We start from the raw sequence: 57,671 nt of genomic DNA on the forward strand, positions 1-57,671 counted from the left end.
AAGATCACCCGGGCCAGAACGTCCCGTGCCTGGTCGTCGGTGCCCAGCCCGCCCTCCAGCGTCAATTGGCTGGGCACCGACGACCAGGCACGGGACGTTCTGGCCCGGGTGATCTTCGGTGCCCGGGTGTCGATCCTGTTTGCCTTGATGCTGACCTTTGTCAGTGCCCTGATCGGCATCGCGGCCGGAGCCCTGCAAGGCTATTACGGCGGCTGGGTGGACTTGCTCGGCCAGCGTCTGCTGGAGGTGTGGTCCGGGTTGCCGGTGTTGTACCTGCTGATCATCCTGTCGGGCTTCGTCGAACCGAATTTCTGGTGGCTGCTGGGAATCATGGCGCTGTTTTCATGGCTGGCCCTGGTGGACGTGGTGCGCGCCGAGTTCCTGCGCGGGCGCAACCTGGAATACGTCAAGGCCGCGCGCGCGCTGGGCCTGACCGACCGCAAAGTCATCGTGCGGCACATTCTGCCCAACGCCATGAACGCGACCTTGAGCTACTTGCCGTTCATTCTGACCGGGGCGATTTCCACCCTGACGGCGCTGGACTTCCTCGGCTTCGGCATGCCTGCGGGCAGCGCTTCCCTGGGTGAACTGATCGGTCAGGGCAAGCAAAACCTGCAAGCGCCATGGCTGGGACTGACGGCGTTCTTCACCCTGGCGCTGATTCTTTCTTTACTGGTGTTCATTGGCGAAGCACTGCGCGACGCTTTTGATCCTCGGTCTTGACCCTCGATCTTGATGCGGATGTTGATATGACCAACCTGATCGAAATCCGTGACCTCAGCGTGGCCTTCAGTGGCCAGACCGTGGTGCGCAATCTGTGCCTGGACATCCGCCCCGGCGAATGCCTGGCGCTGGTGGGCGAATCGGGCTCGGGCAAGTCGGTGACGGCCCACTCAATCCTGCAACTGCTGCCGCAAACCGATACCGAGACGACAGGCAGCATCCGCTATCGCGGCCAGGAACTGGTGGGCGCCGATGCCGGCAAGTTGCGCAAACTGCGCGGTAATCGCATCGCGATGATCTTCCAGGAGCCGATGACCTCCCTCAACCCGCTGCACAGCATCGAAAAACAGATTGGTGAAACCTTGCTGGTGCACAAAGGCCTGGCGGGCAAGGCGGCGCAAGCGCGGATCCTCGAATTGTTGCATCTGGTAGGCATCCAGAAACCCGAAGAGCGCCTCAAGGCCTATCCCCACCAATTATCTGGCGGGCAGCGCCAACGGGTGATGATCGCCATGGCCCTGGCGTGTGAACCGGAACTGCTGATTGCCGACGAACCGACCACCGCGCTGGATGTGACGGTGCAGCGCAAAATCCTGCTGCTGCTCAAATCCCTGCAACAGCGGCTGGGCATGTCGCTGCTGCTGATCAGCCATGACCTCAATCTGGTGCGCAGCATCGCCCAGCGCGTGTGCGTGATGAAGGCCGGGGAAATTGTCGAGCAGGCGCCGTGCGAAACCCTGTTCACCGAACCCAGGCACCCTTATAGCTGCATACTGCTGCACGCTGAACCCGAGGGCGAAGCCTTGCCCCGGGACGAGCGCGAAAACGTACTGGAGGTGGACAACCTGCAGGTGCGGTTTCCCGTCGGTGGTGGCCTGTTTCAGCGCAAGACCTGGCTGCGTGCAGTGGATGGCATCAGCCTGAATATCCAACGCGGCAAGACCCTGGGCATCGTCGGCGAGTCCGGTTCGGGAAAGTCCACCCTTGGCCAGGCGATCCTGCGTTTGCTCGACTCCGAAGGCGGTATTCGCTTTCAAGGCCAGGCGCTGGACGGTCTGACGCAAAAACAGCTACGGCCGTGGCGCAAGAAGATGCAGGTGGTGTTCCAGGACCCTTTCGGCAGCCTCAGCCCGCGGATGTCGGTCGCGCAGATCATCAGCGAAGGCCTGGAAGTGCACAGCCAGTTGAGCACTGAAGAGTGCAATGCCGAAGTGATCCGGGCACTGAACGAAGTCGGCCTTGACCCCCAAAGTCGCCATCGCTATCCCCACGAGTTTTCCGGTGGACAGCGACAGCGCATCGCCATCGCCCGGGCGCTGGTGCTGAAGCCGGCGCTGATCCTGCTCGACGAACCGACCTCGGCGCTGGACCGCACGGTGCAAAAACAAGTGGTCGCCCTGCTCCGTCAGCTTCAGGAAAAATACGGATTGACCTATCTGTTCATCAGTCATGACCTGGCAGTGGTGCGCGCCCTGGCCCACGACATGATCGTGATCAAGGACGGAAAAGTGGTGGAGCGCGGCGCCAGCCATGAGGTGTTTGACTCACCGCAGCATCCGTACACCAAGGAGCTATTGGCGGCGGCGATGTTGGGGCAGGCATAATCTGGCCGTTAAACCGCGTTGCGGCCTTCGCGAGCAAGCCCGCTCCCACAGTTGATCGGTGTCGTTCACAGATCCCATGTGGGAGCGGGCTTGCTCGCGAAGGGGCCGCCACAGGCAATAAATCATCAGGATCAAACCCATGAACACCACCGAAAGCCTCAAGGACTACCAGCGCGTTCGCTTGCTGGCGATCCGTTCGCTGTTCGAAATCATCGAACAATCAAGCGAGGGCACGGTGATTGTCGACCGCGATGCCAACATCGTCTGGATGAACGAGCGCTATGCCCGACGCTTCGGCCTGCCATCGGCCGAAGTCGCGATCGGCAAGCCCTGCGAAAGCGTGATCCCCGGCAGCCTGCTGCGTGAGGTGGTGCGCACCGGCCGGCCGATTCTGCTGGATATGCAAGACACCTCCAAAGAACCGCTGGTGGTCATGCGCCTGCCGATTCACGACGATGCCGGCGTAGTCATCGGCGCCATCGGTTTCGCCCTGTTCGACGAGTTGCGCAGCCTGTCGCCGATGCTCAAGCGCTACATGAGCATGCAGGAAGAACTGGCCTCCACCCGCTCGCTGCTGCGGGCGCGGCAGACCAGATACAACTTCGCCCACTTCATCGGCACCAGCGCCGCCAGCCTGGAAGTCAAACGCCGCGCCCGGCGCAGTGCGAGCACCGAATCGCCGGTATTGCTGCTCGGCGAGACCGGTACCGGCAAAGAGTTGCTGGCCCAGGCGATCCACAACGCCTCGCCCCGCGCGCACAAGGCTTTCGTGAGCATCAACAGCGCGGCGATTCCTGAATCGCTGCTGGAAGCCGAATTCTTCGGCACCGCCCCCGGCGCGTTTACCGGTGCCGACCGCAAGGGCCGCGCCGGCAAATTGCAGATCGCCCAGGGCGGCACGCTGTTCCTCGACGAAATCGGCGACATGCCGCTGCCCCTGCAAAGCAAACTGCTGCGTGTGCTGCAGGAAAAGGAATTCGAGCCGGTGGGCTCCAACGAAGTGATCCAGAGCGATGTGCGGGTAATCGCCGCGACCTCTACGGACCTGGAAGCCGCGATCAAGCGCGGCGAATTCCGCGCCGACTTGTACTACCGGCTCAACGTGCTGCCGATCCAGGTTCCGCCCCTGCGTGACCGCCTCGATGACGTGCCGGCGCTCAGTGAGGCCATTCTCGAAGAACTGCGCAGCCAGCATGAATTGCACCACGAGGCCCTGGAACTGCTGGGGCAACACGCCTGGCCGGGGAACATCCGGGAGCTGCGCAATGTGCTGGAGCGGGCCGCGCTGCTCAGTGATGATTTGCGCCTGACGGTGGCGGACATCCGCGGGGCGATCGGTACATTCATACCGGTGGAACGCGTGGCGCCCTTGACCATCGAACCGCTTGCCCACGAGACGTTCAGTGTGGCGCGGGAGCGATTTGACCGGCAATTGATCGAAACCACCCTCGCGCAATGCGGGGGCAAGGTGGTTGATGCGGCGGCGCGACTGGGGCTGGGGCGGTCGACGTTGTACAAGAAAATGGCGGCGCTGGGGATTGCCGAGTCTCAATAGAGAGACAGCAATCTCCATTGATAGACAGATCATCGCGAGCAAGCTCGCTCCCACATTAGACCTTGCTCTACTGAACTACTCCGTCCCCCTGTGGGAGCGAGCTTGCTCGCGATGAGGGCAGCACCATCGCCAAAAGTCTCAAATTAGAGACAAAGCCTTCGAACTCAACCCTCATAAATCAAATATATTCTTATATTTCAACAACTTAACAAGATGGCACAAAACTCGCTATACGCCTCTCCCACCAGGCTTCACCCAACAAAAATAACAACCCAGGAGACACACCATGAGTGTGATCATTGCCTTGGCAGCCCTCGCGCTGCTGATGCTGGCTGCCTACCGTGGCTACAGCGTTATCCTTTTTGCCCCGATTGCCGCCCTCGGCGCTGTCCTGCTGACTGACCCGTCTGCCGTCGCCCCCGCTTTCACCGGGGTGTTCATGGAAAAAATGGTCGGCTTCATCAAGCTGTATTTCCCGGTGTTCCTGCTCGGCGCGGTGTTCGGCAAGCTGATCGAACTGTCCGGTTTCTCGCGCTCCATCGTCGCGGCAGCCATTCGCCTGCTCGGCACCCGCCAGGCGATGCTGGTGATCGTGCTGGTCTGCGCCTTGCTGACCTACGGCGGCGTATCGTTGTTTGTGGTGGTGTTCGCGGTCTATCCGTTTGCCGCTGAAATGTTCCGCCAGAGCAACATCCCCAAGCGACTGATCCCGGCGACCATTGCGCTGGGCGCCTTCTCGTTCACCATGGACGCCCTGCCCGGCACGCCACAAATCCAGAACATCATCCCCAGCACCTTCTTCAACACCACCGCCTGGGCGGCGCCGTGGCTGGGCGTGATCGGCACGATCTTCGTGTTCTGCGCCGGCATGCTGTTTCTCCAGCGCCAGCGCAACAAGGCCCAGCGTACCGGTGAAGGCTATGGTTCGGACCTGCGCAACGAGCCGGAAACCGCCCCCGACCTGAAGCTGCCCAACCCGTGGCTGGCGCTGTCGCCACTGCTGGCGGTGGGCATTATGAACCTGCTGTTCACCCACTGGATTCCGCAGGTGTACGGCAAGACCCACAGCCTCGCGCTGCCGGGCATGGCCACGCCGGTGACCACGGAAATCGCCAAGCTCACGGCGATCTGGGCGGTACAGGCAGCCTTGCTGGTCGGCATCCTCATGGTGCTGGTGTTCGGCTACAAGGCGATCAGCCGAAAGCTGGCCGAAGGCAGTAAAAGTGCGGTCAGCGGTGCCTTGCTGGCGGCGATGAATACGGCCTCGGAATACGGTTTCGGGGCGGTGATCGCGTCCCTGCCGGGTTTCCTGGTTCTGGCCGACTGGCTCAAGAGCATTCCCAACCCGCTGGTCAACGAAGCGATTACCGTGACCCTGCTGGCCGGCATCACCGGTTCCGCCTCCGGCGGCATGAGCATCGCGCTGGCGGCGATGTCCGAGCAGTTCATTAGCGCAGCCCACGCGGCGAACATTCCGCTGGAAGTGCTGCACCGGGTCGCCGCGATGGCCAGCGGCGGCATGGACACCCTGCCGCACAACGGCGCGGTGATTACCCTGCTGGCGGTCACCGGGCTGACCCACCGCGAGGCTTACAAAGATATTTTCTGTATTACGCTGATCAAGACCCTGGCGGTTTTCGTGGTGATCGGCACTTTCTACGCCACTGGCATTGTGTGAGGTATTCATGACGACTCTTTCGGGCAAGACCGCACTGGTCACCGGCTCAACCAGCGGCATCGGCCTGGGGATCGCCCTCAGCCTGGCCAAGGCCGGGGCCAACCTGATCCTCAATGGCTTTGGCGATGCCTCCCAAGTGATCGCCCAGGTGCAACAGTTTGGCGGCAAGGTCGGCCATCACCCGGCCGATGTCAGCGATCCGGCACAAATTGCCGACATGATCGCCTACGCCGAGCGCGAGTTCGGCGGCGTCGACATTCTGGTCAACAACGCTGGCATTCAACACGTGGCAGCGGTGGATGAGTTTCCGGTGGAGCGTTGGGATTCGATCATCGCCATCAACCTGTCGTCGGTGTTCCACAGCACCCGCTTGAGCCTGCCGGGCATGCGCGCCAAGGGCTGGGGCCGGGTGATCAACATTGCCTCGGTGCATGGCCTGGTCGGTTCGGTGGGCAAGGCTGCCTATGTCGCCGCCAAGCATGGGGTGATCGGCTTGACCAAAGTGGTCGCGCTGGAAACCGCAACCACCCAGGTCACCTGCAACGCGATCTGCCCAGGCTGGGTATTGACGCCGCTGGTGCAAAAGCAGATTGATGATCGTGCCGCCAGTGGAGTTGACCCGCAGCAGGCGCAGCACGATTTGCTCGCTGAAAAGCAGCCATCGCTGGAATTCGTGACACCGCCGCAACTGGGTGAACTGGTGCTGTTCCTGTGCAGCGAAGCCGGCAGCCAGGTGCGGGGCGCGGCGTGGAATGTTGATGGTGGGTGGTTGGCACAGTGACTGGCTGATAGACCCTTGTGGCGAGGGGGCTTGCCCCCGTTCGGCTGCGAAGCAGTCGTGAATCAGACAACCTGAATCGTCTGTGAGTTTTTGGGGCGGCTTCGCCACCCAACGGGGGCAAGCCCCCTCGCCACACAAGCCCCCTCGCCACAAAAGCCGGCGCCACATCAGCCTGTGTGAAGGCATAAAAAAGAAGAGGCAAACCATGTCCGACATCCTCTGGCAACCCGACGCCAAACGCATTGGCAAGACCCGCATGGAAGCCTTTCGCCGCTTCATCAATCAGCGACACCACCTCAAGATCGACGACTACCCTGCCCTGCACCAGTGGTCCATCGATCAACGCCCGGACTTCTGGCAGGCCATCGTCGATTTCTTCGACATCCGCTTCCACGATCAGCCCGACGCCGTGCTGCTCGAAGGCCCCCGGATGCCCAGCGCCCAATGGTTCCCCGGTGCAACGCTGAACTTTGCCGAACACCTGCTACAGCGTCGCGACGATGCGATCGCCGTGATAGCCGTCGGCGAAAACGGTCAGCGTGAACATTTGACCTGGGCTGAACTCGCCGAGCAGGTCGCCGGTTTTCAGAATGGCTTGATCGCCGCCGGTGTCGGTGTGGGTGACCGGGTCGCCGCGTGCATGCCCAACACCTGGCAGACACTGGTGGCCATGCTCGCCACCACCAGCCTTGGCGCTATCTGGTCCTGCTCCTCACCTGACTTCGGCACCCAGGGGGTGGTTGACCGTTTCGGTCAGATCGAACCGAAAGTACTGGTGACCTGCGCCGGCTACCGCTATGCCGGCAAGGAGATAGACCAGACCGCCAAGGTCAACGAGATCCTCCAGCGTCTGCCTTCGCTGCAACAGCTGATCGTCGTACCTTACGCCCGGCCACAGGCGCACATCGAAGAATTCCACACCCAGGCCAACGTGACGCTGTGGGACGATTTCTACGAACCCGGCGGCGAGCCGGATTTCGTCCCCGTGCCCTTCGCCCATCCGCTGTACATCCTCTACTCCAGCGGCACCACCGGCGTGCCCAAATGCATCATCCACAGCACCGGCGGCGTGTTGCTGCAACACGTCAAGGAACACGGCCTGCATGGCGATCTAGGCCCCGGTGAACGGCTGTTCTACTACACCACCTGCGGCTGGATGATGTGGAACTGGTTGGTGTCGGCACTGGCCACAGGCAGCTCCGTGGTGCTGTACGATGGCTCACCGTTCCAGCCCGATCCACAACGCTTGATCGACCTGATCGACGACGAACGCATCAGCGTCTTCGGCACCAGTCCCAAATACCTCGCAACCCTGGAAAGCAGCGGTATCAAGCCCCGTGAAAGTCATGACCTGAGCAGCCTCAAGACGTTGCTTTGCACCGGCTCGGCACTGTCGCCGCACAGTTACGACTTCGTCTATCGCGACTTCAAGGCTGACGCGTGCCTGGCTTCGATGTCCGGCGGCACCGACATCGTCTCGTGCTTCGTCAACGGCAACCCGATGTCGCCCGTGCGGCGCGGCGAAATCATGGGCAAGAGCCTGGGCATGGCCGTTGAAGTGTGGAACGACGAAGGCCACCCGGTGATCGGTGAAAAAGGCGAACTGGTCTGCACCCGGCATTTCCCGGCGATGCCCATTGGCCTGTGGAACGATCCTGATGGCGAAAAACTGCGCAAATCCTATTTCAGCCTGTTCCCCGGCGTCTGGGCCCAAGGTGATTACGCCGAGCAACTGCCCCATGGCGGGATGATGATCCACGGTCGCTCCGATGCCGTGCTCAACCCCGGCGGCGTGCGCATCGGCACGGCGGAAATCTATCGCCAGGTGGAGAAAGTCCCCCAGGTGCTCGACTGCGTGGCGATCGGTCAGCAGTGGCAGGATGACGTGCGGGTGGTGCTGTTCGTACGCTTGCGCGACGGGCTCGAACTGGACGAGGCCCTGCAACGGCAGATCCGCCAGGTGATTCGCGCCAATACCACGCCGCGTCATGTGCCGGCGAAGATTGTTGCAGTGACGGACATTCCCCGGACCATCAGCGGCAAGGTCGTTGAGCTGGCGGTGCGCAATGTGGTGCATGGGCAGAAAGTGAAGAACACTGATGCCTTGGCCAATCCCGAGGCGCTGGAGCAGTACCGAAACAGGCCCGAACTCCAGTCTTGAAGCGCCACAAAAACCTGTGGGAGCGGGCTTGCTCGCGAAGGCGGCAGGTCAGCCAACAAAGATGTCGACTGACACGCCCTCTTCGCGAGCAAGCCCGCTCCCACAGTAGCCGCTCAAGCCTTCGAATCAACCTGCGCCTGTCACCTGTGCAAGAATAGACGCCAGCTATAGCGAATTGGCGCAGGACTCCCAGATGAACGCAATACCAACCGCCAGCGATGCCCAGGCCTTGATCGCCCGAATCGACTGGGCGAGCAGCCCGCTGGGCGCTGCCAGCACTTGGCCACAAAGCCTGCGAACCGCCGTGGACATCGTCATTCACTCACCGATGCCGATGCTGCTGTTATGGGGCCCGCAACTGACGCAAATCTACAACGACGGCTTCGCCCTGCTCGCCGGGAACAAGCATCCGCACGCTTTCGGACAACCGACACACCTGATCTGGCCAGAGTTGCAAGACTTCACCGACCCGATCTACAGCGCCGTCCTGCAAGGTCAGGTGCGCACCTACAGCGAGCAGCGCTTTACCCTGCAACGCGGGGACCGGGAGTCTGACTTCTGGCTCGACCTGACCTACAGCCCGATCCGCGACGAAGGTGCCCAGGTGTCCGGGATCCTGGTCACCGCCATCGAAACCAACGAACGCCGGCGCATCGCCCTCGAACTCGAACAGCGCTCGGCGGCCAGCCTCAAGGCCCAGCGTGAAACCGAGGAACGCCTGCAACTGGCCCTCGCCGCCACCGATGCGGTCGGTACCTGGGACTGGGACATCAGCGAGGACCGTTTCATCGCCGATGCGCATTTTGCCCAACTGCATGGCATCGACCCGGCCATGGCCAGTCAATTGCCGATCAGTGAATACCTGCACGGCGTACACCCCGAAGACCGCGCCCTGATCGCCCGCAGCATCAAGCATTGCATCACCCATGGCACCGAATACGCCGAGGAGTATCGCCTGCTGCAAACCGACGGTCAGATGCGCTGGGTATTTGCCCGGGGTCGCTGCTACAAGGATCACCATGGCCGGCCGGTGCGCTTCCTCGGCGCCGCCCTGGACCTGACCGAGCGCAAACACACCGAACAGGCCCTGCGCCAGAGCCAGACCGAGCTGCAACTGATCATCAACGCCATGCCGGTCCTGATCAGCTACGTCGACCGCGAAGAGCGCTTTCGCCTGAACAATGCGGCGTACCTCGACTGGTACGGGCTGACGCCGCAAGAGCTTTACGGGCGAACCATTCTTGAAGTGCTCGGCGAAGAAGCCTATGCGCTGCGCGCTCCGCACATCAAGGAGGCGCTGTCCGGCCGGCCCTGCTGTTTCAGCATCAGCACGCCACACCGCGACGGCAGCATCCGCCAGGCCTTGATGAATTACCTGCCACGCCACGGCGCGGATGGCGCCGTGAACGGTTTCTACATCTTCGTGATCGATGAAACCGAGCGTAAAAAGACCGAAGAAGCCCTGCGTAACCTCAACGAAACCCTTGAAGAACGGGTTGCCGCCCGCACCCGCCAACTGGCCGAAGCCAACGAGCGTCTGCAGAACGAGATGTTCGAGCGCGAACGTGCCGAAGACGCCTTGCGCCATGCGCAGAAAATGGAAGCGGTCGGCCAGCTTACCGGCGGCATCGCCCATGACTTCAACAATATGCTCACCGGCATCATCGGCAGCCTCGACCTGATGCAACGCTACATTGCCGACGGCCGCGCCAGCGAGATCGGTCGATTCACCGAAGCGGCCGTGTCCTCGGCCAACCGCGCCGCCGCCCTCACCCATCGCTTGCTGGCGTTCTCCCGGCGCCAATCACTCAATCGCAAGCCGCTCAACCCCAACGAGCTGATCCACTCTCTGGAAGACTTGTTCAGGCGTACCAAGGGCGACCATATCGAGCTCGACCTGCAACTGGCCGAGGACATCTGGCGGGTCAACACCGATGTCAGCCAGCTGGAAAACGCCCTGCTCAACCTGGTGATCAACGCCCGGGACGCCATGCCCGATGGCGGCGAGCTGCAGATCGAAACGGCCAACGTGTACCTCGACGGGAGTGACATGACGACCCTGGAACCGGTCAAGGCCGGTGACTACGTGATGATTGCCGTCAGCGACAACGGCACCGGCATGACGCCCTCGGTGCTGGCCAAGGCATTCGACCCCTTCTTCACCACCAAGCCCATCGGCCAGGGCACCGGTTTGGGCTTGTCGATGATTTACGGTTTCGCCCAGCAATCGGGGGGCCACGTCAGTCTGTTCAGCCTGCCGGGACGGGGCACCAGCGTGCGTTTGTACCTGCCGCGCCTGCATTCGACCGAGTCGGAAAAAGTTTTGTCGCCCGTCATCGGCGAGGCACCGGCGGCGATTGCCGGCGAAACCGTGATGCTGGTCGAGGACGATGCGGCGGTGCGCATGCTGGTATTGGACCTGCTCAATGAGCTCGGTTACCGCGCCCATGAAGCCGAAGATGCCAAGGGCGCCCTGCCACTGCTGGAGTCGGACCTGCGGGTGGACCTGCTGGTGACCGACGTCGGGTTGCCGGGCATGAACGGCCGCCAACTGGCGGAAATCGCCCGCCAGCATCGTCCCGAACTGAAAGTGCTGTTCATGACCGGTTACGCCGAGATCGCCGCCGAGCGCCAGGGTTTTCTCGAAGAGGGCATGGACATGGTAGCCAAGCCGTTTTCCATCGATCTGCTGGCCAACAAGATTCGCACGATGATCAGTCAACCGGACTGAGTTGAGGCATAATCGCGCGCCCCCCACTGCCGCCCACATAGCCACCACCGTTGCAAGGTAACCGCCACATGAAAGCTCAAGCCCGCCATATTCTGGTGAAAACCTCGGAAGAAGCCGAGCAGCTCAAACAACGCATCGCCAAGGGCGAAGCGTTCGACGTACTGGCCAAGAAGTATTCGACCTGCCCATCGGGCAAGCGCGGCGGCGATCTCGGTGAAGTGCGGCCGGGACAGATGGTCGGCGTAATTGATGCGGTGATCTTCAAGAAACCGCTGCGGGTGGTGCATGGGCCGATCAAGAGCAAGTTCGGGTATCACCTGGTGCAGGTGTTTTACCGGGATTGAGTGGCTGGTCAGGCCCCTGTGGCGAGGGGGCTTGCCCCCGTTCGAGTGCGCAGCACTCGTGAGTTCGCTGCACTCGGCATGTCAGATAAATCCGGTAGACAGGGTTTGGGGCTGCTTCGCAGCCCAACGGGGGCAAGCCCCCTCGCCACAAAGCCCCCCTCGCCCCAGTTAATGCATTTCAATCTCTGGGAATCAGCGCCCCCGGCACCTGAATCACCCGGCTCGCCAACCGATGCCCGGCCTCGGCGGCTTGCGAAGGGCTGCCGCCCTTGAGCCGCGAAGCCAGATACGCCGCGCTGAACGAATCCCCCGCCGCCGTGGTGTCCACCACCCGCTCGACCTTCTGCGCCGGCACTTCGAACGACTCTCCATCACAACGAATCAGGCACGCTTGTGCGCCGCGCTTGAGCACCACTTCCGGCGTACCGATTTGCTCATACGCGGCAAACACCGCGTCAGCATCGGCATAACCAAACAACGCCTGTTCGTCATCCACCGTCAGCAACGCCAGGTCGACATACGCCAGCACACTGCGATATGCCGCCCGGGCGTCCTCGACCGATGCCCAAAGCCGTGGCCGGTAGTTGTTGTCGAACACGATCCGCGCATCGCGCTGGCGGGCTTCGATCAGGGTTTCCAGCAGTTTTTCCCGACCTTGCGCACCGAGTACCGCCAGGGTGATGCCGCTGAAGTACAGCACATCATAATCCGGCAGCGCGGCGAGAATCGGCGCGGCGGCCGGGGTGGTGAAGCAATCGCGGACGGCCGCTTCGTTGCGCCAGTACAGGAAGCGTCGCTCACCGGCAGCGTCAGTCTGGATGCAATACAAACCCGGCAGGCGTCCGGGCAGACGCTGGACCATGGCGAGCCCGATATTTTCCGCCGCCCAACTCTGGCACATCGCGTCGCTGAAACTGTCATCGCCCAGGGCGGTGACGTAGTCCACGGAACCGTCCTCTCCCAGTTCCCGGGACAGGTACACGGCCGTGTTCAATGTGTCGCCGCCGAAGCTCTGTTGCAGGCTGCCATCGGCGCGATGCTGCAACTCGATCATGCACTCGCCGATCAGGGCGATGCGTGGAGTGTCGGGGCCCAAGGTGTTGATGGTGTTCATACGCGGGTTTCTCTTTTTGTCTGGTAGGGCCTCTTCGCGAGCAAGCCCGCTCCCACATTGGATCTTCGGTGTACACACAACCCTGTGGGAGCGGGCTTGCTCGCGAAAGCCGCGCCGCGATTTCAGTCTTAGAAGCAGGTTTCCATGGTCTCGATAACGTTCAGTTGCTCATCCACCAGGCAACCGACACGCCACTTGTCGAACGTCAGGCACGGGTGCGAAGTGCCGAACGAAATGATGTCGCCCACCCGCAGATCAACCCCCGGTGCCACGGTCATGAACGCATGCTGGTCCATCACCGCAGTCACCTTGCAGACGCTCACATCATCGCCTTTGGCCGGCACGACGCCCGCCTTGTAGCGCAGCAATGGCACCGGCAAACCGGCGTCGTAGGCCACGTCGCGCTTGCCCAGGGCAATCACCGCAAACCCCGGCTCCGGCAGCGACTGCACGTGCGCCCACACCTCCAGCGCCGGACGCAGGCCTTCGTGCAGGTCGCTGCGACGGTCGAGTACGCAGCACTGCGCTTCCTTGTAGATGCCATGGTCATGGGCCACGTAACTGCCGGGACGCAGCACGCTGAGGAAACGCCCGGCGGCGTTCTGTGCTTCAAACGACTCGGCAATCAGGTCATACCAGGCCGAACCCGACGCGGTGATGATCGGCTTGGGGATGGCGAAGGCACCGCTGTCCTGCAACTGCACCGCCAGGCGCACCAGTGATGCGGCGAAATCGCGGATACCGGTCACTGCGTGATCGCCATGGATCACCCCTTCGTAGCCTTCGATCCCGGTCAGGGCGAGCGCCGGTTGCGCGGCGATGGCCTTGGCCAGGTCGAGCACTTGCTGCTCGCTGCGGCAACCGCAGCGACCACCGACCACGCCGTATTCGATCATGACGTTCAAACGCACGCCACGGGAAGCGAAATAGGCGCCGAGGTCGGCGACGTTGTCCGGGTGATCGACCATGCAATAGAAGTCGAACGTCGGGTCGGCCAGCAGGTCGGCAATCAGCGCCATGTTCGGCGTACCGACCAACTGGTTGGCCATCAGCACCCGGCGCACACCATGAGCGTAGGCCGCACGGGTTTGGGTGGCGCTGGCCAGGGTGATGCCCCAGGCACCGGCGTCCAGTTGGCGCCGGAACAGCGCCGGGGTCATGCTGGTTTTGCCATGGGGCGCGAGTTCCGCTCCGCTGTCGCTGACGAACGCCTGCATCCAGCGAATGTTGTGTTCCAGTGCCTCGCGGTGCAGTACCAGCGCAGGCAGGCTGACGTCACGCACCAGGTTCGCGCCCTTGGGTGCGGTGCCTTTTTCCACGGCGGCGGTATTGGGGGCAGAAGACATGGTCGAACTCCTCGTTCACGCGGCCGCAGGCAGCCGCTGTTATTCGTTGATGCGACGGGCCAGGCTATTGGCGCTTTCGATCAGCACCCGGCGGTAGTCGTTGTAGTTGTTCTTGGCATCGGCCCGGGGGGCGACGATGCACAGGGTCGCGATGGCCACGCCGTTGGGGTCTTTGACCGGTGCGGCGAAGCAATGGGTAAAGGTGTCGGCGACGCTATCGAAGGAAAAGAAACCATCGATACCGGCCTGACGGATTTCCTTGAGAAATTGCGCAAGTTCCAAGCGTTCGCCGTTGGGCAGGATGAAGTCGTCGTGGTCGATCAGGTCGACGATTGCCTGGTCGCTCAGGTGCGCCAGCAGCAAGCGCCCGGATGCGGTCCAGGGGATGGGCGCGTTTTCACCGATGTCCGAGGAAATGCGGAAATGCCGCTCCCCCTCCTTCATCAGCGCAACGGTGTACTTGCGCCCGTTGAGCAGGCACATCTGCGCCGTTTCACGGGTCTGGCTGACGATTTCCTGCAAGGCGTGATCGGCCTCGCGAGTCAGGTCGAAATGTCGCAGGTGTGCCTGCCCGAGAAAGTACAACTGGCGACCGAGGTAGACATGACCGTCCTTGCCCACCGGCTCCAGGATGCGTCGTTCCAGCAGCGAGGCCACCAGTTCGTAGACCGTGGATTTGGGGCTGCCGATACCGTTGGCGATGTCGTTCGGGCGCAAGGGCTGGCCGATCTCCTTGAGGAAATCGAGGATATCGAACGCCCGGTCCAGCCCGCGTGCCCGGCGCTTGATGGTGTCTTCGGTCATTTCAGTGGTTCCCATTCATGGTCGCCTGGAGTTTACCCAGTGTGCCGCGCTGATCGTCAGGCCGCCTTCGCGGGCAAGCCCGCTCCCACAGGGAATGGTGGTGTGTCTGCAATCTGTGGCAGCACACAAACCTGTGGGAGCGTGGCTTGCCCGCGATGGGCGCGACTCGGTTCAAGCCTTTTTCTTGTACGCAATGCAGTCGATCTCGACCTTGCAGTCGACCATCATGTTCGCCTGCACACAGGCCCGCGCCGGGGCATGTTCTGGCTTGAAGTACTCGGAGAACACCTTGTTGAAGCTCCAGAAATCCCGCGGGTCTTCCAGCCACACGCCGGTACGCACCACGTCTTCGAGGCCATAACCGGCCTCTTCAAGGATAGCGATCAGGTTCTTCATGGTCTGGTGAGTCTGCTCGACGATACCACCGACAATGATCTCGCCATCCAGCGCCGGCACCTGGCCGGACACGTGCAGCCAGCCATCGGCTTCGACAGCGCGGGCGAATGGACGAGGCTGACCGCCGCCGGCGGTGCTGCCGGTGCCGTAACGAGTAATGCTCATGCGTGTTTCTCCTGATTGAAAGTGAAGGTTGAAAGCGCGTGCTTTTGAAAAGTCCTGGAGGTGCCAAGGCGCATTCGTGCTGCCGGCAACCACAATCAGTTTGTCGCGGACCATAGCGCTATCGAGCTTACTGTCCGCCGCCTCATTAATTCCGCTATAGCGGAACTTGGTATATAACAACGGAATAGACGGCAGAAAGTGTGCCACAGGATGCGGAGGGAATGTGAGGCAGATTGAAATTTGTTTTGAATCAAAGGATGCGTAAAACAGAAAAAAAAACGTTACCAAACGCACGGCCTGGCCCGGGTGCTCGACGGTGACACACTGAACCAGACGCTGATCAAGGCCGATGCGGCCTTGTATGAGTCAAAACATACCAGGAAGGATCGCTACACATTTCATCAATAAAGCTATCTATCCCACCTACCGCACCGCGCGTCCTCATCGCTAACCGAGCGATGTGTGCCACCGAAAAAAGATCTGTTTAAACCCGACCAATCTGCTTGCTACTGTCAACTATGACAGTAGACGCTTCTGAGTAGGCAAGGAAATACTGGCGCCGCATCGACTATCGAAACCAAAGGGGATCGAACATGAATACGGCGAGAACTTTATTTTTTTGCGCGACGCTGGGGATGGGTTTAACGGGTTGCAATATTGATCCGGACGCGACTGTTTCCACGGTCAGCGAAGAGTGCAGCAGCCTGGTCAATGGAGAGTACATCGGCCAGAATGGCCCTGAAGTTTGCATTACGACACCGCTTTCAAAAAGTGCCACATCCATCTCGGGCACGATCGTTGGGACCACGGCTACAGGCCCGTTCATGGTAACGGCGAAAACCAGCGATGACGTCATTTTGAAGCAGGTATCCACGCTGTCTAACGGTAACTTCACGATGTCACAATTGAATCTGCAAAGCCTGCCAGGCAAGGGCATTTCATTTTCGGTTGTGGTCACGGGTGTAAGTTCACCACCCACCAAACTGGTAGTCGGCCAGGAGCCACCGTCAAAATGTTCACAAGGAGCTCCGAACTATCCGTTATGTGGCACTTACCCTGGCGCGATCTTTTTTCCAATTAAAACCTCCATTACCACCATTTTCTCTGTTCCACCTGGCGAGTTTTATACGGGGGCTACTTTAATCCCGTATCTCATAGGCTTGAGTACAACCCGCTGGAAACCAGACCGATACATCAGCTTTTCACGAAACGTATCTGCTCCCATAAAGCCGGGAGAGGAGCAAATCGTTTTTGCGACTATCGATAACACTGAGTCTTTTGCCTACCCTGTCACTCAAACTGTTTTGCCCGCTCAACAGTAAAAATCCCGCGAGAAACGTGCTCACAGTCGGGCGCGCGCAGGGCCGGTACACTGATGCGCGATCCCGTTCCCGTGTCCCTGGCTGACCTAGTGCTTGAATGACGTCATCACCCGCTCGGCATTTTCATCGCAGCTCATGCCTTCGGGCCGGGCCTGGAGGGTGTCGATCCAGCCCAGCAACTGCGCCTTGCTATGGGCCAGGTGCCGTTGCATCTCTTCGATCTGCTCGATCTTGCGATACAGGCCGGCCATCAACTCATCGTGCTAGAACGCGCCCGTCACATTATCCGGCAGTAATTGCCTGAGTTCTTCCAGGCTGAAACCGGCCTGTTGTGCGCACTGGATGATTTGCAGGGTCTGCAGCGCCTGTTGCGAGTAACGCCGATAACCGTTGGCAGAACGCTCGACCTGGCGGATCAACCCCTGAGACTCGTAAAAGCGGATCCGCGATGCGGTCAACCCGCTCAACTGCGCCAATTCACCGATCTTCATTGCGGCCTCATTTACCTGCTTGACATTAAAGTTAACTTTAAGCTTAGCCTCTGCTCATCACTACGAGGAGTCAAGCATGTCGCCCTTTCAAGCGTTGAATTTGCCCAACGGCCAGACCATCGGCAATCGCATTGCCAAAGCCGCGATGGAAGAGAACCTCGCCAATACCGATCAAGTACCCGACAAGGCACTGCTTCGCCTGTATCAGGCCTGGGCCGAGGGCGGGGCCGGCTTGTTGCTGACCGGCAATGTAATGATCGACCGTCGCGCCATGACCGGTCCCGGCGGAGTAGCGCTGGAAGACGAGCGCCACCTGGAGCGCTTCCGCCAGTGGGCCAGCGTCGGTCGGGCCGGCGGTGCGCATTTCTGGGTGCAGCTCAACCATCCTGGCCGCCAGACCATGGCCAACCTTGGTCAGCAAGCTCTGGCGCCGTCGGCGGTTGCGCTGGATCTGGGCCCGTTCTCGAAGATGTTCGCCGAACCCAAACCCATGAGCGCGGACGACATCCAGGAGGTGATCCGACGTTTCGCCACCAGCGCCGCACTGGCCGAGAAAGCCGGTTTTACCGGCGTGCAGATCCACGCCGCCCACGGCTACCTGATCAGCCAGTTCCTTTCGCCGCTGACCAATCGGCGCACCGATCAATGGGGCGGATCCCTGGAAAATCGTGCGCGTCTGCTGTTGTCCGTCGTCGAGGCGGTTCGCCAAGCGGTGTCGCCGCAATTTTGTGTGTCGGTAAAACTCAACTCAGCAGATTTCCAGCGCGGTGGTTTCGATGCCGATGATGCGCGGCAAGTGATCCAGTGGCTCAACGAACAACCGATCGACCTGCTGGAACTCTCCGGTGGCAGTTACGAAGCACCTGCCATGCAAGGCGAGGCGCGCGACGGCCGAACCCTGGCGCGGGAGGCGTACTTTCTGGAAATGGCCGGCGAACTGGCCAGCGTGGCACGGATGCCGGTGATGGTGACCGGTGGGATCCGGCGTCTGGCAATCGTCGAACAGGTCCTCGACAGCGGCCTTGCCATGGCCGGCATCGGCACCGCGCTCGCTGTGGAACCACAGCTGGTCAAGCACTGGCGCGAAGGCCAGGACAGTCATCCGCAACTGCCGCCGATCCGCTGGAAGCGCAAACCACTGGCGGCGCTGGCGAGCATGGCGGTGGTCAAGTTCCAGCTGCATCGCTTGAGCCGTGGGCGCACAACCCGACCTGAAGTCTCGGCGTTGTGGGCGTTGATTCTCGACCGGTTATACATTGGCAAGCGCACCCGGCAATACCGGCAGGCGATGGGCAAGTAATCCGAAGTTGGTGGTGGCTGACCCACCGCTTTCGCGAGCAAGCCCGCTCCCACAGGGATCATTCGGTGTTCACAGACTTTGTGCTCACCCGGACCAATGTGGGAGTAATCCGAAATTGATGTTGACTGACCCTCCGCCTTCGCGAGCAAGCTCGCTCCCACAGGGATCATTCGGTGTTCACAGACTTTGTGTTCACCCGGACCAATTTGGGAGTAATCCGAAATTGATGTTGACTGACCCTCCGCCTTCGCGAGCAAGCTCGCTCCCACAGGGATCATTCGGTGTTCACAGACTTTGTGTTCACCCGGACCAATGTGGGAGTAATCCGAAATTGATGTTGACTGACCCTCCGCCTTCGCGAGCAAGCTCGCTCCCACAGGGATCATTCGGTGTTCACAGACTTTGTGTTCACCCGGACCAATGTGGGAGCGAGCTTGCTCGCGATGAGGCCCGTGCAGACAAAGTAAACTTCAGCCAGGAAGCAGCTCGTCAATGTGCCGATACTCGGCCTGCAACTGCGTCGCCAACACCCTGCTGCGCCCAAGCCGGATCGGCCCGCGCTCGATATCGATCAATAACCCCGGGCACTCCAGGACGGGCAACAACGGCCAGTCCTTCAGCCGTCCATCGGTCACCAGCAACAACCGCTGCTGCTCTGCCGGAAAACGCTTTTGCCGTGCACCAAGCCATCGCCCCGCTTCGCCCAACGCGGCCAGTAACGGCGTACCGCCCCCGGCGCCAAGGCCATCGAGCCAATGGCGCAACCCGGTCGAGGCCTTCAACCCCTGCACCTGCCACTTCGGTGCAGCACCGCTGGCCGTGAGCAGGGCCAGGCGCGCACGCTGGCGATAGGCATCGTCGAACAACTGCGCCAGCAAGCCCTTGGCATCGCTCAATGCCTGATGACGACGGGTCGATGCGGAGGCATCAACGATCACCAGCCACAGTTCGTGGGGCGAGCGAGTGCGCAGCTGAAACAACAGGTCGTCGCGCTGACGCGGTCGGCCATTGAGCAATGTGCCAGGCCAGTTGACCGAGCCGCTACGGGCCGTATGACGCTTACCCTGTTTGCCGTGGTCCAGCCGCCCGGCTCGGGGTCTGGCATTCGCCCCCGCATGGGAGCGTGGGCGAATGCCTAGGGCTTTTTTGGCCAGCTCGGCACTTCACGTCGTGCACCGACCGCCAGCGCCTGGGCAGGCAACTCGCCCCACTGGCCCTGCCCTTCGCTCGGGTTGGCGTGCTGAGGCGCCGATTGTTGCGTCGCCTGGGATGACTGAGGCGTCGGTGCGCAATGTTCGCGACGGCGATGGCGCAAGGCGAACTCGGCGACTGCGTCGATATCTTCCTCGGCGATGGCGTTCGCCCCGCGCCAGGCAGCGTGAGCCCGGGCAGCGCGCAGCCAGACCAGATCGGCGCGCAAACCATCGACGCCAGCGGCGAAGCAGCGTTCGGTGATGTGTGCCAGCGCCTGGTCGTCGAGGGGAATGCTTGCCAGTGCATTGCGTGCGTTCTGGCAACGGTCACGCAGAGTCGCCTGTGCGGATTCCCATTCGGCGCAGAAACCTTGCGGGTCGGCGTCGAAATCCAGGCGACGACGGATGATCTGACCACGCTCGACCGGCGCGGTGTGACCACCGAGGGCGACGTTCAAACCGAAACGGTCAAGCAATTGCGGACGCAGTTCTCCCTCTTCCGGGTTCATGGTGCCAATCAGCACGAATTTTGCCGAATGCCTATGGGAAATGCCGTCACGCTCCACCAGATTGGTGCCGCTGGCGGCCACATCGAGCAGCAGGTCAACGAGATGATCGGACAACAGATTGACCTCGTCGACATAGAGCACGCCACCGTCAGCCTTGGCCAGTACGCCGGGGGAAAACTGTGCGCGACCTTCGCCCAGTGCCGCATCGAGATCGAGGGTGCCGACCAGCCGCTCCTCAGTGGCGCCCAGCGGCAAGGTGACGAACTGACCGCTGGCCAGCAGATCCGCCAGACCGCGGGCCAGGGTCGACTTGGCCATGCCCCGCGGGCCTTCGATCAGGACGCCGCCGATTTTCGGGTCGATGGCGGTCAGGCACAGGGCCAGCTTCAAATCGTCGGCGCCGACCACGGCGCAGAGCGGGAAATGCGGGGTGTCGGTCATTGTTCTATCTCGGTCATGGTCGGTAATCGTCACAGCCACCCCAATCCCTGTGGGAGCGAGCCTGCTCGCGATGGCGGCCTGACAGTCGAAATCGATGTCGACTGTGTTGACGGCTTCGCGGGCAAGCCCGCTCCCACAGGATTTGCGGTGATTAGCTGTCTTCCTCTATATCGAGCAACAGATTCTCCAGCGCCTCGCGGTACTCGCCGGGCTCCTTCCACATTCCCCGTTGTTGCGCCTCGAGCATGCGCTCGGTCATATCGCGCAAGGCATGAGGATTGTGTTCGCGGACAAAATCCCGGGTGCCCGGATCGAGCAAATAGGCATCGGCCAGCAACGCGTACTGGTGATCGTCGATCAACTGCGTGGTGGCGTCGAAGGCGAAAAGGTTGTCGACCGTCGCAGCCAATTCGAACGCACCTTTGTAGCCGTGACGTTTAACGCCTTCGAGCCACTTCGGGTTGGCCGCCCGGGAGCGGATCACCCGGTTCAGCTCTTCCTTCAAGGTGCGAATCCTCGGCAGGTCCGGTTGGCTGTGGTCGCCATGATAGCTGGCCGCCGCCTCGCCTTTCAGGCTCTCCACCGCCGCGAGCATGCCGCCCTGGAACTGGTAGTAATCGTTGGAGTCGAGCAGATCGTGCTCGCGGTTATCCTGGTTTTGCAGCACCGCCTGTACCTGGCTCAGGCGCTGGCTGAACTGTTCGCGGGCGGCGGTGCCTTCGTCGGAACCGCCGTAAGCGTAGCCACCCCAGTTGAGGTAGACCTCGGCCAGGTCCTCGCGGCTCTGCCACAGGCGACCGTCGATGGCGCCCTGTACACCCGCGCCGTAGGCACCGGGTTTGGCCCCGAATATCCGCCAGCCGGCCTGACGTCGCGCTGCGTCTTCATCGAGCCCCGCCTGCAGCAAGGCTGCACGCTCGGCGCGTACCTTGGCCGCCAACGGGTTCAGGTCGTCCGGCTCATCGAGATCGGCCACCGCTTGCACCGCCGCGTCGAACAAACGAATCAGATTGGCAAAGGCATCACGGAAGAAACCGGACACACGCAAGGTCACGTCCACCCGCGGGCGGTCGAGCAAACTCAACGGCAGAATCTCGAAATCATCGACCCGCTGGCTACCGGTGGCCCAGACCGGGCGCACGCCCATCAGCGCCATCGCCTGGGCGATGTCATCGCCACCGGTGCGCATGGTTGCGGTACCCCACACCGACAAGCCGAGCTGGCGCAAATGATCGCCGTGGTCTTGCAGGTGCCGTTCGAGAATCAGGTTGGCCGACTGGAACCCGATGCGCCACGCCGTGGTGGTCGGCAGGTTGCGTACGTCCACCGAATAGAAGTTGCGCCCGGTGGGCAGCACGTCAAGACGACCACGACTGGGCGCGCCGCTGGGACCGGCCGGGACGAAGCGACCGCCAAGCGCGTCGAGCAATCCGCGCATTTCCGCCGGACCGCAGGCGTCCAGCCTTGGCGCGACCACTTCGCGCAGGCTGTCGAGGATGGCTTGCACCTCAGACCAGCCCGCCTCCTGTAGGAGCGAGCCTGCTCGCGATGGTGTGTCAGCCACATTGGTGTCGACTGACACACCATCGCGAGCAAGCTCGCTCCCACAGGGGTCAGCTAATGCCTGCGAAATCAGTTGTGTGGCGAACAGTTCGAGGCGTTCGCGGGTATCGCCGGTGGTGCGCCACAGTTCAGTGCTGATCAACGACAAGGCATTCGGTCGGAGCCCGGTCCACGGCTCGGCCAAGGCGCAATCAAGCGGATCGAATCCTAGTCCCAAGGCCTTGGCCAGCGCCCGCAGCAGACTCGACTGCGCACCCCGGCCATCGCCCCGTGGAATGCGCAACAGCGCCAGCAAGGTATCGATGCGCAAACGTCCGGTGGGCGATTCGCCGAACACATGCAGGCCGTCGCGGATCTGCGACTCCTTCAAGTCGCACAGGTAAGTGTCGAGTCGCGGCAACCAGATCGCCGCGTCGGCATCGCTGTCGAGTTGTTCGTCCAGTTGCAGTTCACGGTCGATGTGGGTGTCACGCACCAGTTGCAGGATGTCGCGCTGCAACTCTCGGGCTCGGCGCGGATCGAGCAGCTGCGCTTCGTAATATTCGTCGGCCAACAGCTCGAGGTTACGCAGCGGGCCGTAGGTTTCGGCGCGAGTCAGCGGTGGCATCAGGTGATCGATGATCACCGCCTGGGTACGCCGCTTGGCCTGGGCGCCCTCGCCCGGGTCGTTGACGATGAACGGATAGATGTTCGGCAGCGGCCCGAGCAAAGCGTCTGGCCAGCAATGTTCCGACAGCCCCACGCCCTTGCCCGGCAGCCATTCGAGGTTGCCGTGTTTGCCGACGTGGATCACGCCGTGGGCGCCATAGGTGTTGCGCAGCCAGAAGTAGAAGGCCAGGTAGCCGTGGGGCGGCACCAGGTCCGGGTCGTGATACACCGCGCTCGGGTCGACCTGATAACCCCGGGCCGGCTGAATGCCGACGAAGGTCAGGCCGAAACGCAGGCCGGCGATCATCATCCGCCCGCTGCGACACATCGGGTCGTTTTCCGGCGCCCCCCAACGTTCGAGCACCGCCGCGCGATTGGCTTCAGGCAGGGCGTTGAACATCACTAGATAATCATCCATGCCCAGGCTTTGCTGGCACGGACGCAGGTCGAGGGTCTCGAGATCGTTGCTGACGCCGCCGAGCAACTGCTGGATCAGCGCGGTGCCGCTGTCTGGTAACTCAGCCGGTAATGGATAACCTTCGGCATGCAACGCCCGCAGGATATTCAGCGCCGCTGCCGGGGTATCGAGGCCGACGCCATTGCCGATGCGACCGTCGCGGGTCGGGTAGTTGGCGAGAATCAAGGCAATGCGTTTTTCAGCATTGGGCACCCGCGCCAGATCGATCCAGCGCCGCGCCAGTTCGGCAACGAAGTCCATGCGCTCCGGTTGTGGCCGGTAGCAGACTACATCCGACTGACTGCGCTCACTGCGCCACGCCAGGTCCTTGAAGCTGATCGGGCGGCTGATGATGCGCCCGTCCAGTTCCGGCAAGGCAATGTGCATCGCCAGGTCGCGAGGGCCAAGCCCCTGTTCACTGGCGCGCCAACCCGGTTCGTTGTCCTGGGCGCAAATCGCTTGGATCACCGGAATATTGCGGCGGAATGGCCGCACATGCGGTGCTTCCGGGCTGGACTGGGCAAAGCCGGTGGTGTTCAGAATCACTGAGACGCAGGCCTCGTCGAGCCAGTCCTCGACCACGCAAAGGCAGCCGGGTTCTTTCAGGCTCGCCAGCGCGATTGGCAACGGATTCAACCCCGCCGCCTGCAACCGTTGGCAAAAAACGTCAATGAAAGCGGTGTTCGCCGCCTGCAGATGCGAGCGGTAAAACAGCACCGCCGCCACCGGTTGATCGGCATGCCAATCGGCCTGCCAGTCGCTCAGTGCGGCAGAATGTTTGTGCGGATGGTAAATCGCCGTGCGTGGCAGGGTTTGCGGTTCGCCCCAGGTGTAATCACTCGCCAGCCAGCGGTTGGCCAGGCAGCGGAAGAAGTCGAGGGCGTTGCCCATGCCGCCCTGGCGCAGAAACTGCCAGAGCCGGTCGCGATCCTCGGCACCGACGGTGCTCAAGTCGCTGAGTTCCGGGTCCGGGCGATCATCACCCGGCACCAGAATCAGCTGCACGCCGCGCTGCGACAGCTCGACCAGACGCTCGATGCCATAACGCCAATAGGCGATGCCGCCGTGCAGCGAGATCAGGATGACCTTGGCGTGGCGCAAGACTTCATCGACGTACAGGTCAACCGAGGCATGGTTCTGCACCTGCATCGGGTTGGCCAGGCGCACGCTCGGGTAATCGTCGGGCAACTGCTGCGCAGCTTCGGCGAGCAGCGCCAGGCTGGAATCGCCGCTGCACAGGACCACCAGCTCGGCGGGGGTTTGTCCAAGGTCGGCAATGTTGTCATCCGACACGAAACCGCCGGGCTGGGTCCTGAGCAGGTGCATGGCTTACACGCTGAGCGCGGCGCGCAGTTGCGCTTCGAGAACAGTGGCGTCCAGTTTCTGGCCGATCAGCACCAGGCGAGAGACTCGCGCCTCTTCGGCGCCCCACTGGCGGTCGAAATGCTTGTCAAAACGCGTACCCACACCCTGGATCAGCAGGCGCATCGGCTTGTTCGGAATCGCCGCAAAGCCCTTGACGCGCAGGATGCCGTGCTGGACCACCAACTGGGTCAGCGCGTCCAGCAGCAGGCTTTCGTCGGCTTGCGGCAGTTCGATGGAGATCGAATCGAAGGCGTCGTGATCGTGGTCATCATGATCGTCGTCGCCATCGTGATGATGGTCGTGGTGGCTGTGGCGGCTGTCGATGTGTTCTTCGGAGCCGACACCCAGGCCGATCAGCACGTCCAGCGGCAGGCGACCACTGCTGGCTTCGATGATTTTCACCGCTGGCGGCAATTCCTCGGCGACTTCCAGGCGCACACGGGCCAGGTCCGTCGGGTTGATCAGGTCGGTTTTGTTGAGGATCACCAGGTCAGCGCTGGCCAGTTGGTCAGCGAACAGTTCGTGCAGCGGCGATTCGTGGTCCAGGTTCGGGTCGAGTTTGCGCTGGGCGTCGACCTGATCCGGGAACGCGGCGAAGGTGCCGGCGGCCACGGCCGGGCTGTCGACCACGGTGATTACCGCATCTACCGTGCAGGCGCTGCGGATTTCCGGCCACTGGAAGGCTTGCACCAGCGGCTTTGGCAGTGCCAGACCGGACGTTTCGATGAGGATGTGGTCGATATCGCCGCGACGGGCCACCAGTTCGCGCATCACCGGGAAGAATTCTTCCTGGACGGTGCAGCACAGGCAGCCGTTGGCCAGTTCATAGACACGGCCGTTGGCTTCTTCTTCGGTGCAACCGATGGAGCATTGCTTGAGGATTTCGCCATCAATGCCCAATTCACCGAATTCGTTGACGATCACCGCAATGCGGCGACCCTGGGCGTTGTCGAGCATGTGGCGCAGCAGCGTGGTTTTACCCGAGCCGAGAAAGCCGGTGACGATGGTGACGGGGAGTTTGGCCAGTGTTTTCATCGGATGCCCTATGGCTAAGCTGGCGGGCATACGGGACGACGACCGGCAACGCGCACGCGATTACCTGAAGAGTTCGCCACCGGATCACCCCGCCCGGTTGAAAGTGAGAATCTGTGACGAGGCAGGTCTCCTGGCTGACGGTGTGCCGGGCTTGAGCCTGGCATTCGCTGCGCCTTCCCGCCGGCCTCATGAATTGAGTCAGCAGTGGCGTGGCAACGAACATCACCGTTCACAGTTGCGGGGGCAGCCGCGGCATTGACCGCGTTCCCTTCTTAGCTTCGACAAACGCCGAAGAACCTCGAAAGCGCAAGGCTACGCATGGTCTTGGGGCGGGTCAATGCTTGCGATCCCTGTGGCGAGGGGGCTTGCCCCCGTTCGGCGGCGAAGCCGTCGCAAATCCAGAGTGCACGCTTTGTCTGGATAAAAGTAAGGGGGCCGCTTCGCAGCCCAACGGGGGCAAGCCCCCTCGCCACAGAAACTCAAACGAGAACCCCTGCCAATTGACGCCCAACCCCCGCCCATGCTCTCCTACACACCTTGTTACGGGTGCCCTTCACAGGGTGAAACGGGAAACCGGTGAATCATGTGCTTTACTCTTAAGCCATGTCAGTCCGGTGCTGCCCCCGCAACGGTAAGCGAGCGAAGCGTCAGATCCACTGTGCCACTGCGGCATGGGAAGGTGATGCTTTCAGGTCCAGGCGCAAGCCTTTGCCCCTCGTGAGCCCGGAGACCGGCCCGCAACACAAAGTGACCAGTACGATCACTGAACCAACAAACCCGCGGTGGGCGGGCGCTGTTTGAAACCTTGCGCGCCTGGTCGTGCGGGTTTTTACATGCGCTCTTAATTCCCCGCTGACAGACCAGAGGGAAACGCCATGTCGATCATCAGCAGCGCCGAACACACAGCCGCGAGCACCACCTCAACCCTGACTCAACGTCTGGCCGCCGCCGTCTGCGCGTCGATCCTGGGCGCGTGCCTTGTGTATTTCGCCGGTTTCTCGCACATCGAAGCGGTGCACAACGCCGCCCACGATACCCGTCACAGCTCCGCGTTCCCGTGCCATTGAGAGCTGTCGACATGATCAAGCGTATTGCGCAAACCGCAGGTTTCACCGGGCTGCTGGCCGCCCTGTTGCTGACCCTGCTGCAAAGTTTCTGGGTCGCCCCGCTGATTTTGCAGGCCGAGACCTACGAAAAAGCCGAACCGGCCGCTGTTGAAATGCATGAACACGCCGACGGTGCGGTGGCTGCCCACACTCATGATGCTCAAGCCTGGGAGCCGCAAGACGGCTGGCAGCGCGTGCTGTCGACCACCGGTGGCAACCTGGTGGTGGCGGTCGGTTTCGCCCTGATGCTGGCCGGCCTGTACACCTTGCGTGCGCCGACCAAAACCTCTCAAGGCCTGCTCTGGGGCCTGGCCGGTTACGCGACCTTCGTGCTCGCCCCGACCCTCGGCCTGCCGCCTGAATTGCCAGGCACTGCCGCCGCCGACCTGGCACAACGGCAACTGTGGTGGGTCGGTACCGCCGCCTCCACCGCCGTCGGTATTGCGCTGATCGTGTTCAGCCGTCACTGGCTGATGAAAGTCCTCGGCGCGGCGATCCTCGCCGTTCCCCATGTGATTGGCGCGCCGCAACCGGAGGTGCATTCGATGCTTGCTCCAGAGGCACTGGAAACCCGGTTCAAAATCGCTTCGCAACTGACCAACGTGGCATTCTGGCTGGCCCTGGGCCTGATCAGCGCCTGGTTGTTCCGTCGCAAAAGCGATGGTCAATACAACGCATGACTGACGTCAGCACAGCGCCGACCCTGGTGGTCGGTCTGGGCTGCCAACGGGGCTGCCCCGTCAGCACGTTGTTGGCGCTGCTCGATCAGGCGCTGGAGGCGCACCAGATTGCCCGTCATGAAATCAAGGCGCTGGCCAGCATCGATTCGAAGCGCGACGAACCTGCACTGATCGAACTGGCTCAGCAACTCGGCCTGGAACTGATGTATTTCAGCAGTGAGCAACTGGCCGCTTATGAACCGCAACTCAGCCATCAATCGCAAATAGCGTTTGAACGCACCGGTTGCTACGGCGTTGCGGAAAGCGCCGCACTGGCCCTGGCCGAACAACTGGCCCAGGCCCCGGCAAAACTGCTGATTCCACGACAAAAATATGCCCAGGCAACCCTGGCATTGGCTGGTGCTGCGTAAAAACCGATAATCCCCGCCTTTGATCATGAACATTCTTCATCTGAAGACCTGTTCAGCCCCTTTTTCCCACAGGAACCGACGATGACCGTCTACTTCATTGGCGCAGGTCCCGGCGACCCCGAACTGATCACCGTCAAGGGCCAGCGGCTGATTCGCAGTTGCCCGGTGATCATATATGCCGGCTCACTGGTGCCGGCCGCCGTACTGGAAGGTCACTGTGCCGAACAGGTGGTCAACAGCGCCGAACTGCACCTGGAACAGATCATCGACCTGATCAAGGCCGCCCACGCCAAAGGCCAGGATGTGGCCCGGGTGCACTCTGGCGATCCGAGCCTGTATGGCGCCATTGGCGAGCAGATTCGCTATCTGCGTGAACTGGGCATTGCGTTCGAAATCGTACCCGGCGTGACTGCCACAGCCGCTTGTGCAGCGCTCTTGGGCGCGGAACTGACCCTGCCGGACATTTCGCAGAGCGTGATCCTGACTCGCTACGCCGACAAAACCGCCATGCCACCCGGAGAGGAATTCTCCAGCCTGGCGCAGCACGGCGCGACCATGGCGATTCATTTGGGGGTCAGTCACCTGGCGAAGATCGTCGAGGAACTGCTGCCCCATTACGGCGCCGATTGCCCGATTGCAGTGGTGCACCGCGCGAGCTGGCCGGATCAGGATTGGGTGGTGGGCACGCTGGCAGATATAGCCGGGAAGGTTGAATCGAAGGGATTTCGTCGTACGGCGTTGATTCTGGTGGGTCGGGTGCTGGGCAGTGACCACTTCAGCGAGTCATCGCTGTATCGTGCGGGGCATGCGCATCTCTATCGCCCATAGCGCCCTCTTCGCGAGCAAGTCGGATCGCCGCACCGCCGCTCCCACATTTGGAATGCATTCCCCTGTGGGAGCGGGCTTGCTCGCGAAGGCTTCAGTGAATTCGACCCATAAAAAAACGGCGCTCACGGGGCGCCGTTTTTTCAATTCGCAGCGAACACCTTAGTAGTAGGCGTTTTCTTTCTGCGTGTGGTCGGTCACGTCGCGAACACCTTTGAGCTCCGGGATGCGCTCGAGCAAGGTGCGCTCGATGCCTTCCTTCAGCGTCACGTCGGCCTGGCCGCAGCCCTGGCAACCACCACCGAACTGCAGGACGGCGATGCCGTCTTCGACCACGTCTATCAGGCTGACCTGACCGCCGTGGCTGGCCAGCCCCGGGTTGATCTCGGTTTGCAGGTAGTAGTTGATGCGCTCGTTGATCGGGCTGTCGGCGTTGACCATCGGTACCTTGGCGTTTGGCGCCTTGATGGTCAGCTGGCCGCCCATGCGGTCGGTGGCGTAGTCGACAACGGCATCGTCCAGGAAGGCTTCGCTGAAGTGGTCGATGTACGCGGTGAAGCTTTTGAGCCCCAGCGCGGTGTCTTCGGGTTTTTCTTCGCCCGGCTTGCAGTAGGCAATGCAGGTTTCGGCGTACTGGGTGCCAGGCTGGGTGATGAAGACGCGGATGCCGATGCCCGGGGTGTTCTGCTTGGAGAGCAGATCAGCCAGGTAATCGTGGGCGGCGTCAGTGATGGTAATAGCGGTCATGGAAACTCCTCGCAGGCTTGGGCGCAGTTTACGCCAATCAACGCGCCGGACAAAGTCCTAGTATTTTTGTCGGGAAAGAATTGTGGGAGCGGGCTTGCTCGCGAAGGCGTCGTGTCAGGCAAATCAATTGCGACTGACACACCGTTTTCGCGAGCAAGCCCGCTCCCACAGGGGATCTGCGTCCGATCAGAGGTTCTCGTAGCGATTCATGTCCAGCACGCCCTCTTCCACCGGATCGTTTTCGTGGATGTAGCGGCTCAGGTCATGGAAATAAGCCCAGAATTGCGGATGACTGCGGCGTATTCCCCAGCGTTCGACGATTTTCTCGAAGCTGTCGGTGTCCTTGGCGCTTTCCATCGCATCCACAAACGCCGGCACTTGCCCGGCCGGGATGTTGAACATGAAGTTCGGGTAGCTGCTGAGCACACCCGGGTAAATCGTCAGGGTGTCGAGCCCCGGTTGATAGCGCAGTGATTCACCGAGCAAAAACGCCACGTTGCTGTGGGCACGGTTACGCAACAGGCTGTAGACCTCACGCTTGCCGCTGCCGGTTTCAATACGCAGCAGCGTGGCCTCCGGCAACTGATCGATGACCCTCAGTCCGGCGGCCGGACGCGAAGTCAGGCGGCTCAATGCCTGCTCGGCACTTTGCAGGTCCGGATCGATGTTTGGCCGCGAACAGTAAGCGCCGTCGCAGCGATTGATCGGGTCGGGCCTTGCATTGAGATCGCCATAACGGGCCAGCAACTGCATGGCAAAGTCGCGCTTGGGGTCCAGCGCGTCAAGCTTCAGCGCGGTCGGCTTGTCGTCGTCGATGGTCTCGTAGTCGAGCCACATCTTGAATTTGCCACTGTTCTGATACCAGTCATCAAGGTAGTCATCCCGGGAGTCGGCGGGCATCAGGCGCAGGAAATTCTGTTCGGCACCGTTGCGGATCAAGTCGAAATACAAGCGCGTCTGAGCCTGATGGGACAGGTTCCCGAACACATCGAAGTTTACTGCCAGTTGATAGTAGGTGCGCTCCAGCAGCGGATAGTCGAACAGCCATATCGTTTGCGGCACCTCGCCGATCAGGCCTTTGGTCACCGAAGCACTGTCGAAATGGCGGAAGATACTCAGCAACGCATTGTCGTTGCCGGCCCACAGGGTCGACCAGCTCGGTGCTGGTTCATCGGCGTAGCTGTCCCGGCGCAAGGCTTCGTATTCGTTACGCTTGTCACGGTAGTCGTGCCACAGGCTGAGGACGCTGCCGACATCATCGTTCTGCCCCGGCATCGCCAGCAATGGCGTGGCCTGCCCGCGATAGTTCGGATCCGTGACATACAGGTCGTGCTCGGGCGCCTGGAACAGCGCCCAGAAATTATCGCGGATCACGTCCGTGGCGATCTGGCCGCGACACACTGGCCCACGAATGAACGTGCGCACAAAGTATTCGGCGTTATCGAGCATGAACTGATAGCGCGCCTGGGCCGGAATCGCTTCGAAAGTGGCAAAGGGGTTGGCCCGGCTCTGCGGTCCATAGCCCGGCAATGCGTCGACCTGCCAGTTGCCGCTGTAGAACAGGCTCTTGACCCGCGCCAGCTTCGCCGGACCCAGCGGATAGGTGATGTGGGTCTTGTGCACGATCACGCCCTGTACCGGCCACAGGCGATAGTAAAACTGCGTGCCCGGATCATCATTCGGGCGACGGGTGTTGATCAGGTCGATCGGCTGGCCGGTCGGGGTGCGCGAACGCACCCACTGGAAGAAATGCCCAGGCTCACCGTCCTTGAAGTAGAGATGGGCCAGGAACCAGTGCTCGTACAGCCAGCGCCCCACCAGGCTTTCCCGGGCTCCCGGCGAATTGAGCAGGTTTTCCCATTGCACCACCTGCAAGGCTTCCCTGGCGCTGGGCGCCAGCGCTTGCTGATCGATCGGCGCGCCTGCCGCCAGCCAGCGTTGCAGCGTCTGGTACTGCTGGTCGGTCAGGCCGGTCACTGCCAGCGGCATGCCCTCCTTCGGATGCTTGGCGGCATAGCCGTCGAACTCCGCGGGCATGGCACACATGTTTTCCCGGTTCAGGCCCAGGACGATGTCTTCCGGCAGCTTCGCGTTGGGTTGCAACGGAGTCTTGTGGCCAAGCTCCAGCATCCGCGCCATCAGTGCGGCCTGACTGCCCTGGGCATCGAGCACCGAATAGAAGCCCTTTTGCTGCCAGGCTTGTTTGCCGGAGGCGTCATAGAACAGTCGGGTCGGTGCAACCGCCTGGCGGCGGTCACCGTCATAGACAGGGACTTTCGTCGCGCCCCGCACCGCGCCCTCACCGCTGCCCAGGTTGAGCTGACAGGCGGCGTCATTGCAGGCGTGGCAGGCCACGCACTTTTCAGTGAAGATCGGTTGAATGTCGCGGCTGTAGGAGATAACAGGTGACATGGCAGAGGAAATCGCCGGGCCTTGCGCCACGGCGCCCCAGCTTAAAAACAGCAGCAATGTGCCGATGACGAAGCGATACGACATGTCCCTGGTCCCGAATCCTGAAAAAACGTCGCGATTCTACCGGTCTGTCACCCTTACCAACATGAACGATATTCATGCAAATTCGAGTCACGCTCCAAAAGCGCACAGGTTTGCTATCATCCCGGCCCTTCGTCATGGCCTTACCGAGTAGTCCAAATGTCCGATCGCAGCGTTCGCCTTCAAGCTCTCAAGCACGCCCTCAAAGAGCGCATCCTGATTCTCGATGGCGGTATGGGCACGATGATCCAGAGCTACAAGCTCGAAGAGCAGGATTACCGTGGCAAACGCTTCGCTGACTGGCCAAGCGATGTCAAAGGCAACAACGACCTGTTGGTACTGACTCGCCCGGACGTGATTGGCGGCATTGAAAAAGCCTACCTGGATGCCGGCGCCGACATTCTGGAAACCAACACCTTCAACGCCACCCAGATATCCCTCGCCGATTACGGCATGCAAGGCCTGGCGTATGAGTTAAACGTAGAAGGCGCACGCCTGGCGCGCAAGGTCGCCGACGCCAAGACCCTGGAAACCCCGGACAAGCCGCGCTTCGTTGCCGGCGTGCTCGGCCCGACCAGCCGCACCTGCTCGCTGTCGCCGGACGTGAACAACCCTGGCTACCGCAACGTGACCTTCGATGAACTGGTGGAAAACTACACCGAATCCACCAAAGGCCTGATCGAAGGCGGCGCCGACCTGATCCTGATCGAAACCATTTTCGATACACTGAACGCCAAGGCCGCGATCTTCGCCGTACAAGGCGTGTTTGAGGAACTGGGCGTCGAACTGCCGATCATGATTTCCGGCACCATCACCGACGCCTCCGGCCGCACCCTGTCGGGCCAGACCACCGAAGCATTCTGGAACTCCGTGGCCCACGCCAAGCCGATTTCCGTCGGCCTGAACTGCGCCCTTGGCGCCCGTGAATTGCGCCCGTACCTCGAGGAGCTGTCGAACAAGGCCAGCACCCACGTTTCCGCGCACCCGAACGCCGGCCTGCCGAACGAATTCGGCGAGTACGACGAATTGCCGTCGGAAACCGCCAAGGTCATCGAAGAGTTCGCCCAGAGCGGCTTCCTCAACATCGTCGGCGGCTGCTGCGGCACCACGCCGGGCCACATCGAGGCCATCGCCAAGGCCGTGGCCGGTTATGCGCCGCGCGAGATTCCGGACATCCCGAAGGCTTGCCGCCTCTCGGGTCTGGAGCCGTTCACCATCGATCGCAACTCGCTGTTCGTCAACGTCGGCGAGCGGACCAACATCACCGGTTCCGCCAAGTTCGCCCGCCTGATCCGTGAAGACAACTACACCGAAGCCCTGGAAGTCGCCCTGCAGCAGGTCGAAGCCGGCGCCCAGGTGATCGACATCAACATGGACGAAGGGATGCTCGATTCGAAGAAGGCCATGGTGACCTTCCTCAATCTGATTGCCGGTGAACCGGACATCTCCCGCGTACCGATCATGATCGACTCCTCCAAGTGGGAAGTGATCGAAGCCGGCCTCAAGTGCATCCAGGGCAAGGGCATCGTCAACTCGATCAGCATGAAAGAAGGCGTCGAGCAGTTCATTCACCACGCCAAACTGTGCAAGCGCTACGGCGCCGCCGTGGTGGTGATGGCCTTCGACGAAGCCGGCCAGGCCGACACCGAAGCGCGCAAGAAGGAAATCTGCAAACGTTCCTACGACATTCTGGTCAACGAAGTGGACTTCCCGCCGGAAGACATCATCTTCGACCCGAACATCTTCGCCGTGGCCACCGGTATCGAAGAACACAACAACTACGCCGTCGATTTCATCAATGCCTGTGCCTACATCCGTGACGAACTGCCGTATGCCCTGACCTCCGGTGGCGTGTCCAACGTGTCGTTCTCGTTCCGTGGCAACAACCCGGTGCGCGAGGCGATCCACTCGGTGTTCCTGCTGTACGCGATCCGCTCCGGGCTGACCATGGGTATCGTCAACGCCGGGCAACTGGAGATCTACGACCAGATCCCGCTGGAACTGCGCGATGCCGTGGAAGACGTGATCCTCAACCGCACCCCGGAAGGCACCGACGCCCTCCTCGCCATCGCCGACAAGTACAAGGGCGACGGCAGCGTCAAGGAAGCCGAGACCGAAGAGTGGCGCAACTGGGACGTCAACAAGCGTCTGGAGCACGCACTGGTCAAAGGCATCACCACCCACATCGTCGAAGACACCGAAGAATCGCGCCAGTCCTTCGCTCGCCCGATCGAAGTGATCGAAGGCCCGTTGATGGCCGGCATGAACATCGTCGGCGACCTGTTCGGCGCCGGCAAAATGTTCCTGCCTCAGGTAGTGAAATCCGCCCGCGTGATGAAACAGGCCGTGGCCCACCTGATCCCGTTCATCGAACTGGAAAAAGGCGACAAGCCGGAGGCCAAGGGCAAGATCCTGATGGCGACCGTAAAAGGCGACGTGCATGACATCGGCAAGAACATCGTCGGCGTGGTGCTGGGCTGCAACGGCTACGACATCGTCGACCTGGGCGTGATGGTGCCGGCGGAAAAAATCCTGCAGGTGGCCAAGGAACAGAAGTGCGACATCATCGGCCTGTCCGGCCTGATCACCCCGTCGCTGGACGAGATGGTCCACGTCGCCCGCGAAATGCAGCGTCAGGACTTCCACCTGCCGTTGATGATCGGTGGCGCCACCACCTCCAAGGCGCACACGGCGGTGAAGATCGAGCCGAAGTACAGCAACGACGCGGTGATCTACGTCACCGACGCCTCCCGCGCCGTGGGCGTGGCGACCCAGTTGCTGTCCAAGGAACTCAAGGCCGGTTTTGTCGAGAAAACCCGCCAGGATTACATCGAAGTTCGCGAGCGCACGTCCAACCGCAGTGCCCGTACCGAGCGTCTGAGCTACGGCGCAGCCATTGCCAAGAAGCCGCAATTCGACTGGGCGTCCTACACGCCGGTCAAACCGACTTTCACCGGCGCGCGGGTGCTGGACAACATCGACCTCGACGTGCTGGCCGAATACATCGACTGGACGCCGTTTTTCATATCCTGGGACCTGGCCGGCAAGTTCCCGCGCATTCTCCAGGACGAAGTGGTCGGTGAAGCCGCCACCTCGCTGTACAACGACGCGAGGGAAATGCTGCGCAAATTGATCGACGAAAAACTGATCAGCGCTCGCGCGGTGTTCGGCTTCTGGCCGGCCAACCAGGTGCATGACGACGACATCGAGCTCTATGGCGATGACGGCAAGCCAATGGCCAAGCTGCATCACTTGCGCCAGCAGATCATCAAGACCGACGGCAAGCCGAACTTCTCCCTGGCCGACTTCGTCGCGCCCAAGGACAGTGAAGTGACCGACTACGTGGGTGGTTTCATCACCACCGCCGGCATCGGCGCCGAAGAAGTGGCCAAGGCCTACCAGGACGCTGGCGACGACTACAACTCGATCATGGTCAAGGCACTTGCCGACCGACTGGCCGAGGCGTGCGCCGAGTGGCTGCACCAGCAGGTGCGTAAAGACTATTGGGGTTATGCCAAGGATGAAGCGCTGGATAACGAGGCTCTGATCAAGGAGCAGTACAGCGGAATTCGTCCGGCTCCGGGCTACCCGGCCTGCCCGGATCACACCGAGAAAGCCCAGCTGTTCGCCCTGCTAGACCCAGAGGCCCAGGAAATGCGCGCAGGCCGCAGCGGTGTATTCCTCACCGAGCACTACGCGATGTTCCCGGCGGCAGCGGTCAGCGGCTGGTACTTTGCTCACCCGCAGGCGCAGTACTTCGCCGTGGGCAAGATCGACAAGGACCAGGTGCAGAGCTACACGTCGCGCAAAGGCCAGGAACTGAGCGTTACCGAGCGCTGGCTGGCGCCGAATCTCGGTTACGACAACTGAGTGATCAACTGAAAAAAACCTTGTGGGAGCGAGCTTGCTCGCGATAGCGGCGTATCAGTCAACATTGATGTTGAACATCAAGCCCCCATCGCGAGCAAGCTCGCTCCCACAGGTGATTTACCTGTTTGAGGCAGTCGTCAGCTCCGCGACCTCCTGTCGGGACAATTCGATCATCTTCGCGTTACGCGCCGCCCTCTGCTCGAAAAGCTGAGTCAGTAATGCCGCATCGTCAGCGTTTTCAACTTCCTCCTGCACATCCATCTCATCCAGAGCCTTGAACACGTCAGGATGTTTTTCCTTGAGATAACTTTCCCAATAGTCGCGCTGGATCAAGTCTTCAAAGAAACCATCGGACTGCTCTGCGTTGACGATCTCGATTCGCGCGTCCGCCAGTTGTTGAGCGGTCACTCCCGAGGCATAGGTCATGTGTTTCGGTTGCCCTGGCAGCTCCAGGCCGTCCGCCCACCCTTGTGTCAGCCCGATTCGATAGCCTAAGCGTATTTCGGCTTCATCCTGCCCGCTTTGCGCGGCGATTTTCCTCGCAAGATCGTCGACCTTGTCCAGTCGAAACAGCTGCCGGGATAGATTCAGCAGTGCATGCCCCTTCACACTCGGGCGCCCGACGGGAATATCAAGCAAGGCGTTGTGGGTGAAGACTCTGCTTTCCAGTCCGCTGAACGTCAGGATTCGACCGTCGACACACGTGCCGTGGGTGCTGGAACTGGCAAACAGGATCTCCCGCAGTTCGGAATCGCTGGCGGCGCCTTCAATGACCGTCCATACCCGCCGCGTCAGATCGGCGTTTGCCACCCTGAACTCCTGAGTATCCCGCAGTCGTGAAAGCAGATGAAAAAACGCCTCATTGCCCGGTTCCGCCGCGAGTTGATTCCATAACGCGGTTTTGCTCGCCACCTCCTCAGGAGGAAGATTGGCCAACCACGGTGTTTTCTGCTCGGGATCCGGCTCGGTCTCTGACAGGTCCTCATCCGTATCGATGCCTTCACTGCTATCGCCGCCATCGCCGTTGGCGTCATCGATCAACTCGTCAAGATCGGCCCGCGAGATCCCCAGCACCGTGTCGTGGAAACCCGCTTCACGGTAATCCCTGAGTCGTTCAAGGCTCTCAAGCGACAGGTTGTCGTTGTCGCTCAGATCCGTACCGGCCGTCAAAACGTCATGGTCGCCACTCAGGGCCTGCTCGGGGATCGACGTGATGTCGTTGCCACTGAGATTGAGCGTGCCCAGGTGTTGGCTGTCGAACACCCCGTCCGGCCATTCGGTCAAATTATTGTTGCGCAGATCCAGCGTCTCCAATTGCTCGAAAATACTGATATCAAAGGCATCCAATGCGTTGTAGCTCAAGTCCAGCCAGCGCAAACGCTCCAGACTGTTCAATGAGGCATACAGCTGCTCGGTATCGGCCATCTGGTTCGAGGACATTTCCAGACGCTCGAGCCTGTCCATGTAACGGACCGGCTCTGGAACGGCATCCAGCCCATTGCCATTGAGGTCCAGGGTTTTCAGGCGAGTAAAGGCCTTGAGGAACCCATCGGAACCTTGCCGGGTAAGTTTTACGCTCGTCAGTTTCAACGTGCCAACATGCTCGAACGATACCGGCACCTCAGGCAGGTCACCCAGTTGCAGACCGTTCAGATCCAGCACCGCATCAGCCACCGCGCCCGTGCCGCTCAGACCTGTTTGCCAGCATTCGAGGATCCGCAAGGCAGCCTGCCTGCGAATGCTGGAAGACGTCATCCAGCCATTACCGCGGGATCCCCGGGTAAACAGCCAGCCATTCAATTGGCGCGTGAGCGTTTCATAGGTTTTCTCCCATTCGGCAATTTTCACGCTCGCAGCTTCGCTCCCCTGCATCTGTTCGATCATTTGCAAAGCGTCATCATCGGCGAGTGTCGGTTTCAGTCGTTGCAGGCGCTTTGTCAAAACCGCAACCCCTTCTCCCGCCGGGACTTCCGGCAGCGGCAACAATTGAAGCGCGATCGAACTGCCGCTTTCGAACGGCGGGAAATCCTGTGGCACCTGTTCCAGGTCGAACCGTTCCAGCGCGCCGGCCGGAAGACATTTGGCCATTTCCATTCGATGCCTGGCTGCGTTGCGCATGGCGACGGCTTGAGGGGTTAAAGGTGTGCCCGCGAGGTTGGTCTTGAGCAGCGTCTCATCCGCAAGCGGCTCCGGCAGCGCGTTGACCCTGCTGTCTCGCAAGTCCAGCCAATACAGCTCTGGCAGCTCCTGTACCCCGGTCGGCCATTCTTGCAGCGCTGTGCCACTTAGGTTCAAGGACTTGAGGCGGGTCATTGCACTGACATCCAAGGCATTCAACGGGTTGTTGCTCAAGTCCAGGTATTGCAGTGCCTGCAATCCATCAAAAGCTTGCTGAACCCCGGCGTCGCCAACAATTGCGTTATTGGAAAGATCCAGATCAGTCAGCTTTTCAAGATCACCGGGCGCAAAGGGCACTTCGGCCAGACCGCCGCCACTCACGTCAAGTTTTTCAAGCCCGGGAAACTTGCGTACGAAATTGCGGATCTGCTCGACGGGGGCTCTATTACCCTTCAGATACAAGGTTCGTACTTCAGGGAAGGCGCCGTCCGGCAATTCGGGAAACTCACTCAACGCCAGGCTCGGCCAGTCGAGTACCGAAGCTTCAGCCGTCGAGCCGTAGCGTTTGAATGCGCCGTTGCGCCAGCAGGCTCTCAGGGCATTTGCCGTCAATGTACGCCCCATGATCTCGTTCGCCGCTCCGGGCAATTGCAGCGCGCGTTGGGACCAGTCATCAAGCTGCCGGTTGAGCTGATGATGCTGCTCGCTCAATGCTTCGACGGCGTCGAATCTCGCCCCTGCGTCTTGCCACTGCTCGACAAATTGATTGAACAATCCCGCGGACGGGGAATTGATGCCTTCAGCAAGACGCTTCAACTCGCCCTTGCAGTAATCCCTGACCATTTCTTCCAGAACAACAAGGTGCCGGGGCTGACGCCGGAGATACTCATAGGCCTGTTTGAAGTTTGGACGCGGCATGTTCGACCAATCCAGCGACAACCCGGACCAGAGTTTTTCATGCCCTTCGAAAATGCCATCGGGGAAGGTGCTAATGGCAGTCCCGGTGAGGTTCAGACGTTCAAGACGGGGCAGTTCCAGAACCCCGGTTGGCCATTGATCCATGGACGGTGCAATCACTTCAAGCTGACGCAGATTGCGTAGCCGACTGACGTCCAGCGCCACGGGAACGCCCCAGGTTGAATACACGCTGAGTTCCTCGAGCGTCGTCAACGCCCCCAGCCTCGACGGCATGTCTGCGGCGAAGGGCGCAGCAGAATACAGGCTAAGCGCTCTGAGATCCGGCATGCTGCTCAGTACCTGGGGCACGGTGCTGAAATTGTTGCCTGTGCCATTGATCCGCAGTCGATTGAGCTTTGGAAAATTCGCCAGCATCGCATCGACATTGGCGTCGGTGATGCTTCGACCCCGGACATACAGATCTCGCACATGGGAGAAGTCCGCCGACAGCGCGGGGATTGGGTCATCACAAACCAGGTCAAGCAGTCTGTAGCGCGAACGCTCTGCGGCCAGTGGCGAATTGCGCCAGGATTCCTTGAGACTCTCGGCGACCGAGGCCTTGCCTCCGAGCATCGACTCCAGGACAGTACCCGCTGTCGGCTCGCCAACCCATTGATCGAGCGTTGCCTCGAGGGTCTCCCACTCGCGCATACGCTCCTGCAGAAGGCTATAAATCTGTGCGTCGGTTTTTCCCGCGCGCAGTTGCGCCAGGATAAATCCATTGGCCTGTTGATCCGTCAGCGCCGGGTAGACATCCTGAACCCGCGACACCAGCGAAGGATTCAAACCTTGCCCGCGCCCGCTGGCGTAGTAGCCGACCCGGCGCTCGGTTACGCGTACGGGTGGTTTGAACGCCTTGCGGTGACCGCTGCGCTGCTCCAGCATGCGCGACAATTGCGCGCGATGCTCGAACGCCGATTTGATCACTCCCTGCTTCAGACCTGCGCTTTGACCTACGTGTGGAACGCCCAATGCGCGACGGGATTCATCGGGCAATGCGTGCATGATCGAGGCGTAAAAGTTATCGCCGGTGGCGGGCACGCCGTTAAGTGTTTCGCCAAGCTCGTCGAATGCCTGATAGGACGGGCCATTTTTAACCAGGTACTTGCGGATCGTCGCGGCCTCGCTGCCAATCCCATCGATAAGCGAACCCCCGATGTGGCCATCGCGGATCTCCAGCCGCACTTCGTCGGACCAGCCCGGCATTTTTTCCAGGGCATGCAGTGCGAGCCAGCGGCTGTCAGCGGACAGCGCAGATTCCGCGCGCAGGCCCGTAAAAGCCTGGGCCTGGCGCCCCCGTTGCGTATACCAACGGGCCTCCTCCAGCATTTTCAGGGGAATTCGACTCGTTGATTTCAGGCGGGTGAGCTCTTCGGCATTGGCATCGAGCAGAATCCTGCGGGCAGCGGCATTGCTCAGCCCCGGGCTGGCGCGTTGCAATTTTTCGAGCAGTGGTCCGCCGGTGCCGGGGTCGGCTTCGAACAGCCCTAAGGCGTGGGCCAGCTCCGGCGGCGGCGCCAGGTGATCCATGTGCATCTTGCGCAAGGCATTGTCCTCGACACCACAGGCCTCGGCGATGTCGAGCAGTTGCTCATCGGAAAATGCCTCGGTGGTATGGCCGATGCGCCGCAGCAGTGTCAGCCGATCCCAGGTCCGGGGACGCTCCAGCGCATGGCGCCAGGCGCCATGCCCGTTGTGTTCGAGTATGGGTTGCCAGGCGTCGGTATCCGTCGGATGCCGAATGCGCCATTTTTTCAGCGATGGGTCAAAGGTTGTTTCGTAGACCTTGCCTCCCTGCCGAATGAAGGTTTTGCCATTTATCCGGTGCAGCCCCGACGCATCAGGGACTGAATGGCGAGGCAGGATGAGGTTACGTTCGTAACCGCTCAGGTCAGGTTTCCATAAGCGGGTTTTGCCGTCGGCGTGCTGGATGGGCTGCAGGCTTTCAACCAGCGGCTCGGGTTTCACCGCCGTCAGCTTGGCCAAGCCTTTGCCCGCACCGGCCATCACCGCGGCCAGCGCCAGATTCTCGGCCACATCGACCAGGTGCGCCTTGGCCGCCGTTCGATCCCCTTCACTCCACTCGATCGCCCCCTCAAACGACTCGTACAGCAACTGCCCCGCCATGACCGTCAGCATGATCTCCCCCAGCACCGGCACGAACATCGACACCATGTTCAATCCGAGCATGCCGATTTCCAGCAGGTGGTTGAGCTTTTGCGCCCGTACTCGCGCATCGACGTCCGCCGTGGGCACCGCATGGCTGCGTGCGTCGGCGATGACTTTCTTGCGGTTTTGCTCGTAGAGATAAGTCCACAGATCGCTGTTGGCGGACCAGATGCCCGCCACGCCCTCGCGAATCATCCCGAATGGATTGAGATAAGGATCTTCGACCGGCTCACGCTTACCCGCAGGCTCTGGCGGCAGCTCTTTGATGCGGGCGACGGACGACAACGGGGGCACGTACTGGAGGACCTTCAACCAGAATGAATGCAAAGGATCAGTCGGAGAGTCGGCAGCCTTGCGGGTGAACTGGCTGAAGTAATAAGGGCGGTCGGCGTAGGCGACGAACTGGCTGAAAAAACGCTGGTGGACGGTCGGCTCGCTGCCACTGGCGGGCAATGCGTCCTGGGCGGTGAACTGGCGCTTGAATTCTTCACGCAGCTGCTCAGAGGTATAGCGTTTGAGCGGGTGCTCGGGATCGTGGGGAATGTAGACGATGTAGTCGTTGGTATAGCGATATTGTTCACTGATGCTGAACACGACACAGCCCGTCATCCTGCGCTTCATCAGGTTCAGGTCACGAAACCAGACTGGCCTGTTGCCTACACGGGGATGGACCTCGCCATTAACCACCGAAAGGATCATTGCGTAATCGTCGGGTTCGATATCTTTTTTCAGCAGCGCCAATTCAGCGGCTGCTCTCATTGCCGCTTTCTGACTGGCAATGAATTGCTCGGACACTGTCGATTTCTTCTGCGCAGCCGTTGCCTGGAAAAACGCCTCGACACGGGTTTGATACTGCGCGCCGATATCCAGCTTGCGGCAGAGTGAAAGGAATTGCGTGACCGACATGTTGAGGGTAGCGACCTCGAACGTACCAGGCGTGGAAGTCTCGACGACAAAGCCCGACCCGCGATGAAAGGCGCCCGCCTCGCATTCGGACGCTTCGAAGTTATGCAGTGCCGCCTGCAACAACGAAAGCTTCATGACCTCGAATGTGCCGATTTCGATTTCAAGATCGCTGACTTCCAGCGCTCGCCTCAGGCACACCAGGGTTTTGTTGACATCGGCCTCGACCCCGAACTGATCCTTCAGCGCCTTTTGCAGTATCGGCTCGGCAAAGCTTTCGGCATCTGGCAGCGACGACATGGTTTTGTCGAGCAGGGTCTGGCAAACCAGGCTGTCGTTGAAACGGTCTTTCAGTGCCTGCTGTTGCTCGCTGGAGGCTCGCGAGTACCAGCGCGGCGCGAGTGAGCCGCTGGCTTTTATGGCTGCCCGCCGCTGCGGCGTGGCATCGATCAACCAATCAGGCGTCAGCTGTTCAAGAAGCTCGCGGTGAATGCTGGTTTGGCCCGCAACCAGAGGTTGACGGGGCACAGAGGGGGGATGGGTAGACATTGTGTCGCTCCTGAAAAATGGAACGACAGAACATCATTTCAGTGAACCGTATCTGCGGTAGATAGTTATCGCATCGGCCCAGACTGATTTCAAAATGCGTCGATTCGCAGGCCGGCCGCACCACTGGCCGGCAGATTGTCTATGCTCTGAGGACTTACTGACAGGCGAGGGATTTATGGACGATCCGGTCGACAACAAGCCGCCAACCTTCTGGCAGATGTTGCACAGTGTCATGGCGGCAGCGTTCGGAGTGCAGAGCAACAAGAACCGGGCGCGGGATTTTACCCACGGCAAGCCCAGTCATTTCGTGATCCTGGGGATTTTGTTCACCACGGTGTTTGCCCTGACGCTGTTTGGCATCGTCAAACTGGTGTTGCTGCTGGCAGGGATCTGAAACGGCTCAGTGCATCAGGATTTGCAGGCTGAACGGATAGCGGTAGGACGCTGGTCGCCCCTTCGCCGACAGCTTGTGGAAATCCACCCCGAAATTCTGTGCGCTGCCCAACGCCAGCAGTTGTTTGGCTTGCGCCCGGTTAATCAGTTGCAACAGCGGAAGTTGTCGGTCCCGACCGCCGTACTGGCTGATGTCGACCCCTTGGTCATAGTCATGCAGTTCAACCAGTGCCCAGCCGCCCAGGCTGAAATGCCCGCCCAGCAACACGCTCAGGCGGTTGTCGAGCAGCGCTTGCAATGCTGCGGGTGAATTGTTGATGGCGCCGAACAATGCATCCTTGCCGGGAACACCGCCCGATTCGACATACGCCTGCATGACGCCAAACGCCATTTCGTCGTTGGCCGCCCACACCAGTGAAGTCTGCGGATAACGCGTGAACAACAGTTTGGCTTGCTCGTACGCGCGCTGACGTGTCCAGCCGCCGTACACCAACTGACGCAAACGCACTTGCGGGTGTTCGGCCAGCGCCCGACGCATGCCCTTCTCACGCAACTGCGCCGACGGCGTGACCTTCAAACCGGAAAAAGCCAGCAGGTCAATCATCTGGCCCGGGGCCACCGGGGGATGCAACCGAATCAACTCCTTGAGCATCAGGTAGCCGCCCTCCTCATCGTTGGGCACCAGGCTGCCGATCCAGTCGGGATACTTGTCGGGTCGGGCGCCGAGCAGTTTTACCTGATCCACAGTCAAGGCATTGTTGACCAGAAACAACTTCACCCCGCTGCCTTGTGCCAGGCGCAGCACTTCGGGGGCAACGGATTGTTCGTTGACGAACACAAGGTAGTCGGGACGATTGTGTCCCTGGAGGGCTTCGCGCGCCTGCTTGATGATGTTTTCAGGCACCCGGTCGGAGTACTGGATCCGCAGGTCCATGCCCAGATCCCTGGCGGCGGCCTGCATGAACTGCGAGTAACTGACCCAAAAAGCTTCCTTGGTGGTTCCCGGGTTGAGGAACAGCACTGACGCCGCTTGAGCGCACGGTCCCGCGACCATGCCCAGCGCCAGTAATACACCCCTTAGAAACTTCAACATGTGTCGTCCGAGCCCCCGGAAATTCGCCGCGCATTATAGCCAGCGAACGTCCGTAAAACGGCGACTTTTCCGGTTTTTGTCAGACAATCGTCGGAACCGGGCCCGGACGGGGTCGCTTACTGATGACTGACCCAGAATACCGCGGTCCCCACGACCAGAATGATCAGGAACAAAATGGCCCATGCATCAACGGTGCTATCGCTTTTCCGTGCTTTGGTTGGGTTGCTCATTGCATCGCCTCTTGTCGGTTTTATCGGTGATTGCATAAAGACTCGAGCAGAGTAAAGACGACGATTGCCCGCATCACAAACAGGGTCTTCGTAACAACGACTCTCATTAGTCGATTTGGTTCTTTACATATGCTCAAACATCACTTTTACGCATAACTGCAAACTGGTATCGTGCCCCGGCTCCGTAGGGAGTGCGCGGCCGTGCGCGCAGAATTGCCGAGGTATTATCGGACGCCAGCAAGCCAAAAAACGCCGCTGTTTCCGACCGGCCCAAGCCTGAGAACAGGACTTATATGTACGTATACGACGAATACGATCAGCGGATCATCGAGGACCGCGTCAAGCAGTTCCGTGATCAGACCCGACGCTATCTGGCAGGCGAGCTGAGCGAAGAAGAATTCCGCCCCCTGCGCCTGCAAAATGGCCTTTATATCCAGCGTTTCGCGCCTATGCTGCGAGTCGCCGTGCCTTACGGCCAACTGACTTCGCGCCAGATGCGAATGATGGCCAGGATTGCCCGCGACTACGACAAGGGCTATGCCCACATCAGTACCCGGCAGAACGTGCAGTTCAACTGGCCGGCCGTGGAAGACATTCCGGACATTCTCGCTGAACTGGCCACCGTGCAGATGCACGCGATCCAGACCAGCGGCAACTGCCTGCGCAACGTCACCACCGACCAGTTTGCCGGTGTCGCCGCCGACGAACTGATCGACCCGCGCCCATGGTGCGAGATCGTCCGCCAGTGGACCACGTTCCACCCGGAATTCGCCTACCTGCCGCGCAAATTCAAGATTGCAGTCAACGGTTCGACTTCCGACCGTGCCGCCATCGAAGTCCACGACATCGGCCTTGAGCCGGTGCACAACGCAGCCGGCGAACTGGGCTTCCGCGTGCTTGTCGGCGGTGGCCTGGGTCGTACGCCGGTGGTGGGCGCGTTCATCAATGAATTCCTGCCGTGGCAAGACCTGTTGAGCTACCTCGACGCCATCCTGCGGGTCTACAACCGCTATGGCCGTCGCGACAACAAGTACAAGGCGCGGATCAAGATCCTGGTCAAAGCGCTGACGCCTGAAGTCTTTGCACAGAAAGTCGATGCGGAAATGGAGCACCTGCGCGGTGGCCAGACCACGCTGACCGAAGCCGAAGTGCAGCGCGTCGCCACACACTTCGTCGATCCGGACTACAAGGCGCTGGACAACCAGTCCGCCGCCCTGGCCGAGCTCGACCAGCAGCACCCGGGCTTCGCCCGCTGGCGCGTGCGCAACACCCTGGCCCACAAGAAGCCGGGCTACGTGGCCGTGACCTTGTCCCTGAAACCAACCGGCGTTGCACCGGGCGACATCACCGACAAACAGCTCGACGCCGTGGCCGACCTGGCCGACCGCTACAGCTTCGGTCAACTGCGCACCTCCCACGAGCAGAACATCATCCTGGCCGACGTCGAGCAGGACAAGCTGTTCGCCCTGTGGGGCGAGTTGCGCGAGCAAGGTTTCGCCACGCCGAACATCGGCCTGCTGACCGACATCATCTGCTGCCCGGGCGGTGATTTCTGCTCCCTGGCCAACGCCAAGTCGATCCCGATCGCCGAATCGATCCAGCGCCGCTTCGACGACCTGGACTACCTGTTCGACATCGGCGAACTGGACCTGAACATCTCCGGTTGCATGAACGCCTGTGGTCACCACCACGTCGGCCACATCGGCATCCTGGGGGTAGACAAGAAAGGCGAAGAGTTCTATCAGGTTTCCCTCGGCGGCAGCGCCAGCCGTGACGCCAGCCTGGGCAAGATCCTCGGCCCGTCCTTTGCCCAGGAAGCCATGCCTGACGTGATCGAAAAGCTGATCGACGTGTACATCGAACAACGTACCGAAGACGAACGCTTCATCGACACCTATCAGCGTATTGGTATCGACCTCTTCAAGGAGCGTGTCTATGCAGCGAATCATTAAGAACAACGAGGTCGTCGACGAAACCTGGCACCTGCTGCCCAAGGACTTCAACATCGACGAGATCAGCAACTGCGACGACCTCATCGTGCCGTTACAGCTGTGGCGCGAACACAGCCGCATGCTCCTGGCCCGCGACGGTGGCCTGGGCATCTGGCTGGATGCCGATGAAGAAGCCGAGGAAATCGGAGAAGACGTGGCGCAATTCCAGGTCATCGCCCTGAACTTCCCGGCATTCACCGATGGCCGCAACTACTCCAACGCCCGCCTGCTGCGTGACCGTTACGGTTTCAAGGGCGAATTGCGGGCCATTGGCGACGTGCTGCGTGACCAGTTGTTCTACATGCATCGCTGTGGTTTCGACGCGTTCGCCATTCGCGCCGACAAAGACCCGCACGAAGCCCTTGAAGGCCTCAAGGACTTCTCGGTGACCTACCAGGCCGCTGCCGACGAACCGCTGCCGCTGTTCCGTCGTCGCTGACCGTCACCCCTTGAACCCCGAACCGGGGTTCAAGGGGTTTTACCCTTCGCGCTAAAACACCGGATTATCCACCAGCGGAATCGGACGCCCCATGGCGACCCAGTCGCAGTACAGCCGGACTCGATCCTCCAGCACCACGAACAGCCTGAACGGATTGTCCGCATCGACCATCCGCGTTTCGACACAGTGCAGCAACCAGCCCCACAACTCTTCTGACGCATCCGCTTCGTGGAGCAAGCGCCACACACGCGCCTGCAGCGACCAATAACCGACCCGGAAATCCGCCGTCAGGCTCAATCCATCCACGACCCGGAGCAACGCACTGCCCGATGGTTTGAGGGCCAATCGTTGCCAGATCTGTTGCCGCGTCTCGCGCACGCTTTCATCACCCTCCTCCAGCCAGGGCGTCGCACTGCCGTAATCGGCACCCGGCTCACTCAACCACAAATTGATACCGGTGCGCTCACGATGACTCACCAGGCGCAACAACGTGTCTTCATCCGTCAGCGGATTGCCCCACAGTTTCACCCGGTCCCGGGACACCGCCTGAATCAGTATCGAGTAGGGAACCCGACCGATCCGGTTGCCTCGCAAGTCGAGCGAGGTGAAGTACGGCTGATCGGCGATGCCTATCGGACAATGGCTGATTCCGGTGTTTCTCAGGTTCAACACACGCAGCTCATTCATCCCCAATACCACGGGCGGCACAGTCAACGGGTTGTCACTCAGATCGAGCATTTGCAAGCTCGCCAGCTCACGAAACTGCGAAGCCGTGCTCTCTTGAAGCTGCAAAAAGGTGGAACTCAGGTTGAGCGTAGTGAGGCGGGTCATTTGCCGAATCGGTGGAGGCAACACACCTTCCAGCACGCCGTCTGCGTTGAGTTGCCGCAGGTCGACACGTTCCAGGTTCAGGGAACGCAGGTTCGGAAAACTTTCGAGAAAGTCGCTCAGGCTCTCGCGCTCGACCAGGTGCAAGCCCCGCATCGATAACTCGACGACCTCATTGAAGCGTACGTTCATCGTTGGCAACCTATGGTAGTCCTCGAACCCCATATCCAGCCTGTAACGTAGTCCTCGAACCCCATATCCAGCCTGTAACCAGAGAACGTCTCGCCGGACATGACTCTATTGATCTGGGGCGGGCATTTTTGCCAGATACCCATCAGTTCGTCGCCCAATTCAATTCGCGTTTCACGCTCATAGCCAATCACGGTTTGCAGCAGTTCGACATTGTGTGCCGCCACCTGCTCAGGGCTCATGCCTGCGGCGTCATCATCGTCCACCGCAAGAAAATCCACATCCATGTCATCGACATCCAGCACGGCCTGGTCGATCCACTGGCGCAGATCGGCATGCAACTGCTGCATCTCGAGAATCAGGCGATCCACCAGCGCTTGAGCGCCGTTACCCGCCATCAGGAGCAGCTCATCCGCCTGGGCATCGGTGAAATCCGGATACAGATTCTTGACCTGCAGTCGCATGATTTCATGGGTCAGCGCAGCGGCCTGTGGCGTATTCGGAAAGCCGCCGCCGCGCAACCCCCTGGCTTCGAAGGGCAACCGCGAATCCATTCGATTCAAGCCGAGTATCAGCTCGGAGCGGGGCAAGGCATGTGTGCCAATACGCAGGCGCAACTGGCTGGCCGCGTCTGGGGAGCGCAGCGACATCGCCGCGCGTTCCTCCCCTGACAATAGATCGACCAGTGCGGTAAACAGATCCGAACCCTCGCCGTCGGTGGCCGCCATCGTGGAATACCGATAGCGATCACCGACCTTGATCAAGCGCCGGCAATCCGCCGAATCGGGCGGGCCGCAACGGTCCAGGACCCGGCCACTGATTGACCCGTCGTGCACTTCGATGCGTAAGTCTTTCGGCCAACCGGGCAGGCGTGGCAGGGAATGCAACGCCAGGACATCGGTTTCCGGATGGACGATCGAACGCAAGTACAGACCTTCATAAGCCCGGTTGAGTCGTACATGTTGTTGATACTCCCGCGACTTGCTGTCCAGGCGCTTGAACAGTAGCAGCGCCTCGTCAGCATCGACGGGCCGATTGATGTCAACTCCCGAACGGTCGAGGATCTGCTCCACGGCGCTTTTCGGCAAACCTTGGTACTCACGCTGAAACAGGCGAACCCACTCCTGGTCCGAGTGCTGGAGCGCCTGATATCGGGCATTGAACAATCCGGCCCGTGCTTGCGGGTCGGCGACGATTTCGAGTTCCTGATCGAGCTTGAAGCGTGTGATGGTGTCGGCGAGCAACGGCGTCGGCGGACGGCCAGCATGCATCAGGCGCAGCATATCGTCATCGACCGTACTGACCCGGGCGATCTGCGCCAATACCTCATCACTGAAGGCAGCAAGGGGGGTGCAGACGCCACGCATCAGCTCCACACGTGTCGACACGGGCACCGGAGCCGATCCGGGGGCCAGCTCGGCCGGCGTTTCGGGATGCGGCTCGCTCCCGGATTCCCGCGGTTCGTGCAACGTTCCGGCGATTTCTTCTTCGCCCTTGAGTGCCGCCACCGCCCCGGCCAGCGGGAGTGCATTGAGCAAGCCAAACACCGTGCGCGTCACGCCCTCGGAGCGCTGCTCCGGTGTTTTACCGTTGACGGCCTGATCGAGGCCATAACCGGCGTCGATCAGCCCGGCCAGTACCAGGACGCCCTCACCTCCCGGAATGAACAATGCCAATGGCCCCAGCCGGTTGATCCACTGCACGAGCGGTTCCACCACCGCGCTCAGGTTGTCGCGATTGACCTGGGCATCGTCGCGGATGGTTTTGACGCTGGCCATGGAGGCCTGCTTCATGGTCAGCACCAATTGCGCGAACGGGTCGGTGTCAGTCGGTGCACGTTCAAGGTCGATGTAGTCCTGCGGGTCCCAGAAACCGTCGTTGTTGAACAACCCTGCGTTCTTTTTCAGCCAGTGTTCCTTCGGGTAAACCGCCATGCCCTCCAACGCCGTCGACACCCCCGCATGGAAGGTACCGTCTTCACGATCGTCCTCGGCAAAATGCGCGACCAGCGCTTGCCGTTTGGCGGCAACCCTGCCTTGGTCCACGATCCATTGGCGCAGGTGCCGGAAGTCGGCGAATTCATGCAAGGGTGAGGAGTTGCCGGGAATGTTCAGCAAGACCCGGCCGCTGTGACGGTAGCGATAACACCAGATATCGTCCGATGTATAGCGATAGATCGTCAGCCGCCCGACCTCGATCGGCGCACTGATGCGGGTGGGCGCCTGCACCTGGCCGATGGTCAACGCATTCCAGGTCTGCTGCGCTGGCAACCCGGCGGCCTGCATGGCCAAGACCAGGCCTTCCTGACTCAAACTGCCCTCCTGATGTTGCAGGCAGGCGCTCATGATAAAGGCGGCCTTGGCCGAGGTTCTCAGGTCGTAAGGCGCCGCCTGGACGATACGCTTATCGGAGGGCCACGCGCGATCAAGGTAAGCCTGATAGCGGGTTTGCAGATCCAGCTCCCACACCCACTGTTTGAACGCCGCAGGCCTCAGGGCAATTTGCGTTGCCGGCCCATACACCTGTGGCGTGGTCTGGCGATAAATCCCTTCGTAGGTGTGGTGATTGCCATTGCCGTGATCGGCGAATTCATCGACATGCTCCACGATGCGAACGGACGGACCGACATCGGGCGGTGTGTACAAGCCAAATGCGCTTTCGGCAAAACGCCCGTCACCGACGGTCTGGTAGTTCGCCAGCAACGCCTGCACCAGGGTTTGCGTGTTTGCCACCTGGCCTTGCTCGATACCGTCCTGCGGTGGGTGCCCGCGATAGCGGTAATCCAGGGTGACCAACAGGGCCTTTTGCGGGTCGATGTCTGGCCCCCATTTTGCCTTGATCAACTGGGCACCGAACTGCTCGGGAGACTGCGGCAAAGCCGCACCCACCACAGACGTCAGTGTTTCGCGCAGCGGCACAAGATCGGGATGAAGCGGTGTCTGATGGTCATTCATATGCGTTCCATGGCAATTATTCCGGAACACCAACATAACCAACCGCCGCATTACCGAAAGCAGGAACGGTCGCCTGCTGCCTACAGAGATTTCGCCGGGCCGTGGAGGACATCAGGCAAGTATTCGCAGGCAAAAAAAACCGGGGCTAATGCCCCGGCTGGATGTTTTGCAATATCTCCTGCCCCGTTACCAGAAGCGTTGCTGGGTCAAACGGCTCCACCAGCTCAGCAGCACACGATCGACCGAGCCGCTGGCGGCCATGCCAATGCGCTCTTGCAGGCTTTTGCGCTCGGCATAGTGCAGGTGATAAAGCTCGGACTGCCTGGCGCGTTCGGCGAGGTACTCGTCGCTGGTCTTGAGTTCGTCGACCAGGTGTTTTTCCAGCGCCGCCACGCCGAGCCAGATTTCGCCGGTGGCCACTTCATCGATCGCCAGTTGCGGGCGATAGCGCGACACGAAGTTCTTGAACAGTTGATGGGTGATGTCCAGGTCTTGCTGGAACTTCTCCCGGCCCTTCTCGGTGTTTTCGCCAAACACGGTCAGTGTGCGTTTGTACTCACCGGCGGTCAGCACTTCGAAGTCGATGTCGTGCTTTTTCAACAAGCGGTTGATGTTGGGTAACTGCGCCACCACGCCAATCGAGCCGAGGATCGCGAAGGGTGCGCTGATGATCTTCTGGCCGATGCACGCCATCATGTAGCCACCGCTGGCCGCGACCTTGTCGATGCACACGGTCAAGGGCACGCCGGCCTCACGGATACGCGCCAGTTGCGAGGAGGCCAGGCCGTAGCTGTGAACCATGCCACCGCCGCTTTCCAGGCGCAGCACCACTTCGTCCTTCGGTGTGGCCAGGGTCAGCAAGGCAGTGATTTCGTGGCGCAGGCTTTCGGTGGCCGAAGCCTTGATATCGCCATTGAAATCGAGCACGAACACCCGGGGCTTGGCCTCCGGTTTTTTCTTCTGTTTCTTGTCGGTTTTAGCCTGGGTCTTGCGCAAGGCCTTGAGCTGATCCTTGTCGAGCAACGTCTGCTCCAGGCGTTCGCGCAGCCCTTTGTAGAAATCATTGAGTTTGCTGACCTGCAACTGGCCCGACGACTTGCGCCGCCCCTTGCTGCGCAAGGCCGCAAAACTGGCCAGGACCACCAGAATGGCGATCACCAGGGTCACGGTCTTGGCCAGAAAAATGGCGTACTCGGAAAAAAACTCCACAGGGACTCCTCAAACGATGCGCGGCTTGAACGCGCGCGGGATACCTCCAGCATACCCATGCGTCGACCTTGCTACCAGCCGTGAAAGCTCTGGTAACAGGCCTGTAACGGGCATTTCAAACAAGCGTATGTTTTTTCATTGACAGCACACCGCCATCCTCATAACCTCGCCAAACCTTCAACGTACCGGGAAGACGCGGACGTGGGCAGCATCTATTTGATTCGACATGGCCAGGCCTCCTTCGGTGCAGACGACTACGACGTGCTGTCGCCGACCGGTATTCGTCAGGCGGAAATCCTGGGTCGGCACCTGGCCGAACTCGGGATCAGCTTCGACCGCTGCCTGGCGGGGGATCTGCGCCGCCAGCAGCACACGGCCAACAGCGCGCTGGAACAATTCGCCGCGGCGGGCCTGCCGGTGCCGCTGCTGGAAACCGACTCCGCCTTCAACGAGTTCGACGCCGATGCAGTGATCCGCGCGCTGCTGCCGGCCATGCTGCCGGACGAACCCGAGGCCCTGGACATCCTGCGCAACGCCGCGCAAAACCGTGGTGAGTTCCAGCGTATCTTCGCCCTGATCATCGAGCGCTGGTTGGCCGGCACCTACGACACACCGGGCCTGGAGAGCTGGCTGGGGTTTGTCGAGCGGGTGCGGGCCGGTCTGCACCGCATTCTCGACCAGGCCGACAACACCCAGAAAATCGCCGTGTTCACGTCCGGCGGCACCATCACCGCCCTGCTCCACCTGATTACGCAAATGCCTGCCCGGCAGGCCTTTGAATTGAACTGGCAAATCGTCAACACCTCGCTCAACCAGCTTAAGTTTCGTGGTCGCGAGGTGTCCCTGGCTTCCTTCAACAGTCATGCGCACCTGCAACTGTTGAAGGCCCCGGAACTCATCACGTTTCGCTGAGTCCGGACTATTGTGACCCTGGCTGTAATCACCCAGCTCTTATTACCCAAGAAAGGATCGAACCATGACCTCCGTAGCTGATGCCGTACAAGCAATGAAAGCCAAGTTCAACCCAGCCGCTGCCGCCGGTCTGGACCTGGTCTTCGGTTTCCGCATCGACGACACCAAAAACTTCTCGCTGATCGTCAAGGACAGCACCTGCGAGCTGCAGGAAGGCGAGAACCCGGACGCCCAGGTGACCCTGGTGATGGACGGCGAAACCCTGCAAGGCATCGTCGACGGTTCGACTGACGGCATGCAAGCGTTCATGGGCGGCAAACTGCGCGCTGAAGGCGACATGATGCTGGCGATGAAACTGTCTGAGCTGTTCCCGTCGTAAGCACCTGGTTCCCGAACTTCGGGAGCGTGCCTGCTGCAAACGAATCCCGCCCTTAGTGGCGGGATTCGTCGTTTTTGCTGGTCCTTTGGCGAGGGGGCTCGCCCCCGCTCGACCGCGAAGCAGTCGCACAACCAGAGATTTCGACTTATCGGAAGGACGTCAAGGGCCGCTTCGCGCCCAACGGGGGCAAGCCCCCTCGCCACAGGTCAGGTGGTGCTCTTACAATGCGGGCACTTACACCACCGGCCACCCCATGGACATCGACCTCGCCCGCACCTTCCTCGAAATCGTTCGCCATGGCAGCCTGGCCGCGGCTGCCGAGAAGCTCCATGTCACCCAGACCGCGATCACCGCACGGGTACAAAAACTCGAGAGCCAACTGGGCAGCACCCTGTTCGTGCGCAATCGTGCCGGCGCCCGCCTGACGCCCAATGGCGAAGCGTTCGTGGTGTATGCCAATCAGCTGGTGCAAACCTGGGAAGCCGCGCGGCGTGATTTGCCGTTGCCCGAAGGTTATCGCGATGTGCTGCACATCGGTGGCGAGGTGAGTCTGTGCAACCCGTTGATGCTCGGCTGGGCCGGTGAAATTCGCAAGAACATCCCCAGCCATGCCCTGCGCATGGAAATCCGCGACGGGGAAAACCTGCTGCGCCAACTGGAGTTGGGCGTTCTGGATGCCGCGCTGGTGTATCAGCCCGAATATTGGCCGCGTCTGCAGGTCGAGCAGATTCTCGAAGAAAAACTGATTCTCGTGCGCCTGGCCCACAAGCCCGATCCTTATGTGTACATCGATTGGGGCGCTGATTTCCGACGCCAGCACGACGCCGCGCTGCCGGAGAAGGCCAAGGCTGCGCTGAGTTTCAATCTGGGCCCGCTGGGCTTGCAGTATCTTCTCGAAAACGGCGGCAGTGGCTACTTCCGCACCCGCGTGGTGCAGAGTTATCTGCAAAGCGGCGCCCTGGAACGGGTGCCCAAGGCGCCGGAATTCAACTACCCGACCTATCTGGTCTACTCGCGCGATCGTGACTCGCCGACGCTGCAACGCGCCTTCGACCTGCTGCGCAAAGTCATCGACTCCGACGAAGACTGGTCGCAGCGATGGGATCCACTGACCTGAGACCGGTTTGCACCGGATCATGGCCGTTGTGTCCTTAAGGTTCGGTCCGTCAAATCACCGGGATCGGCTAATCTGAAAGAGATAACAAAAACGACAGGTGATTGCAGTGAGGCAGACCACCGAAGGATTCCGCGGTCGTTACCGCGCCGACATTCATCCGCTCTACAACCCCTGGCTGCATGGCGCGTTTGTCCTGGTGTTCGGGGCACTGGCAATCAGCGTGTTCTGGAGCAACGTACAACAGGTGCGGCCAGCGGAATGGCTGGCGGTGCCCGTCACGCTGCTGTTGTTCAGCCTCGGTGTGTACATGGTGCATCGCCACCTGGGGCATCATAAAAAGAGCTTCGCCCGGCTGTTTTACGCCCGTCACGCAGGCGACCACCACAGCTTTTTCACCCCCGGCCACATGACCTACGACAACGCCCGCGACTGGCGGGTGATTCTGTTTCCGGCGTGGCTGATCGTGCTGCACACCCTCGTCGTCGCCCTGCCCCTCTGGTGGCTGCTCAAGCACATCAATACCAACGTCGCCGGATTGGTCGGCGGCCTTCTTGTCCTCGGCTACCTGACCTATGAAGTGTTTCATGCCTGCGAGCATCTGCCGTCGCGCAACCCGCTCACACGGCTGCCGTGGATCCGCCAGATGCGCCGGCTGCACGAACTGCACCACCGCCGTGAACTGATGCAGGCGCGTAATTTCAACATCGTTTTCCCGCTGATGGACTACCTGTTCGGCACCCTCTATTGGGAGCCGGAACCTGAGCCGCTCAACCCGACGAGAACCCCCATGACCCGCATGCAGCATCAGGTTGTCATTGCCGGAAACCCGATCCAGGTACTTGCCTACGCCAGCACCGTGACCCTTTGGCCGCAATGGCATCCGTCGTCGCTGCGCATCGACGGGCCAAAAGGCCCGCTGCATGCCGGCGCACGTTTCGAGGAAGACATCCATGCCGGCGGGCGCGACGGGCACTTGCGCTGGGAGGTGGCGGAGTACCTGCCCGGGCGGCGCTGGAGCGCCGAGGCCCGGGGTGACCACGGCCTGTCGCTGGTGGTGACCTATGAATGCGATGCCACAGGCGAAGACACACGTTTCGTCCGCACCCTGGAATATCAATTCAGCGGCGTGGCAATGCGCATTGCCAACCGCTTGTTGCTCAAGCGGCGCATCGACCGGGAATCGGCGGCGTCGATGCTGGCATTGCGCGACATGGCACAGAAGTATCTGGCCGCGACAGGAGTCGGCGTGTGAGCAGAACCTTCAAATGTCTGTTGCTGGTCATCGTCGTCATCGGCGCCTTCCTGCTGCTGATGCCGACCAAGGTGCGGCCGGTGGCCTGGACACCACAAGCCGCGCCGTCCCTCACCAGCGGAATCTACGCCGACAATCAGCGGCTCAAGGAGGTGGAACGCGTCGGCGCCGCCAATATCGACGGGCCGGAAGCCTTGTTACTGGAAAACGACACGCTCATCACCGGCCTGCACGACGGGCGCCTGATCCGTACGAGCCTGGACGGCAAGACCACCAGAATCCTGACCGATACCGGTGGCCGGCCACTGGGCCTGGCCCGGCATCCCAATGGCCTGCTGGTGATCGCCGATGCCGTCAAAGGCTTGTTGTCCCTCGACGCCCAGGGACGCCTGGTGGCCTTGACCACAGAGGCCGACGGCGTTCCCTTCGGTTTTACCGACGACGTGGTCATCGACAAACCCGGCCACTACGCTTATTTCAGCGATGCTTCGAGCCGCTTCGGCTATGGTCACGACGGTGAGGCCGTGATCGAACACGGCGGCGACGGTCGACTGCTGCGCTACGATTTCCAGACCGGCAAAACCTCGGTTGTGCTGGATAAGCTGGAGTTTGCCAACGGCGTGACCCTGGGACCGGACGATGCCTATGTACTGGTCAATGAAACCGGCGCCTACCGCATCACTCGTTATTGGCTCAGCGGTCCGAAGGCCGGCACCCACGACCTGTTTATCGACAACCTGCCAGGGCTGCCGGACAACCTGTCGTTCAATGGCCACGACCGGTTCTGGGTGGCGCTGTATGCCCCCCGAAACCCCTTGCTCGACGCCACGGCGGCGCATCCGTTCGTGCGCAAGATGATCGTGCGGGCCATGACCGTGTTGCCCAAGCCCGTGGAAAAACACGGATTTGCCCTGGGCCTGGACCTTGATGGCAAAGTGATCGCCAACCTGCAGGACGGCAGCAGCGACAATTACTCCCCCATCACCACCGTGCGCGAGTATGGGGACTGGTTGTATTTCGGTTCGCTGAAAGCCCGGAACATGGTGCGATTGCCGCTAAGCAAGGCATTGCAATGAACAGTCCCCCTTCCTGAATTCACCGAAGCCCCCCTGTAGGAGCGAGCCTGCTCGCGATGGACTCAAAAGCACTGCGTTTAGTCAGTAAACACGCGGCATCGTTAACGACCATCGCGAGCAAGCTCGCTCCTACAGAGGGCGGTGTTCACTCTGGATCGATGTCGACACCCTCATCATCCGGCCACTCATCGATGCCCGGCTCTTCCTCGGGATTGACCGTGGTGTGTTCGGGGCTCAGGGGTTCGGGATGAGTGGGGATCGGGTCGTAGCCACCCTGTTGTTCACTGGGGTATTTGGGCTGGGTCATGAGGCACCTCGTTGAGAGCCATAACAGCGGTCTCTGAACATTCGAGGTGCCGGTTGTGATGCCGTTCCAACTTTCCCGCCACCGGTCGTCGGTGGCAGCTCGCTGGGTCAGGACGACGAGCCAAGTTGCTTGACGATCTTGTCCTTGACCAGCAGACGTGCCTCCTTGAGCTTCCTTACGGTGTCATCGTTGGACTTGGCCTCCTCTGCTTTCACCACTTCGGCATCCGCCTGGGAATACTTGTTAAGCAGTGAATCCAGTAACGGATCCTTGGTGCGTTTCTGCTGGACTTCTTCCTTTGAGCGTTTCAGATCCTGATAAAGGTCATGGGGCACCGGCATGGAACACCTCCGTTTGTTGATCGGCAGCGAAACGCGATCAATTGCGTTCACCAACTATCAGAATGGCCTCGGTTAGCCTGTTCTGTCGACCACCTGTCAGACCAGCGGTGTCCGTTCGTCGTCCGGTCGCCAATGGGATAAAACCTTGCCTGCGCTGGCGCCTCCACCGGTTGACGATCACTCGGTCACCTTTGAAAACCTGCGTGGAGAATCACCTGTTTTTGTCAGCCGTTAAGCACCGTGCGCACCATCTGCGTCAGTGCCTCGGGGTTGTAGGGTTTGCTCAGCAGGTGGGTGTCGGGGCTGAGCTGGTGATTGCGCGAGATAATGTCGCGGGTATGCCCCGAGGTGAACAACACAGCCACCGGTGGCTCCTGCACTTTCGCCCAGGCCGCCAGGTCCGAACTC

39 protein-coding genes, 3 pseudogenes and 2 riboswitches (1 of these 44 running past the window's edge) are annotated in these 57,671 nt (G+C 60.8%); of the genes and pseudogenes, 24 read left to right on the forward strand and 18 right to left on the reverse strand.

The window, feature by feature from the left end:
- The 8 genes from KGB20_RS05455 to KGB20_RS05495 form a co-directional block, all read left to right on the forward strand.
- Positions 1-723 (forward strand): ABC transporter permease (locus KGB20_RS05455; protein WP_223532138.1); only part of this gene is annotated, 723 nt, incomplete at its 5' end.
- A 26-nt stretch (positions 724-749) separates the two neighbouring features.
- Complete coding sequence (locus tag KGB20_RS05460) at positions 750-2,327, forward strand: ABC transporter ATP-binding protein (RefSeq protein ID WP_057714606.1); 1,578 nt, start codon at positions 750-752, stop codon at positions 2,325-2,327.
- A 139-nt stretch (positions 2,328-2,466) separates the two neighbouring features.
- Complete coding sequence (locus tag KGB20_RS05465; protein ID WP_150814069.1) at positions 2,467-3,882, forward strand: sigma-54 interaction domain-containing protein; 1,416 nt, start codon at positions 2,467-2,469, stop codon at positions 3,880-3,882.
- A 286-nt stretch (positions 3,883-4,168) separates the two neighbouring features.
- Positions 4,169-5,560: a GntP family permease gene (locus tag KGB20_RS05470; RefSeq protein WP_090455620.1), complete on the forward strand. Its 1,392-nt coding sequence runs from the start codon at positions 4,169-4,171 to the stop codon at positions 5,558-5,560.
- 7 nt (positions 5,561-5,567) lie between these two features.
- Positions 5,568-6,341: a 3-hydroxybutyrate dehydrogenase gene (locus tag KGB20_RS05475; RefSeq protein ID WP_154859795.1), complete on the forward strand. Its 774-nt coding sequence runs from the start codon at positions 5,568-5,570 to the stop codon at positions 6,339-6,341.
- 205 nt (positions 6,342-6,546) lie between these two features.
- The gene (locus KGB20_RS05480) at positions 6,547-8,502 is read left to right on the forward strand and encodes an acetoacetate--CoA ligase (RefSeq protein ID WP_154859794.1); all 1,956 of its coding nucleotides are present in this window, start codon (positions 6,547-6,549) and stop codon (positions 8,500-8,502) included.
- 193 nt (positions 8,503-8,695) lie between these two features.
- Positions 8,696-11,233, forward strand: coding sequence for a PAS domain-containing sensor histidine kinase (locus tag KGB20_RS05490; RefSeq protein WP_159390126.1), 2,538 nt, complete (start codon positions 8,696-8,698; stop codon positions 11,231-11,233).
- A 68-nt stretch (positions 11,234-11,301) separates the two neighbouring features.
- A complete protein-coding gene (locus KGB20_RS05495; RefSeq protein WP_007898282.1) occupies positions 11,302-11,577 on the forward strand; it encodes a peptidylprolyl isomerase in 276 nt (91 codons plus the stop codon).
- Between the two features lie 178 nt (positions 11,578-11,755).
- Here KGB20_RS05495 and KGB20_RS05500 read toward each other — a convergent pair whose 3' ends face one another.
- The 4 genes from KGB20_RS05500 to KGB20_RS05515 form a co-directional block, all read right to left on the reverse strand.
- A complete protein-coding gene (locus tag KGB20_RS05500) occupies positions 11,756-12,691 on the reverse strand; it encodes a sugar kinase (RefSeq protein WP_154859792.1) in 936 nt (311 codons plus the stop codon).
- A 128-nt stretch (positions 12,692-12,819) separates the two neighbouring features.
- Positions 12,820-14,037 carry an amino acid deaminase gene (locus KGB20_RS05505; protein ID WP_150814467.1) on the reverse strand — a complete coding sequence of 406 codons (1,218 nt, stop codon included), beginning with the start codon at positions 14,035-14,037 and terminating at the stop codon, positions 12,820-12,822.
- A gap of 39 nt (positions 14,038-14,076) precedes the next feature.
- Complete coding sequence (locus KGB20_RS05510) at positions 14,077-14,841, reverse strand: IclR family transcriptional regulator (protein WP_150814471.1); 765 nt, start codon at positions 14,839-14,841, stop codon at positions 14,077-14,079.
- A 171-nt stretch (positions 14,842-15,012) separates the two neighbouring features.
- Positions 15,013-15,402: a RidA family protein gene (locus KGB20_RS05515; protein WP_057714589.1), complete on the reverse strand. Its 390-nt coding sequence runs from the start codon at positions 15,400-15,402 to the stop codon at positions 15,013-15,015.
- A gap of 294 nt (positions 15,403-15,696) precedes the next feature.
- Here KGB20_RS05515 and KGB20_RS05520 point away from each other — a divergent pair.
- Both KGB20_RS05520 and KGB20_RS05525 read left to right on the forward strand, forming a co-directional pair.
- Positions 15,697-15,810 (forward strand): annotated as a pseudogene (locus KGB20_RS05520) (GGDEF domain-containing protein); the annotation flags it as partial.
- Positions 15,811-15,995: 185 nt separating this feature from the next.
- On the forward strand, positions 15,996-16,724 hold the full coding sequence (locus KGB20_RS05525; protein ID WP_159390127.1) for a hypothetical protein: 729 nt from the start codon (positions 15,996-15,998) through the stop codon (positions 16,722-16,724).
- Positions 16,725-16,810: 86 nt separating this feature from the next.
- Here KGB20_RS05525 and KGB20_RS05530 read toward each other — a convergent pair.
- Positions 16,811-17,215, reverse strand: a pseudogene (locus KGB20_RS05530) (MerR family transcriptional regulator).
- Positions 17,216-17,291: 76 nt separating this feature from the next.
- Between KGB20_RS05530 and KGB20_RS05535 the strand changes: the two are divergent.
- The gene (locus KGB20_RS05535; protein WP_159390128.1) at positions 17,292-18,515 is read left to right on the forward strand and encodes an NADH:flavin oxidoreductase/NADH oxidase family protein; all 1,224 of its coding nucleotides are present in this window, start codon (positions 17,292-17,294) and stop codon (positions 18,513-18,515) included.
- Positions 18,516-18,985: 470 nt separating this feature from the next.
- Here the strand turns inward: KGB20_RS05535 and KGB20_RS05540 are convergent, their stop codons facing one another.
- The 4 genes from KGB20_RS05540 to cobW all read right to left on the reverse strand — a co-directional run bounded on the left by KGB20_RS05540 (position 18,986) and on the right by cobW (position 25,726).
- On the reverse strand, positions 18,986-19,531 hold the full coding sequence (locus tag KGB20_RS05540; RefSeq protein ID WP_174245520.1) for a vWA domain-containing protein: 546 nt from the start codon (positions 19,529-19,531) through the stop codon (positions 18,986-18,988).
- A 119-nt stretch (positions 19,532-19,650) separates the two neighbouring features.
- Complete coding sequence (locus tag KGB20_RS05545; RefSeq protein ID WP_102671353.1) at positions 19,651-20,658, reverse strand: ATP-binding protein; 1,008 nt, start codon at positions 20,656-20,658, stop codon at positions 19,651-19,653.
- 151 nt (positions 20,659-20,809) lie between these two features.
- Positions 20,810-24,652, reverse strand: a complete 3,843-nt coding sequence (gene cobN / locus KGB20_RS05550) for a cobaltochelatase subunit CobN (protein ID WP_159390129.1) — start codon at positions 24,650-24,652, stop codon at positions 20,810-20,812.
- Between the two features lie 3 nt (positions 24,653-24,655).
- A complete protein-coding gene (gene cobW / locus KGB20_RS05555; RefSeq protein WP_159390130.1) occupies positions 24,656-25,726 on the reverse strand; it encodes a cobalamin biosynthesis protein CobW in 1,071 nt (356 codons plus the stop codon).
- 102 nt (positions 25,727-25,828) lie between these two features.
- A riboswitch (cobalamin riboswitch) is annotated at positions 25,829-26,042 on the reverse strand.
- 211 nt (positions 26,043-26,253) lie between these two features.
- Positions 26,254-26,480, forward strand: a riboswitch (cobalamin riboswitch).
- A 121-nt stretch (positions 26,481-26,601) separates the two neighbouring features.
- Between cobW and KGB20_RS05560 the strand changes: the two genes are divergently transcribed.
- From KGB20_RS05560 to cobM, 4 genes are all read left to right on the forward strand, one after another.
- On the forward strand, positions 26,602-26,793 hold the full coding sequence (locus KGB20_RS05560) for a CbtB domain-containing protein (protein WP_057714565.1): 192 nt from the start codon (positions 26,602-26,604) through the stop codon (positions 26,791-26,793).
- An 11-nt stretch (positions 26,794-26,804) separates the two neighbouring features.
- Entirely contained in the window at positions 26,805-27,512 is a 708-nt protein-coding gene (locus tag KGB20_RS05565) for a CbtA family protein (RefSeq protein ID WP_150814461.1), read from the forward strand.
- The gene (locus KGB20_RS05570) at positions 27,509-27,922 is read left to right on the forward strand and encodes a cobalamin biosynthesis protein (RefSeq protein ID WP_102671349.1); all 414 of its coding nucleotides are present in this window, start codon (positions 27,509-27,511) and stop codon (positions 27,920-27,922) included. The genes KGB20_RS05565 and KGB20_RS05570 overlap by 4 nt, the downstream gene beginning before the upstream one ends.
- A gap of 81 nt (positions 27,923-28,003) precedes the next feature.
- Positions 28,004-28,750 carry a precorrin-4 C(11)-methyltransferase gene (gene cobM, locus KGB20_RS05575; RefSeq protein ID WP_150814460.1) on the forward strand — a complete coding sequence of 249 codons (747 nt, stop codon included), beginning with the start codon at positions 28,004-28,006 and terminating at the stop codon, positions 28,748-28,750.
- Positions 28,751-28,909: 159 nt separating this feature from the next.
- Here cobM and nfuA read toward each other — a convergent pair whose 3' ends face one another.
- Both nfuA and KGB20_RS05585 read right to left on the reverse strand, forming a co-directional pair.
- Entirely contained in the window at positions 28,910-29,494 is a 585-nt protein-coding gene (gene nfuA, locus KGB20_RS05580) for a Fe-S biogenesis protein NfuA (RefSeq protein ID WP_008059275.1), read from the reverse strand.
- A gap of 186 nt (positions 29,495-29,680) precedes the next feature.
- Positions 29,681-31,990: a fatty acid cis/trans isomerase gene (locus KGB20_RS05585; protein ID WP_159390131.1), complete on the reverse strand. Its 2,310-nt coding sequence runs from the start codon at positions 31,988-31,990 to the stop codon at positions 29,681-29,683.
- A 156-nt stretch (positions 31,991-32,146) separates the two neighbouring features.
- Between KGB20_RS05585 and metH the strand changes: the two genes are divergently transcribed.
- Entirely contained in the window at positions 32,147-35,857 is a 3,711-nt protein-coding gene (gene metH, locus KGB20_RS05590) for a methionine synthase (RefSeq protein ID WP_159390132.1), read from the forward strand.
- A 117-nt stretch (positions 35,858-35,974) separates the two neighbouring features.
- On the opposite strand, the gene KGB20_RS05595 is transcribed toward metH, so the two are convergent.
- Entirely contained in the window at positions 35,975-42,553 is a 6,579-nt protein-coding gene (locus KGB20_RS05595; RefSeq protein ID WP_159390133.1) for an NEL-type E3 ubiquitin ligase domain-containing protein, read from the reverse strand.
- A 175-nt stretch (positions 42,554-42,728) separates the two neighbouring features.
- Between KGB20_RS05595 and KGB20_RS05600 the strand changes: the two genes are divergently transcribed.
- The gene (locus KGB20_RS05600; protein WP_057714552.1) at positions 42,729-42,947 is read left to right on the forward strand and encodes a DUF2970 domain-containing protein; all 219 of its coding nucleotides are present in this window, start codon (positions 42,729-42,731) and stop codon (positions 42,945-42,947) included.
- A gap of 6 nt (positions 42,948-42,953) precedes the next feature.
- Here the strand turns inward: KGB20_RS05600 and KGB20_RS05605 are convergent, their stop codons facing one another.
- The gene (locus tag KGB20_RS05605) at positions 42,954-44,039 is read right to left on the reverse strand and encodes an ABC transporter substrate-binding protein (RefSeq protein WP_150814454.1); all 1,086 of its coding nucleotides are present in this window, start codon (positions 44,037-44,039) and stop codon (positions 42,954-42,956) included.
- A gap of 523 nt (positions 44,040-44,562) precedes the next feature.
- Between KGB20_RS05605 and KGB20_RS05610 the strand changes: the two genes are divergently transcribed.
- Positions 44,563-46,221, forward strand: a complete 1,659-nt coding sequence (locus tag KGB20_RS05610; protein WP_159390134.1) for a nitrite/sulfite reductase — start codon at positions 44,563-44,565, stop codon at positions 46,219-46,221.
- Positions 46,205-46,699, forward strand: coding sequence for a DUF934 domain-containing protein (locus KGB20_RS05615; RefSeq protein WP_057714377.1), 495 nt, complete (start codon positions 46,205-46,207; stop codon positions 46,697-46,699). The genes KGB20_RS05610 and KGB20_RS05615 overlap by 17 nt, the downstream gene beginning before the upstream one ends.
- A gap of 51 nt (positions 46,700-46,750) precedes the next feature.
- Here the strand turns inward: KGB20_RS05615 and KGB20_RS05620 are convergent.
- Both KGB20_RS05620 and sohB read right to left on the reverse strand, forming a co-directional pair.
- Positions 46,751-50,670: pseudogene (locus KGB20_RS05620) on the reverse strand (dermonecrotic toxin domain-containing protein).
- A 186-nt stretch (positions 50,671-50,856) separates the two neighbouring features.
- On the reverse strand, positions 50,857-51,879 hold the full coding sequence (gene sohB / locus KGB20_RS05625; protein ID WP_090455662.1) for a protease SohB: 1,023 nt from the start codon (positions 51,877-51,879) through the stop codon (positions 50,857-50,859).
- Positions 51,880-52,080: 201 nt separating this feature from the next.
- Between sohB and KGB20_RS05630 the strand changes: the two genes are divergently transcribed.
- The 5 genes from KGB20_RS05630 to KGB20_RS05650 all read left to right on the forward strand — a co-directional run bounded on the left by KGB20_RS05630 (position 52,081) and on the right by KGB20_RS05650 (position 56,615).
- Positions 52,081-52,791, forward strand: coding sequence for a histidine phosphatase family protein (locus tag KGB20_RS05630; RefSeq protein ID WP_154859778.1), 711 nt, complete (start codon positions 52,081-52,083; stop codon positions 52,789-52,791).
- Between the two features lie 64 nt (positions 52,792-52,855).
- Positions 52,856-53,170, forward strand: a complete 315-nt coding sequence (locus KGB20_RS05635) for an SCP2 sterol-binding domain-containing protein (protein WP_007946492.1) — start codon at positions 52,856-52,858, stop codon at positions 53,168-53,170.
- 253 nt (positions 53,171-53,423) lie between these two features.
- Positions 53,424-54,287 (forward strand): LysR family transcriptional regulator, encoded by an 864-nt coding sequence (locus KGB20_RS05640; RefSeq protein WP_223532140.1) that lies wholly within the window; start codon positions 53,424-53,426, stop codon positions 54,285-54,287.
- A gap of 106 nt (positions 54,288-54,393) precedes the next feature.
- Positions 54,394-55,539 carry a sterol desaturase/SRPBCC family protein gene (locus tag KGB20_RS05645; RefSeq protein WP_154859777.1) on the forward strand — a complete coding sequence of 382 codons (1,146 nt, stop codon included), beginning with the start codon at positions 54,394-54,396 and terminating at the stop codon, positions 55,537-55,539.
- Positions 55,536-56,615 carry an SMP-30/gluconolactonase/LRE family protein gene (locus tag KGB20_RS05650; protein WP_154859776.1) on the forward strand — a complete coding sequence of 360 codons (1,080 nt, stop codon included), beginning with the start codon at positions 55,536-55,538 and terminating at the stop codon, positions 56,613-56,615. Before KGB20_RS05645 ends, KGB20_RS05650 begins: the two co-directional genes overlap by 4 nt.
- Before the next feature lie 145 nt (positions 56,616-56,760).
- Here the strand turns inward: KGB20_RS05650 and KGB20_RS05655 are convergent, their stop codons facing one another.
- The 3 genes from KGB20_RS05655 to KGB20_RS05665 all read right to left on the reverse strand — a co-directional run.
- A complete protein-coding gene (locus KGB20_RS05655) occupies positions 56,761-56,922 on the reverse strand; it encodes a hypothetical protein (protein ID WP_173677945.1) in 162 nt (53 codons plus the stop codon).
- Between the two features lie 107 nt (positions 56,923-57,029).
- Complete coding sequence (locus tag KGB20_RS05660) at positions 57,030-57,263, reverse strand: DUF465 domain-containing protein (protein ID WP_057714363.1); 234 nt, start codon at positions 57,261-57,263, stop codon at positions 57,030-57,032.
- Positions 57,264-57,487: 224 nt separating this feature from the next.
- Positions 57,488-57,671: the end of a PAS domain-containing sensor histidine kinase gene (locus KGB20_RS05665; RefSeq protein ID WP_150814448.1), read on the reverse strand. 1,928 nt of this gene lie beyond the right edge of the window; 184 of the gene's 2,112 nt are visible here — the last part of the coding sequence; its start codon lies off the right edge, out of view; it ends in the stop codon at positions 57,488-57,490.

The sequence above is a fragment of the Pseudomonas sp. BF-R-30 genome (genome assembly GCF_019956175.1).
Taxonomy (GTDB): domain Bacteria; phylum Pseudomonadota; class Gammaproteobacteria; order Pseudomonadales; family Pseudomonadaceae; genus Aquipseudomonas; species Aquipseudomonas jessenii.

Bases quoted from the DNA above. Each gene is read 5' to 3' on its own strand.
- KGB20_RS05460 (WP_057714606.1), top strand. From the start codon at position 750: ATGACCAACCTGATCGAAATCCGTGACCTCAGCGTGGCCTTCAGTGGC.
- KGB20_RS05465 (WP_150814069.1), top strand. From the start codon at position 2,467: ATGAACACCACCGAAAGCCTCAAGGACTACCAGCGCGTTCGCTTGCTG.
- KGB20_RS05470 (WP_090455620.1), top strand. From the start codon at position 4,169: ATGAGTGTGATCATTGCCTTGGCAGCCCTCGCGCTGCTGATGCTGGCT.
- KGB20_RS05475 (WP_154859795.1), top strand. From the start codon at position 5,568: ATGACGACTCTTTCGGGCAAGACCGCACTGGTCACCGGCTCAACCAGC.
- KGB20_RS05480 (WP_154859794.1), top strand. From the start codon at position 6,547: ATGTCCGACATCCTCTGGCAACCCGACGCCAAACGCATTGGCAAGACC.
- KGB20_RS05490 (WP_159390126.1), top strand. From the start codon at position 8,696: ATGAACGCAATACCAACCGCCAGCGATGCCCAGGCCTTGATCGCCCGA.
- KGB20_RS05495 (WP_007898282.1), top strand. From the start codon at position 11,302: ATGAAAGCTCAAGCCCGCCATATTCTGGTGAAAACCTCGGAAGAAGCC.
- KGB20_RS05500 (WP_154859792.1), bottom strand. From the start codon at position 12,691: ATGAACACCATCAACACCTTGGGCCCCGACACTCCACGCATCGCCCTG.
- KGB20_RS05505 (WP_150814467.1), bottom strand. From the start codon at position 14,037: ATGTCTTCTGCCCCCAATACCGCCGCCGTGGAAAAAGGCACCGCACCC.
- KGB20_RS05510 (WP_150814471.1), bottom strand. From the start codon at position 14,841: ATGACCGAAGACACCATCAAGCGCCGGGCACGCGGGCTGGACCGGGCG.
- KGB20_RS05515 (WP_057714589.1), bottom strand. From the start codon at position 15,402: ATGAGCATTACTCGTTACGGCACCGGCAGCACCGCCGGCGGCGGTCAG.
- KGB20_RS05525 (WP_159390127.1), top strand. From the start codon at position 15,996: ATGAATACGGCGAGAACTTTATTTTTTTGCGCGACGCTGGGGATGGGT.
- KGB20_RS05535 (WP_159390128.1), top strand. From the start codon at position 17,292: ATGTCGCCCTTTCAAGCGTTGAATTTGCCCAACGGCCAGACCATCGGC.
- KGB20_RS05545 (WP_102671353.1), bottom strand. From the start codon at position 20,658: ATGACCGACACCCCGCATTTCCCGCTCTGCGCCGTGGTCGGCGCCGAC.
- cobN (WP_159390129.1), bottom strand. From the start codon at position 24,652: ATGCACCTGCTCAGGACCCAGCCCGGCGGTTTCGTGTCGGATGACAAC.
- cobW (WP_159390130.1), bottom strand. From the start codon at position 25,726: ATGAAAACACTGGCCAAACTCCCCGTCACCATCGTCACCGGCTTTCTC.
- KGB20_RS05560 (WP_057714565.1), top strand. From the start codon at position 26,602: ATGTCGATCATCAGCAGCGCCGAACACACAGCCGCGAGCACCACCTCA.
- KGB20_RS05565 (WP_150814461.1), top strand. From the start codon at position 26,805: ATGATCAAGCGTATTGCGCAAACCGCAGGTTTCACCGGGCTGCTGGCC.
- KGB20_RS05570 (WP_102671349.1), top strand. From the start codon at position 27,509: ATGACTGACGTCAGCACAGCGCCGACCCTGGTGGTCGGTCTGGGCTGC.
- cobM (WP_150814460.1), top strand. From the start codon at position 28,004: ATGACCGTCTACTTCATTGGCGCAGGTCCCGGCGACCCCGAACTGATC.
- nfuA (WP_008059275.1), bottom strand. From the start codon at position 29,494: ATGACCGCTATTACCATCACTGACGCCGCCCACGATTACCTGGCTGAT.
- KGB20_RS05585 (WP_159390131.1), bottom strand. From the start codon at position 31,990: ATGTCGTATCGCTTCGTCATCGGCACATTGCTGCTGTTTTTAAGCTGG.
- metH (WP_159390132.1), top strand. From the start codon at position 32,147: ATGTCCGATCGCAGCGTTCGCCTTCAAGCTCTCAAGCACGCCCTCAAA.
- KGB20_RS05595 (WP_159390133.1), bottom strand. From the start codon at position 42,553: ATGTCTACCCATCCCCCCTCTGTGCCCCGTCAACCTCTGGTTGCGGGC.
- KGB20_RS05600 (WP_057714552.1), top strand. From the start codon at position 42,729: ATGGACGATCCGGTCGACAACAAGCCGCCAACCTTCTGGCAGATGTTG.
- KGB20_RS05605 (WP_150814454.1), bottom strand. From the start codon at position 44,039: ATGTTGAAGTTTCTAAGGGGTGTATTACTGGCGCTGGGCATGGTCGCG.
- KGB20_RS05610 (WP_159390134.1), top strand. From the start codon at position 44,563: ATGTACGTATACGACGAATACGATCAGCGGATCATCGAGGACCGCGTC.
- KGB20_RS05615 (WP_057714377.1), top strand. From the start codon at position 46,205: ATGCAGCGAATCATTAAGAACAACGAGGTCGTCGACGAAACCTGGCAC.
- KGB20_RS05635 (WP_007946492.1), top strand. From the start codon at position 52,856: ATGACCTCCGTAGCTGATGCCGTACAAGCAATGAAAGCCAAGTTCAAC.
- KGB20_RS05640 (WP_223532140.1), top strand. From the start codon at position 53,424: ATGGACATCGACCTCGCCCGCACCTTCCTCGAAATCGTTCGCCATGGC.
- KGB20_RS05655 (WP_173677945.1), bottom strand. From the start codon at position 56,922: ATGACCCAGCCCAAATACCCCAGTGAACAACAGGGTGGCTACGACCCG.
- KGB20_RS05660 (WP_057714363.1), bottom strand. From the start codon at position 57,263: ATGCCGGTGCCCCATGACCTTTATCAGGATCTGAAACGCTCAAAGGAA.